Below are 57671 nucleotides of genomic sequence, written 5' to 3' on the forward strand. Positions count from 1 at the left end.
TCAGCCGCTTGGCCGAGGCCGTGGCTCAACGTGGGCCAAAAGACTTGCGCCCCGTAACCGCAGAAACACCAACAGAACTGGCACCTTTGGTGAATGGATTAAACGGGTTCATCGCGCGTTTGGGGGCGGCTCTGACGCGGTCAGAGGATTTGATTGTGGAAGCAGCCCACCGTGTGCGCACCCCCTTGGCCACGGTGCGTACGCAAGCCGAGGTCGTTCATCTGCAGATGGAAAAACCGCAGAACCGGCAGGCATTGCGCCAGATGATCCGCGCGGTGGACGAAAGTTCGCGCTCGGCAGGTCAATTGCTTGATCACGCCATGGTGACGCTGAGGTCTGACCAATTGGAAACAGAAGAGATTGATCCGGCGGACTTGCTCCGTGACACGATTGAGCGCCTGTCTCCTACAGCTGACCTCAAGGACATTGCGATCTCTTTGCGGTTGCCGACGGAAAAGCTACGCATTCAGGGAGACCCGATCCTGTTACAGAATGCGGTGCGCAATATTTTGGACAATGCGATCAAATACTCACCGCCCGACACACAGATTACCGTCAGCCTTAAGGGGGGGTCCCCTTGCCAGCTGGAGTTCTGCGATGAGGGCCGCGGGTTTGAAAAAGTGGACATCGCGCGCTTGCCCGACCGGTTTTCGCGTGGTTCAAATGCGGGCGATGTCGTCGGGTCCGGTCTTGGTCTGACCATCGCAACGGATGTCGCCCTTGCTCATGAGGGCAGATTGGTGATCGCAGAAAACCCGGAAGGAGGGGGTGCATGCGTCTCGCTTTATTTGCCCTCCTTTTGAGTATCAAAGCAACTATGGTTACGGGTTTCGAGATCGAAGAGAGCCGCACGTACCCCGACGATGGGGGTATCGCCATGCGCATCCTGTCGACGGCTGACGCTGATGTGTTTGAACCGATCATCCATGCGTTTCAGGGCGATCATCCCGGTATCTCAATTGCCTATGATGTGGCCAGTTCCGCGCAGGTGATGGCGGCGATATTTGAGGAAGCCGCAGACTATGATCTTGTGATTTCCTCGGCGATGGATCTGCAAACCAAACTTGCAAACGATGGATTGGCGCGCACCTACACCTCGGACGCGACGGCGGGTTTGCCAGCCTGGGCGAAATGGCACGACCAGATTTTTGCCTTTACCCAGGAGCCTGCTGTCTTGGTGTTGAATGCGCAGGATTTCGCAACCCTTGGCCTGCCGAAAAACCGCGAAGACCTTATCACGTTGCTGCGCGACCATGCGGACGTCTTTGAGGGCCGCATTGGCACCTATGACGTGCGTGTGTCAGGGCTCGGTTACCTTTTTGCAACGCAGGATTCTCGCAATACCGAGAGTTTTTGGCGCCTGACTGAAGTGATGGGGCGCCTGAAGGCCCGACTGTATTGTTGTTCTGGTGACATGATTGCCGATGTTGCCTCAGGGCGGCTGGCGCTGGCTTACAATGTGCTTGGCAGTTATGCGCGCGCGCGATTGGCGGATACACCCGGCGTGCTGGTGGTTGAGATGGATGATTTTGTCTCTGTAATGCTGCGGACAGCCCTGATTCCGGAAACGGCGCAAAATCCGGTTGAAGCTGGCATGTTTATCGACTTTCTGTCGGGTATGAACACCAGGCCCTCACTTGTCGCACAAACCGGCTTGCCGCCCGTTGCCGTTGGCACCACTCAAGACGAAGCTGTGATCCGACCGATCCGGCTTGGACCGGGATTGCTTGTATTTCTTGACCGGATGCGCCGGGAAACGTTTCTGCGCAGTTGGACCAGCTCAATAGAACAAGATTAGGCTCCCGAACCGCCACTCCGGGCGGCACATTCGCTTACGGAGACTTGTTGAAGCTACGACGCCGTGGCAGCCATGATAAGTGTCGGATAGGTCCCGCTTACGCTTAACCCTGCAGGGCCTTCACTCCGACATCCCCATCCGCTTGCGCGCGGATTGCCATCGCCGCTGCGTGGCTGCCTGCAGCCGTCGTGAAGTACGGGATCTTGTCATAAAGCGCGATGGAGCGAATGGATTTGCTGTCTTCGACCGCCTGAGCGCCTTCCGTTGTGTTCATAACCAGATGGATGGCTTCGTCCTTCATCATATCAGTCACGTCGGGGCGGCCTTCATAAACCTTGTTCACCACGCCGCACGCCAGACCGTGTTCTGACAGCCAAGACGCGGTGCCGCGCGTGGCGACTAGCGTAAAGCCCTGTTCCAGAAGGATACGTGCTGCGGATAGCATGTCCTCTGTTTTGTCGGCGTCCTTGATCGAAAGGAACGCGCAGCCTTCCGAGGGCAGAATCGTACCCGCGCCCATTTGCGCCTTGAGGAACGCGCGCGGGAAATCGCGGTCCCACCCCATGACCTCGCCTGTAGAGCGCATTTCGGGGCCCAGTAGCGTATCTACACCGGGGAAGCGTGCGAAAGGTAGCACGGCTTCCTTGACCGAGAACCAGGGCATGTTTGGGTCCGCGAGCGTCATCGGATCACCCAAAGGTAGTACATCGGCATATGCGGCATCCGCATCGTAGGGCGCGCGTTGCGGAAAAGCGCTGAGCGGTTCGCCCGCCATAATGCGGGCGGCGATGGAGGCGATGGCGGAATCCGTTGCCTTGGCCACGAAAGGTACCGTGCGCGAGGCGCGCGGATTGACTTCAATCAAATACACTGCGCCGTCTTTGATCGCAAATTGGATGTTCATCAGGCCCACGACATTGAGCGCCAGCGCCAAAGCATGGGTTTGTTTTTCCACCTCGGTGATGATAGCGCGCGGCAGGGAATATGGCGGCAGAGAGCAGGCGCTGTCACCGGAGTGCACACCAGCCTCTTCGATGTGTTGCATGATGCCTGCGACATGCACATCTTTGCCATCGCATAGGGCATCCACATCCAGTTCCACAGCGCCTGACAGATAGCTGTCGAGCAGCACGGGACTATCACCCGAGACCACGACTGCGGTGGTGATATAGCGCTCCAACGCAGCTTGATCGCGCACGATTTCCATTGCACGCCCGCCCAGCACATAAGAGGGCCGTATCACCAGCGGAAAGCCGATGTCCTTGGCAATTTCAACAGCCTCCGCGTCAGAATGCGCGATGCCGTTGCGCGGTTGCTTCAGTCCCAGCGATTGTACCAGTTGTTGAAAACGCTCCCGATCTTCGGCCAGATCGATGGCGTCTGGCGTGGTTCCGAGAATCGGAATGCCCTCGGCATGCAACGCTGCGGCGATCTTGAGAGGGGTCTGGCCGCCAAACTGAACAATCACGCCATGCAATGTACCGTTGTCCTGCTCAACTCGGAGGACTTCCATGACATGTTCAAAGGTGAGCGGCTCGAAATAAAGCCGGTCAGAGGTATCGTAATCCGTGGAAACGGTCTCGGGGGTGCAATTGACCATGATCGTCTCGTAGCCTGCATCGGTGAGCGCATAGCAGGCATGGCAACAGCAGTAGTCAAACTCGATCCCCTGTCCAATTCGGTTGGGACCGCCGCCGAGGATGACAACTTTTTTGCGATCCGAAGGCCGGGCTTCGCATTCCACTTCGTCAAAGACCGGTGTTTCATAGGTGGAATACATATAGGGGGTTTGCGCCTCGAATTCCGCCGCACAGGTGTCGATGCGTTTGAACGCCGCGATGACGCCGAGATTCTGACGCGCTTGTCTGACGTTCGCTTCTTCGCGGCCGGTCAAAATTGCCAGCCGTGCATCAGTGAAACCCATCATTTTGAGGTGTCGTAACGCCTTTTCAGTCATCGGCAAGCCGTCGCTGCGCAATTCGCGCTCGGTTTCAATGATCTCCCTGACCCGTGCCAGAAACCAGGGATCAAACATGGTGACGGCATTGATATCTTCATCCGACATGCCATGTCGCATGGCCTGTGCAATGGTGCGCAAACGGTCCGGTGTCTGCTGGCTGATCGCTTTGACAATGGCCGCGCGGTCCGCGTCTTCGGTGTCCCATTGACCGACGCCAACGCCGGGAATGTCGATCTCGTCAAAGCCGGTCAGGCCAGATTCCATCGATGCCAACGCCTTTTGCAGGCTTTCATGGATCGTACGGCCGATCGACATGGCTTCACCCACGGATTTCATCGCGGTGGTCAGATCAGGCGTACTGCCGGGGAATTTTTCGAACGCGAATTTCGGGATTTTGGTGACCACATAGTCAATCGTCGGTTCAAAGGACGCTGGCGTGACCTTGGTGATGTCATTGTCCAATTCATCCAGAGTGAAACCCACCGCCAGTTTTGCGGCGATTTTCGCAATGGGAAATCCGGTGGCTTTGGACGCCAGTGCAGATGAGCGCGACACCCGCGGGTTCATCTCGATCACCACCATACGCCCATCCTCAGGGTTCACGGCCCATTGCACATTGGACCCCCCGGTTTCGACGCCAATCTCGCGCAGAACCGCGATCGAATGATTGCGCATGATCTGATATTCTTTGTCGGTCAGCGTGAGGGCAGGGGCCACGGTGATCGAATCCCCGGTATGAACGCCCATGGGATCCACGTTTTCGATGGAGCAGACAATAATCGCATTGTCGGCGGTGTCGCGCACCACTTCCATTTCGAATTCTTTCCAGCCCAGAAGGCTTTCGTCCACAAGGATCTGGCCCACAGGCGAGGCATCCATACCTGACCGGCAGATGGCCTCATAGTCATCCCGGTTATAGGCCACGCCGCCGCCCGTTCCGCCCATGGTAAAGGCGGGTCGAATGATCGCAGGCAGACCGACATCCTCAAGCGCTTCCAATGCGATGGCCACCCCTGCGGCAAGATCCTTCTTGCCGTTTGTCTTGGGCGCCGTGACAATCGTGGCCTTGGGGTTTTCAATGCCTAACCGGTCCATCGCTTCGCGAAAGAGTTTGCGGTCTTCTGCCATCTCAATGGCTTCACGTTTTGCCCCGATCATCTCGACGTCAAATTTTTCCAGCACCCCCATCTCTTCGAGCGCAAGCGAGGTATTGAGACCGGTTTGCCCTCCCATTGTCGGCAGCAAGGCATCGGGCCGTTCTTTTTCGATGATCTTGGCGACCATCTCGGGTGTGATGGGCTCGATATAGGTCGCGTCGGCGAGACCAGGGTCGGTCATGATTGTAGCGGGGTTTGAGTTGACCAGAATGACTCGGTAGCCTTCTTCCTTCAAGGCCTTGCACGCCTGAGCACCGGAGTAGTCAAATTCGCAGGCTTGGCCGATAACAATGGGACCTGCACCAATGATCATGATCGACTTGATATCGGTTCTTTTTGGCATCGTCCGGCCCCCTTTTGTCTAGACACCCCCATGTGTCCAAATTGTCCTGCGTTATAGGCAAGAGCGGGCGGCGCGCAAGGGCCGATTGGTGGAACAAGGCAGACAATAAAAGGTCAATCCAAATGTACGACCAGTTTAAAGTCGTCTGAAATGTTCAGTCGTGATCAGCAACTACTTATTCTTGTGTCGACGCATCACAACAAACCCGGCCACGGCAGTGCCAAAAGCAATAGTGCTGCAGGAACCCGCATAGCGGGGCATTCGCCTGACACCAGGTCATCCGGTATGATTTGGGATCCACCCGTGGAACTCCTTATTGCGGCAAAGAACGTAAGAGTTTCCGCGGCCAATTTGGCAATTTCTGTGTCATTTTCGTCAACACAACCGCCCAGGTTCTGGTGTTCCTTCTGTACCAAATTTCAGCTGGTCCAACACTCGGTCTTAGAGGCTGGCAGGTGTGAAAATCCTTGCTCCGCCAAAGAGCACGTGATCTCCGCGCCGCTCAGAAAACCCGAGGCCGTTACTTACTTGAACGGCCGCTTCAATGCCCGATACCAGACTGATTGTTTTAAACTGGAATGGAACACTCAGCGCATTGATTTCGCAAAAGAACAATTGGAAATTAGAAAATGCTGAAAGGATGACGGGTATGTTTTCGTCATGCGATCCTTTGGCGGAATTGCGCGCTTTGGATTGGAAACCGGTATCATATGCGCCCTAAACACTGTCCTCAACTAAATGCTTGCCGATCCCAATGGATGAGGCAGACACCACAGCCGTCAGCCCTAAACCAGCGAAAATACTCTTATGAAATGGTTGTACTTTCTGTTTCACGTTTTCCCGCTCAAAGAACCAACAAGTAGTTAAATTGAAAATGCTTCTTTAGAAACGTGGTTTTCGGTTCAGCGAAATCCATTGGGATATGAGGAAATGATGCGTCACCACATTGGCCAATGAATGAAAATCAAAAGTGTCGATGCAGGGTTTATGGCAGTTGCAGAAATGCCCGCACGGATGCTTCGAATTCACGCGGTTTGTCCGCATGCAGCCAATGCCCAGCTTGCGGAATTTTGGCAAAACGAGCCTTTGGAAAGAGCGATTTTATCCGCGGCCGGTGCTCGGCTGTTACGTAATCTGACGACGCACCGGATAGGAACAGGGTCGGTTCTTCGAATTGACCGGTCAGATCGGGGAAGGACAAAATTTTGTTCATCTCTGCCGCAAGAACATCCAGATTGAGACGCCAGCGTTTGTTGGGCACATCCAACGATTGCGTGAAAAAGCTTTGCAAAGCGCGCTCAACGCCCAATTCAGCCAGTTTCGCCTCGGCATCAGAACGGCGGGTCAGCTGAGTGAGATCCACTGCACGCATCGCCGAAATGTATTGCATCTGGCTGTGTGTGTAGGTCACCGGTGCAATGTCGCCCACAATCAAGCGTTCAACCAGATGGGGTTTTTGGACAGCTAGAACCATAGCGGCCTTGCCCCCCATGGAGTGGCCCACCAAATGAACCGGTACTTTGAGATGTTCAATCAGTTCGGCTAAATCCTCCGCCATATCGACATAGCTATGGGTTTTCGTCCAGCCGCTTTGCCCGTGATTGCGCTGATCGACGGTGATGACCCTGGCCACATCGGACAAACGTTTGGCAATGACACCCCAATTGCGCCCTGACCCAAAGAGGCCGTGTATGATCAAGATGGTTGGCGCATCAGCTGGGCCAAATTCAGAATAATTGAGCATGCGTCAGGGCTAGCGGATTCGGCACAGCGGTGCCAGTGCTATTGCACCGGACGTCTGCGGATGGTTAGGGTTTGGAATGCAAGATCCTTTGGACATAGAGACCAAGACGCAAGGCATTAAGGCGGCATTGGAAAAACATCTTGGCGTAAAAGGCCGGTCTTTGCGCCATAGCCTCCGGCGAGCAGGGCGCCGCTTGCCAAAGCGGTTGCGCGCGCAAGCCGCTTTATTGGCGGAAGCTGAAGGGGTGAGGGGAAACATCAAGTTGACCCGCCAATTTGATGCAGAGCGCATTGAGCAGGCATACAAGGACGTGTCGGATCACTTGGTCAGGATTGATCGGGCTGATGCGCGCCGGGCGCGCCTCATCTCCATATTGGCTGCGTTGGCTTTTAATTTTATACTGCTCGTCGTGGCGGTGATTGTTTTTATGCGCATGCGTGGGACGATCTGACGATCCTTATCTGATCCTGGTGATTTCAGTGCCATAGAGGCAGCGCGGGAAGAATGGATAAGTATCCGTGGCCACATAGATGTATTGGCCATTTATCACCCCGCCGTTGCAGTCATCCAGATTACCTGATCCGGGAACATAGACCCAATCCTCGTTGTACGTGCCGTCGTGCAACCCTCCAGGGGTTGTTTCGCGCGCCCCGGTTAAAAGCATGTAGCTGGACCTCCCTCCTGCTCCAAGGTAGTGGATTTCGAAGCCATCTGCGGCCCATCCGATGCGAGTGTCCTTGCCTACATCGGTCAAAGCGGGTGCAACTCCGTGGTAGTGATAAACGCCGCCAGGCCCAACATGCGCGTTTTGATGGTCGAGCCCAAGAAGGTCCCTTGCGCCCATCCCGTCCAAGTTCCAGCCGGAGCTTGTGTCGCGCGAGTGACCCCGCGGCGCGGTTGCGTCATAGTAATCTGCTGTACCAGGTCGGATCAGAACACCGTTTTCGGCAATACCAATGACCCGAACAGGTTGTGCGCGGGTTCCGCGTTCCGGGGTGGATGTCAAACAAACAGAGATTTCTTGGCGTTGGATATGATGCGGGTTCCCGGAGTTTGGAAATTGACCGGTTTCGTGATCGGGCAGCCCATCAGAGGAGATACAATGCACATCATTGCCGGTTTTCAGCTCGGCACGCGCATACACCGTCGACGCCACAGCGCCCAGAACAACAAAAACCGCCGTGAAAGCAAGTGGAACGGGCCAAGGTGACTTCATGAGGGCGTTCTCCTATCTGGTAAACAGGAGTTAAACGACCAGTGGCTGTTTTTCCGTCGCGCCGTTTGCTGTCTTATTCGGATGCCATTGTATATTCGGCATCAGTGACCTGTTCAAGCCACACCACGGCCTCGCCGTCGTCAGCCTCCTGCATTGCCAGATGGCTCATGCCGGTGTTCGGCGCAGCGCCATGCCAGTGTTTTTCGCCGGGCGAAAACCACACCACATCGCCAGGCCGTAACGTGACAATGGGCCCGCCTTCCGTTTGCGCGCACCCCAGACCCGAAGTGATCATCAAGGTCTGCCCCAGCGGATGCGTGTGCCAGGCAGTGCGTGCACCTGGCTCGAAAGTAACCATCACCGCGCGCAGCTGTGCGGGGTCCGGGGCGGCGATCACCGGATCAATGCGCACCTGACCGTGAAAATAAGACGCCGGTCCCGTTTGTGACGGCCTGGAACCTGCAAGTATGACATCCATTGTCCGGTCTCCTACCAATTTTGCTCGATATGGGCGGCACGAATCCCGCCCAAGAGCACGTTATCGCGGTTTGGACACAGCGCGTTTGGGTTTTCTGCCGAGAATGGTGGGCATTTGGTCGCCCATACCTGCCCGGTCAGAGGTTTGGATACATCGGGAAGCGCGCGCAGAGTTCTTTCACTTCCGCTTTAACCTTGGCCTCAACAGCTGCGTTGCCTTCTTCGCCATTTTGCGCAAGCCCGTCCACAACCTCGATGATCCAATCTGCGATCTGCCGGAACTCGGGTTCGCCAAAGCCGCGTGTGGTACCAGCAGGTGATCCGAGGCGTATACCCGAGGTCACCATCGGCTTTTCCGGATCAAACGGCACGCCATTTTTGTTGCAGGTGATATGGGCGCGTCCCAGTGCTTTTTCGGTCGAATTGCCTTTTACGCCCTTGGGCCTGAGATCTACCAGCAAGACATGCGTATCCGTGCCATGGGTGATCGTGTCCAATCCGCCCTTGATCAATTGATCACTAAGCGCCTGAGCATTGAGGATGACCTGCTTGATGTAGTCCTTGAATTCAGGTCGCAGAGCTTCACCAAAAGCCACGGCCTTGCCGGCAATCACATGCATCAAAGGGCCACCCTGAATACCAGGGAAGATGGCAGAGTTGAATTTCTTGGCCAGCGCCTCGTCATTTGTCAGAATCATACCACCGCGCGGTCCTCGCAGGGTTTTGTGTGTCGTTGTGGTGGCCACATGCGCATGGGGGAAGGGCGAGGGGTGTTCTCCTGCCGCCACAAGTCCGGCAAAATGCGCCATGTCCACATGAAGATACGCGCCAACCATATCTGCGATCTCGCGCATTCTGGCAAAATCAATCTGGCGCGGAATGGCGGATCCGCCTGCAATGATCATCTTGGGCTGGTGTTCTTTTGCAAGGGCTTCAACCTGATCATAGTCCAGCAGGTTGTCTTCGCGGCGCACACCGTATTGAACGGCATTGAACCATTTGCCAGACTGGTTCGGCTTGGCGCCATGAGTCAGGTGACCGCCGGCATCTAGTGACATGCCCAAGATGGTATCACCCGGTTGCAATAGCGCTAGAAAAACGCCCTGATTGGCTTGCGATCCGGAATTTGGCTGTACGTTTGCGAATCCGCATCCAAAGAGTTCGCAGGCGCGTTTGATTGCCAGTTCTTCGGCCACATCGACATGCTGGCACCCGCCATAATAACGCCGACCAGGATAGCCTTCGGCATATTTATTGGTCATGATCGAGCCCTGCGCTTCAAGCACAGCCGCCGAAACGATGTTCTCAGAGGCGATCAATTCAATCTCGTCTCGTTGGCGCCCTAATTCATCGGTGATCGAGGCAAAGATTTCAGGGTCACTGTCCATCAGTGATTTGGTGAAAAAGCCGGGGGCGCGGTGTGGGGCGTTCATGGTCGGTCTCCCTAATCAAAAGAGCAGTGATGCGGTTTCCTATCGGAAACTAGGTCGCTCGGAAAGAGTGTAAAGCGACCTTTGGATCGTTTCTTGCGGCTTTGATAAAGTTCCATTGGCTGCTGCGCAATCCAGCCTAAAGGCGGTATCGCGTGCAATGCTGGTCACGCGGGCGGATATGTGGTTGTTTCGGATCGAAAAGTCCCGGATCGGAAACAAAAATGGCTCACAAGATTGCATTCACCGCAAGCCGTGCGGAGGTCGCTCAAACTGCGCGTGCCGCTCTTATCACGCGCTACGGGAACAATGCATTGGAGGACGCGGACGTAATTGTGGCTCTCGGCGGCGACGGTTTCATGCTGCAAACGCTGCACAATGTGCAAAGCTTGAATACACCCGTTTACGGTATGAACCGGGGCACCATTGGGTTTCTGATGAATGTCTATTCGGAGACTGACTTGCCTGATCGGCTTTTGGCTGCAGAAGAAGCAGAGCTCAATCCGTTGAACATGACCGCGACCTGCACGGACGGCACCACAACCTCCGCTCTTGCGATCAACGAGGTTTCTTTGCTACGCGCCGGCCCCCAAGCCGCGAAACTGAAAATTACCGTCGACGGCCGTCTGCGCATGCAGGAACTGGTTTGCGACGGTGCTTTGGTCAGTACACCGGCGGGTTCAACAGCTTACAATTACTCAGCGCATGGCCCGATCCTACCCATCGGGTCGGGCGTATTGGCTTTGACGGCCATGAGCGCTTTTCGTCCAAGACGGTGGCGCGGTGCGCTGCTTCCCAAAAGCGCAGTTGTTCGGTTTGATGTGCTGGAGCCGGAAAAACGCCCCGTAATGGCGGAAGCGGATGCCAATTCGGTATCGGGTGTGACTTGTGTCGAGATCAGATCTGAAAATAGCACGGTTCACCGCATTTTGTTCGATCCTGGTCACGGCCTGGAAGAGCGCTTGATCAACGAACAGTTCACCTGATCCACATTGTGAGAACGGGTTCGTCTGCACTTAGCGGGTCACGCACCGCGTGTAAGTTCGGATGGCGCCAGGCAAATTAGGCGGTCACACCTGTCCGATGAACACGCTTAAACACCCGGCCTCAGATAAAGGTGTTTAGCGGGCAAGCCCGGCAGAGACAAATCACGCGGTGGACATGCCGCTAGCCTTGAGGCGCAAGGTAGCTGCGCACAATCTCTGCCGTGCGATCCACGTCCAAAACGGGCGGCAGCAAGGTCAACATCTCGCCGGATCCGTCCAGTAAATGAACAAAGCTGCCATGGGCGTAAATCCAGCCGTATTCTGGATCCTGAAACAAGGGCTTCACCTCAACCGAAAAGGCGTTGTATGCCACCTGTAAAGCGGGGCCGTCTCCCGTCAACCCGATGAAGTCGGGATGAATCTCAGCGAGAGGCGCGCCCATTGTCTCCACACGATCCTGATCCGGAGCAACAGTGATCATAACCGGAGTGACCACAATATCTTCTTTCGCCAATAGATCCACAACATCCGCCATCAGCGGCAGGGCAGCCGAGCAGATGTTGAGGCAGTTGGCATATCCAAAGAACAAGAGCTGGGCGTGTCCGTCAGGATCAGCCTGGGAACGCGTATTGCCATATTGATTCACCAGCGCATAAGCGCCGCCAATGTCAAAAGGCAGTGGGTTTTCCGCTTGAGCAGCACCCGCGGCCAGTACAAACAATGCGGCCCGCCACATCAAAAATTCTCTTCTGCGTATGTTGCATCGGCCTCAAGACCCAATCCAAGATACCCCTCAGCGGCAATCACGTCCTTGATGCGCGGATCGCGACGAAACCAGGGACCTTTGCCCTTGGCTTCAGGGTATTTGGCTGCCCACTTCTTAGTCCAAGTGTTGGCCTTGATCCAATCGGCTTCACCGGATTTGATGCGTTGTACCAGGTAGATATTGCTGGCGCCGATCTCTTCATCTTCGATCAACAACCCATCCACTTCGATCACCTGATTGCAAAAAGGGGCAAGTTCTTGGGCGGCGCCCGTAAAGGCCGGTTGGCTGTTTTTCATCGGCAAGACCATCACGTCATCCGAGCTTCGGATCAGGCCCAATTGCCGCGATCCGGCACCGCAGTCTGTCGGGCAATCGCCCGTTAGTTCGCATAGCACATCGACGACTTTGGCCTCGAACCGTGCGGGAATTTCACCGTAAAGGTTCCAGGTCTTGGCCTCGGAGTTCGCAGAGAAGTCTTGGGCCGCAAGAGGGCTGGCCATCAGGACCAGGGCGAGACAAATATTGCGCATTATTTCGGCTCCGGGAACGAGAATGAAGGAATGGTGCCGTAGTCTTCGTGGGTTGCGTTCACGATATCCATGTCGCTGACCACTTCATTGACCACAAGATACTTCAGACCGTCGCGCTCGTAGAGCATCCCGTCCGCCGTGACAGTATGCGCGGCAAGGCTTAGTTGCGTATCTCCACTGGCGGAATTGGCATCTTGCGCAATCTTGAGGACAGTGTAGACAGTGCCATCTTCCGCCAGAAGCCCAACCGGGATCCCGCCTGCCGAACACCAAAGAGCACAAGTGTGGTGTGCGGAACCTACAACAGCGTCTGGTCCACCCATCACGCCCGAATAATAACACCACGTATCTATGATTTCGCCGGTAACCTGAATGCGGCTTCCTTCGCTGGCAGCCCATCCGGGAAGTGCCAAAATTGACAACAATAGAGGTAAGACTTTTCGCATGGCGCAATCTCCAATTAGGTGCCCAAGCCTATTCGGGTAGGCGAAATCGATCAATCCGCAATTCTCCGCCGAGTGATCACATTTTACCGGAACCTTTCCAGTCATTGCGGTGTTGAGCCGTTAAGAACGTACGATATGTCTGCGCCCGGACGAAGGAGACCCGCCAAGCAGGAAATCTCGATGAACTATGAAGCGAGTGATGGTGATAAGGTCAGAAGATTGCTCAGGTCCCTAGGAAATAGGAAGATTTAAGAGGTGTGTTGCCCGCCTTTCAGGTATCGATCCACGCCGCAAAAGCCTGCTCAGAGATCAGATTGACAGTTTTATCAATAAGGAAAGATCAGTTGCTTTATTTACCTCGTAGCAACTGATTAGTAAAAGGCGGCCCCTTGCATTTGGGGTCGCCTTTTTTGGCTTCTTGGTTTCGCGCTAATCCAGCGTAAACAGTTCTTGACGCTCGGAGACGCCACGCAATCGGTACTGACCGAGCGATACCAGATCGGAGCGTTTGCTCTGCATTGGACGCGCCACATTCGCTGATATCACGATGTTTTGGTCTACATGCGAACACATACTCGACAATCGTGCTGTAGTGTTCACGGCTGGGCCGATCACGGTAAAATCCAGCCGGGTTTTGCCACCGATATTGCCATACAGGACCTCGCCGCTATGAAGTGCGAGGGTGAAACCCGTTGCCGTCAGACCGTCGCACATACGGCGTTTACTAACCCGGTGCATTTCGCCACGAATGGCGACGGTCGCTTCGATTGCTGCCCTTGGAGCGTCTTCCATCTTTGACACGTCAAAGATGAACAGCATCCCGTCTCCCATGAATTTGAGAACATTTCCGCCGTGCTTTTGCACGACGTCAACCGCTAAGGCGAAATATGCATTCAGCATTTCGATGATTTCGGGGCCGTCAAGCGTTTCGGATAATTTGGTAAAACCGGACAAATCGAAATAGCAGATTACCGTATCAAGCCGCTGTACCGAACCGCGGATAATGTCGCCGGACAAAACACGCATTCCCGCATCCCGTCCCAGATAGGTTGTCGCAATATCTGCGGCCAGTTGCCGGTTGGCACCTGATTTCAGCGCAAGAAACAGCGAAGGCAACAAATCCCGGAGAGCGTCCAATTCTTGATTCGAAAACCCTTCCGGCCCGTCAGCTGTCAGCGAAATCAGGCACCCTTCGGGCGTATTGTTGGGGTCAACCGCAAGCCCGCCTTCCGGATCTGCAAAAAACGCTTTGAATGCGACATAGTCGGTAGCTCCTTGGCTGCGGATATCGTCGAAAAACGGAAACCATAATTCTGGATCAGGTTCAGTCAGTCGCTGGCGTATTTCGCTGATGTTGTTTTCCAGCAGATAATAAAGTGGGCTCGAAACCCAATTTTGTTGCGGCTGCTCTGTATGAACAAATGTTTGGCTCTGAGTGCCGGTTTCGCGTCGCCAGTTGTGGGCCAGGCTACCGAACTCCGGGTGATAGGCCCGAAGCGATACATGCGCCCGCATCAATGACAAACCTGCAGTGTTCAGCCCGGCGCAGAAAGTCTCCAAAATCACCCCAAAATGCGACCCCTCGAGCCCCAATCCGATCAATCGGGTTTGAAGGGCGCGTAAATTGACCTGCAGATCTCGACTGGTCATAGCGGCCTCCTCCGCGCGTTGTCTTACTCTTTTGCATAGCCGATTGTGCGCAGTGCATCACGGATTTCGTCCAGGATGGCCGGATCATCAATCGTTGCGGGCATCTTGAAATCCTCGCAGTCGGCGATTTTCACGACCGTTGCACGAAGGATTTTACCCGACCGTGTTTTAGGCAAACGGTCCACAACAAGTGCATTTTTGAACGCCGCGACGGGGCCGATTTTTTCCCGCACCAGTTTGACGCATTCGCTTGAAATTTCGTCGTGTGGGCGGTTCACCCCAGTGGTCAAACACAGCAACCCGAGCGGAGCCTGACCTTTGAGCGCATCGGTCACACCAACGACAGCACATTCGGCAACATCCGGGTGGGCGGCAAGCACCTCTTCCATCGCGCCTGTGCTCAGGCGGTGCCCGGCCACGTTGATCACGTCATCGGTTCGCGCCATGATGTAAAGGTATCCGTCCTCATCAACCATGCCTGCATCGCCGGTTTCATAGTAGCCAGGAAAGGTGTTCAGATAGCTTTTGCGGAAACGGTCGGTCGCGTTCCACAGTGTTGGCAACGTGCCTGGGGGCAGGGGCAGTTTGATCGCAATTGCGCCCAACTCACCGGGTTTTTGTGGATGCCCGGCCTCGTCGAGGATCTGTACGTCGAATCCCGGCATCGCAACAGTGGGCGAGCCGATCTTTACGGGCAGAGCTTCGAGCCCCGCTGGATTTCCTGCAATGGTATAACCCGTTTCGGTTTGCCACCAATGGTCGTATACGGGCACCCCCAGAATATCACCCGCCCATTCGATCGTGTCAGGGTCGGCGCGTTCGCCAGCCAGATAGAGCGCGCGCAAGCAAGAGAGGTCATATTTTTTTCGCTCAAGCCCTTTGGGATCCTCACGCTTTACCGCGCGGATCGCTGTTGGGGCGGTAAAAAAACTGCGCACGTTGTGTTCGGAGATGACACGCCAGAATGTTCCGGCATCTGGTGTGCCGACCGGTTTGCCTTCAAAGACGATTGTCGCATTGCCGTGGATCAGAGGGCCATAACAGATGTAGCTGTGGCCGACGACCCAGCCCACGTCAGATGCGGCCCAGAAGACATCACCGGGATCACATTGGTAGATGTTTTTCATCGTCCAGTTCAGCGCAACCAGATGGCCGCCTGTGGGGCGTACAACCCCTTTTGGCGCTCCGGTGGTACCGGATGTGTAAAGGATATAAGCCGGGTGATTGCCCTCAACAGGAACGCAGTCAGCAGGTTCGACATTTTTTTGAGCTTCATGCCAATCCAGATCGCGCCCTGAGATCAGTTCGGCGCGTTCCTGTTCGCGTTGTAAGATCAGGCAGACCTGCGGTTTGTGTGTTGCCAGATCTATGGCGCCGTCAAGCAGAGGTTTGTAATGGATCACCCGCCCTGGCTCCAAGCCACAGGAGGCGGCGAGAATCGCCTTTGGTGTGCAATCGTCGATGCGCACGGCCAGTTCGTTGGCGGCGAATCCGCCAAAGACCACCGAATGCACCGCACCAATGCGGGCGCAGGCGAGCATGGCTTCCAGCGCTTCGGGGACCATTGGCATATAGATAATGACCCGGTCGCCTTTGGTCACACCTTGCGCGGCAAGGGCGCCAGCAAGTGATGCAACACGCGTTTGCAATTCGGCATAGGTAAGGCTGAATTTGGTGCCGGTGATCGGACTGTCATGGATAATGGCCAATTGGTCGCCGCGACCCCTTTCCACGTGACGGTCCACCGCATTGTAACAGCCGTTTGTGAGGCCATCTGCGTACCACTCATAGAGGTCATCGCCGCGATCAAACAATGCCTTGCTCGGGGGTTTGGTCCAGTCGACGGCTTGCGCTGCATTCATCCAAAAAGTTTCTGGGTCCGCCATGCTGGCAGCGTATGTATCTTGATAGCCCATCGATCCCTCCCGGCCTTACGAATGGTCTTGGTGTAGCCGTGGCGTGGGGAGGACCGCAAGAGGCCCGCGTCAAAGCCCGAAGGGTAAGTTGAAAATGTTTGCGTTAACTGGGCCATCCACTGAAGGACGGCCGTCTCCGAGTTCAGTTCTGCGAATTGTTTTCTCACAATTCTCGGGCGCATCTGGAACGCAGTTGATGCGCTGGGCACCTACCGCAACCGTTGTCGTAGCATAACTTCGGGCTACCGCGCCTTTTCCCGCCTGAAATTCGCGCGTGATCGTTTGATAGGTCTTTCCATCGACAGTGATCGTGCCGGCGCTTTGGCTCGTAACGGTGGCGCAAGCGCAGAGTAAGCCAGCCACCCCCGAGATGAAAATCAGTCGCATGAACGGCCCCTTTTTAGATCACGACGATCACCGCAACGCCTATCTCACATACAAAAGGCGGCGTCATTGCCAATTTAGATGTTACTTTCGACGGTATAATTTCTGGCGATCAGTTCAGGTCAACCGGGTTTTCAAGACCGTTGCGCACTGCGGCTTCGCAATCGTTCGGGCTGTCCGGGATGCAGGTGTAGTAAAATCCGTACACACGTACACTCGAAGTTTGATAAGTTCCATTCGGTCCATCAATCGTACGCGTGCGGATATCATATGGCTCGCCATCGACCACAATTGTATTGCGAGTTTCGTTTGTCACACTGCTGCATGCAGCCAATGCCAAAAGCATTGTAGTTGATAGAAGAGCCAGATGTCTGAACACAAGATGATCCGATCAATACCTGAAAAATAGAAGTTGTGAGCTGTTACTCTAGGTTGAAGTTCCAAGGCAATCAAAATCAAGAAGAAGTTATTTGCGCCACTTAGGCGGATTGTGCCCGGCTATGCCACGCCAAAAACGGAAACTCACGTGGGTTACCGTGTCAATTCTGTGGTTTTGCTCAACCTCAGTTCTCATCTACCAGGTCTGGTTACAAGTTGCGGTATCTGGACGGCAGTTTTTTCTAAGACGGTCGCTGCGACCACAAATTAGCTACGATCTGCGCTGCCGTTTCGGCCTCGTTTCACTGCGGCCTGGCAGTCACCAGGACTATCTGGTTTGCACAAATAATAGTTACTGTTCACACGTACGCTCGACGTTTGATAGGCGCCATCTGGCCCGTCAAAAGTACGGGTGCGCAACTCATAGGATCGTCCGTCAAGGATAATGGTGCTGAATGTTTCGTTCGTAACCGAAGCGCAGGCCGCTGTTATGCATGCCGTCGCCGCGAGAAGTATGCGCCACGTCTTCATTGAGATAAGCTCCTTTGAAAACCTGTTTTGGATGCCTTCGAGAAAGAACAATAGACCAAGAACTGTGGCGATACACCATTCAAATTCAACCCAAAAGGGTTGCAGTTGTACCTGCAGTTGAGCCGCGGTCGGGGCAAACTTGGGAATAACGAGCACAGTGGATAAAAAAAATCAACAGACGTCACATCTTATCTTACGCGGCTGATCATCCGTAGTGGTCCACAGGTGTGCCCGCGATTGCCGACATGTTCAAAAGCCCACGTGCAGTAATCGAGGGTGACACGATATGTGCTTTGTTGCCCATGCCCATCAGTATGGGTCCTACCTCCAGACCTTCACCTTTCATTTTGAGAATATTGCGTACCCCCGATGCTGCGTCAGCGTGCGCAAACACAAGCACATTGGCCGCTCCTTCCATCCGGTTGGCTGGCAACACGCGTGCGCGCAGATTTGGATCAAGTGCGGTGTCGATGTTCATCTCGCCTTCATAACAAAAGTCATGCCCCTGCGAGTCCAGAAGTCGGATAGCGGCCCGCAAACGCCCGCCCGTGCCTTCGCCCTGATTGCCAAATTGCGACTGTGAGCAAAACGCAATTTTTGGTTCGATCCCGAAGCGGCGCACATGGCGAGCCGCCCCGATGGCGATGTTGGCAATCTGTTCTGGGTCGGGATGCAAATGCACCTGCGTGTCTGCAATAAACAGGGGCCCGTCTTCTAGGATCATCATGGAGAGTGCGCCGACGGGATTGATCCCATCCCGCCCCAGGATTTGTTGCAGATAATTCAAATGCCAGCGGAACTCGCCAAAAGTGCCACAAATCAGACTATCCGCTTCTTGCCTTTGGACCATTACCGCACCAATCGCTGTTGTATTGGTGCGCATGATGGCGCGCGCGATGTCCGGCGTCGCACCCCGTCGTGACATCAGGTCGTGGTACGTTCCCCAGTAATCGCGGTAGCGCGGATCGTTCTCAGGATTGACGAGATTGACATCTTTACCGAGCCTTATGGTCAAGCCCGCCCTTTCGATCCGGGATTCCATAACTTCAGGACGGCCTATTAAGATTGGGCGTTCGGTGGTTTCTTCCAACACGGCCTGCGCACAACGCAGAACGCGTTCATCCTCCCCTTCGGCGAATACGATCCTCCGGGGTGCCGCCCTAGCGGCTTGGAAGACCGGGCGCATCAGCAGGGCCGATTTGAACACAGATCCGTCCAGTTTTTGGCGGTAAGCTTCAAGATCTTCAATCGGACGCGTCGCAACACCTGTTTCCATCGCGGCTTTGGCCACCGCGGATGAAACAACCCCGACCAGACGCGGATCAAACGGTTTGGGAATAAGGTAGTCCGCACCAAATGTCAGTTGCTCACCCTGATAGGCCGCCGCAGCCTCTGCCGAGGTTGTTGCCCGCGCCAGTTCGGCAATGCCATCAATGCAAGCAAGTTGCATCTCGTCGTTGATGGTCGTGGCACCGACATCAAGGGCGCCACGGAAGATAAAAGGAAAGCAAAGTACGTTGTTGACCTGATTTGGAAAATCAGACCGGCCTGTTGCAATGATCGCGTCCGGCGCAACCTCGCGCACCAAGTCGGGCAAGATTTCGGGGGTTGGGTTGGCCAGCGCAAAGACAATCGGGGCATCTTTCATCTGAGATACCATTTCAGATGTCAAAACGCCGGGTCCTGACAGCCCTAGAAAGAGATCAGCCTGCGGAATGACCTCGTTGAGCGTGCGCATCTCGGACTTTTGCGCGAAAGCCGATTTGCTCGGGTTCATGTCGACCTCACGGCCTTCATAAACAAGCCCGTGAATGTCGCAAAGCCAGACATTTTCGCGTTTGACACCCAGCTTCAAAAGCATGTTGAGGCAGGCAATGCCTGCGGCACCACCGCCCGTTGAAACGATCTTGATGTTCTCAAAGGATTTGCCAGCGACATGCAGGGCGTTTGTGACTGCCGCGCCCACGACGATGGCGGTTCCGTGCTGGTCGTCATGGAACACCGGGATGTTCATGCGTTCGCGACAAATCCGTTCCACTGTGAAACAGTCTGGCGCTTTGATGTCTTCTAGATTTATCGCGCCGAAGGTCGGTCCGAGAGCACAGACGATATCCGCCAGTTTTTCCGGGTCGGTCTCGTCAACCTCGATATCAAAGCAATCAATGCCGGCGAATTTCTTGAAAAGAACCGCCTTGCCTTCCATGACTGGTTTGGAGGCGAGCGCACCGATGTTGCCTAGTCCCAAGACGGCAGAACCATTGCTGACCACCCCCACCAGATTACCCCGCGACGTGTAGCGAGCAGCGGTCGAAGGATCCTCTTTGATTTCAATACAGGCCTCAGCCACTCCCGGAGAATAAGCGCGCGCCAGATCTCTGCCGTTGGCGAGTGGCTTGGTCGCGCGTACTTCGAGTTTTCCGGGTTTCGGGAATTCGTGATAATCAAGTGCCGCTTGACGCAGGTTTTTCGATTCAGACATAGGTCGCAAGTCCCTCCCAGAGAATAGCTCAGTGTTAGGCTACTCTGGCGGGTAGGCCAAGGTGCTCTTTTCTCATGAGATAGAGGCGCAGCGAGGTTGCTGGCCCGGTGCGGGGCATCGGACAGAAGGTTTCGCGCTTTGGTCCGTAAGACGCGTCAAAACGGAGTTGTTCCCGACGCGGATCATCACCCGCTGGGCCTGCGCCATGTTTTTTACCAGCAACACCTATTGCAAAGCCAAGCGACTGACGACACGCTAGGGCCGGATTAACGTGGCGAAAGGGTCTCAAGTGTCACTGAGAGAGGCGGCGGCTGCCGTTCGGAATAATGCATATGCACCCTATTCAGAATTCAAAGTAGGAGCGGCCGTTCGTGCGGCTTCAGGGACGGTCTATGTTGGATGCAATGTCGAAAACGTGGCCTACCCTGAAGGCATGTGTGCCGAAGCCGGGGCGATTGCGGCCATGGTTGCCGCCGGCGAGGCAAGGCTTGTCGAAGCCTATGTAATCGCCGGCTCGCCTACACCCGTCACACCCTGCGGCGGATGTCGCCAGAAACTGGCTGAATTTGCAGCGCCTGACGCGCAGGTGACCATGGCCACGGTATCCGGAAACGAGCAAGTCACGACCGTAGGGGACTTGTTGCCCGGCGTTTTCAATGCGGCTCACATGAAGTCATGAGCGCCTCAAACGCTCGCTCTGTTTTGGCGCAACTCAGGCATGGGCGTCCGGTTGATCCCGCAGCTTTTTCTTGGGTGGCGGAAGGTCTTGCAGATGGCACAATCAGTGATGCGCAAGCTGGCGCCTTCGCCATGGGCATATGTCTGCAAAGTCTGAGCGACGATGCTCGGGTCGCGTTGACGCTGGCCATGCGTGATAGCGGGAAGGTACTGAAATGGGATGTGGATGGTCCCGTTTTAGACAAGCACTCGACCGGGGGCATCGGCGACTGTGTCTCCTTGATCTTGGCTCCTGCGCTTGCGGCCTGCGGCGCCTATGTCCCGATGATTTCCGGCCGTGGATTGGGTCATACGGGTGGAACCCTGGACAAGCTGGAAGCCATCCCCGGCGTTGCAACACAGCTGGACGAGCAGCGCTTTCGCAGCGTTGTAAGCCGTGTAGGATGCGCGATTGTCGGAGCCAGTGCGGACATCGCGCCTGCGGACAAACGCCTTTACGCGGTGCGCGATGTGACCTCCACCGTAGACAGTCTGGACCTGATCACGGCTTCTATTCTGTCAAAAAAACTTGCGGGTGGATTGGACGGGCTGGTTCTGGATGTAAAGGTCGGCAGTGGGGCGTTCATGAAGGACATCGGACCGGCACGTGCTCTCGCGAATGCTTTGGTTGGCACAGCAAATGCCGCCGGATGTAAAACCACCGCCGTGATCAGTGACATGGACCAACCCCTTGCCTCGAGCCTTGGCAATGCTCTTGAAGTGGCCGAAGTCATGCAGGTTCTCACCGTCACACCGCGCGGCCCGCTGGTGGAAATTTCGGCGGCTTTGGGCGGTGTTCTTTTGGCGAACGCGGGCTTGGCTGCTGACGCTCAGACTGGGGCGGATACCATAACAGAAGCGCTGCAAGATGGACGCGCGACCGAACGTTTCGGGGCCATGATTGCCGCCATGGGAGGACCTGTGAAATTTGTCGAGAATTGGGAGCGCTTCCTGCCAGAAGCTCCCGTGATCCGCGAGGTCAAGGCGTCGCGCGCCGGATATGTTCACGCCATTGACGGGGAAGCGCTGGGGATGATCGTGGTAGATCTCGGCGGCGGCCGAACAGTGGAAACAGACTCGATCGACCCTGCGGTCGGGATAGGGCAGGTTGTGCGGCTAGGCAGCAAGATTGCGGTCGGTGATCCCCTGGCCGTTATAAATGCCGCCCGTCCTGATGCTGCGAATCGCGCGGCCGCCGCAGTGCAGGATGCCATCAAACTGTCGGATAAGGCGCCACAACGAAAGCCCGATTTAATCCGCGAAAGGATCGCTTAATGGCGCGCGCATTTCTGGTGGTGATGGATTCCGTTGGCATTGGCGGCGCACCAGATGCCCATGCTTTTTTCAACGGGACGGTCCCAGATACCGGGGCAAACACGGTTGCGCATATTGCGCGGGCATGTGCCCAACGGGATGCTGTCGAAGGACGTGTTGGGCCTTTGCGCATGCCCAATCTGGATGCTCTGGGGCTTGGACGAGCGGTGCAACTGGCCAGCGACACCCCGGCGCTCGGGCTGGGTAAAGAACCTTCAGGGAGCTGGGGCGTTGCGACCGAAGTGTCCAAGGGCAAAGACACACCATCTGGGCACTGGGAATTGGCCGGTGTACCCGTGCCGTGGAACTGGCATTATTTCCCCGATGAAGAGAATGCCTTTCCGCAAGATCTTGTCGAAAAGACCGCTGCGTTAGCGGGGTCGGATGGCATTTTGGGCAGCTGTCACGCTTCTGGCACGGATATCATCGAAAAGTTGGGTGCCGCGCACATGCAAAGTCACTGGCCTATTTGCTACACATCAGCGGATTCAGTTTTTCAAATCGCGGCACATGAGACGACGTTCGGGTTGCAAAGACTGTTGGCGTTGTGCGAAGCGCTCGCCCCGACCCTGCACGCGATGAAGGTCGGGCGCGTTATTGCCCGGCCTTTCCTCGGCGATCCTGAAAACGGGTTTGTTCGCACTGAAAACCGCCGCGACTATGCGATTGTGCCACCGCGACCTATTTTGACCAATTGGGTGCAGGACGCGGGCCGTAAGGTTTATGGCCTGGGTAAGATCGGCGATATACTTTCGATGCAGGGCATTGATCAGGTTCGCAAGGGTCCTGATGCGATGTTGATGAAACATCTCGGTGACCTGCTGGAGAACGCCGAAGACGGAAGCCTGACATTCGCCAATTTTGTAGAGTTCGACAGCCTTTATGGTCATCGTCGTGACGTTTCGGGCTACGCGCGGGCTCTTGAATGGTTTGACCTTGAGATCGGACGGCTAATTCCGAAGTTGCGGCAAGGCGACGTCATGGTTTTGACCGCAGATCATGGCAACGATCCGACTTGGGTTGGAACAGATCACACACGTGAGCGTGTGCCCGTGCTGATTGCGGGCGTTGGAATTGAACCGCTGGGCCATTTAGGTTTTAGCGATGTTGCCAGGATTGTGGCGCACCATCTTGGTGTTCAAATTCCCTGATCCAAACTTGGTCGCCTTGTCTGGCAAGAACGCCCTTTTCTGTGAAGGAATTCCGACCGTCGGGTTGCGGCCACGCGTTCATCAGGTCAAAACGTGAAGACAAACAATATGAGGCGCGTTATGACCGATCACGTTACCGTCGTTGACCATCCTTTAGTTCAGCATAAACTCACGATCATGCGCGCGAAGGAGACGCCGACTGCCGTTTTCCGCCAGTTGCTGCGCGAGATCAGTCAATTGCTGGCCTATGAAGTCACACGAGGTTTGCCGATGACAACTAAAGTCATCGAAACCCCGATGCAGGAAATGCATGCGCCAACGCTTGACGGCAAAAAATTGGCGCTGATTTCGATTTTGCGTGCCGGAAACGGTTTGTTGGACGGCGTGTTGGAGTTGATCCCCTCCGCACGCGTTGGTTTCGTTGGTCTCTACCGGGATGAGGAAACGCTGCAACCTGTGCAATACTACTTCAAGGTGCCCGAAGCCTTGGAGGACCGTCTTGTCATTGCGGTTGATCCCATGCTGGCGACTGGCAATTCGTCTGTTGCTGCGATTGACTTGCTCAAGAAATCCGGTGCAACCAACATTCGGTTTTTGTGTTTGCTGGCTGCACCTGAGGGTATCGCCCGCATGCACGACGCTCATCCTGATGTTCCGATCGTCACAGCTGCCGTGGATGAAAAACTTAATGATATTGGCTATATCGTGCCCGGACTTGGGGACGCAGGTGATCGAATGTTCGGCACCAAGTGATCTGCCGTATAGTTTTGGCTGACTTTCGATTGCTCCCGTGGCTTTTAGAGATCTGGGTGGTCGCGAAAACATCAATGACGGCATATGCCACAGGGCACGAATCGCTTCCGCTTCCAACTTGGCAAAGACTATCGAATCCTCGAGAAATACTGCCAAGTTCAGGCGGGATAGAGAAACTCAGCGCTATCCTCCACAGATACTCTGCAAGCGCAGCCAGTCCGCATCACTGAGAAGCGTTTTTGGCGTTTTTCCGATCATCGGATCTGCCTCTATCAAAGACAAAACCGTCTCGCCGGTTATGTCGCGCGCATATGCGTAGGGTGTGCTGCGCAGCTGCGCGTTCTCGAAAATAGGCAAGAGCGTTTCGGGCGCAGGGGGTGGGCGGCCGTCGGTCAAAAGATATTCGGCATAGCCATCTAACACATCGCGGTTCAGCGCACCTGTTGTCAGTAATTGGAAACTCGCCCATGTGCCACTTACTTCCAACAGTGCGCGCAGTGGATCTTGCGTGCGTGAGATATGCTGTTCGACAATGGCGTATCCCGCCGCCACATCCGGCTCTTCAAAGTCCTCAAAAAGAGCGCGGTTCAAAAGAATATGCGCACCGGGTAGGTGGAGACTGTTCTGCAGAGCGCCTGGCATGACGCTGAGCTTATCTGCCCCCAGACGTGCCCGAAGTGTTGCAAGTGCTTTGATCCCGGCCGGATTGTCGCAGGCCGATCCAGTCAAACGCTCGATTCTGTCCAAAAGCGCTTCACCAATCTCAACCCGCTTGACCTTAGGTACGACGTTCAGGGTGTGATTGATTAGGGCCTGAGGCACCCAGAAAATACCGACTGCGGCAACCACCGAAATCGAAAACGCCATGCCAAGCCAGCGCAGTCTCCCCGGACTGTGTCGACGACGTTCGACCGCGCGACGCAGTTTTTCGATGGCGTCAATCATCTGTTTTTCGTTACTGTCCAGTTCCAGCGTTTCTCCAGGATCACCATCAGGATGATAAATGGCCGGTCTCTTACCGGGATTTGCTCGGTGGATCGCCGCGATCGACCAATGGGTGATGGCCTGATCCCGCGTGTCCGAGATCACCAGCGTCGCGTTTCCGATAGAGACGACCACATCACGCCGTTGGCTCTCGTGCGAAGCACGCCACAGACCGCTTGCTTCGAGCCGGTCATATTTTTTCAGTGCCGTCATGGCGTTTGCTGGAACTGCTCGCTTTTGTTTGCGAGCAGTCTACCACCTGCGCGCGTTCAAGCAATGGCGTGCCTCTGGATGTACTTTCAAACTGCCACTCCCGGATCTAGTCCAAGGCGCGCGCTTTCTTGCGCAACTCGAATTTCTGGATTTTACCCGTAGATGTTTTTGGCAATTCCTCGAAAACAACAGTCTTGGGTGTTTTGAAACCAGCCAAGGTCTTGCGTGCGAAATTGATTAAACCGTCCGCGTCTGGTTCGGCGCCGGGTTTCAATTCCACAAATGCACACGGGACTTCGCCCCACTTGTCGTCCGGTTTGGCGACTACGGCGGCCAACAAAACATCCTCATGACCCATGAGCACACCTTCGACCTCAACCGAAGAGATGTTCTCGCCACCAGAGATTATGATATCCTTGGCCCGATCCGCAATTTGCATGTACCCGTCTTCATGCTGCACGGCAATGTCACCGGAATGGAAGTACCCGCCGGCAAAAGCTTCTTGCGTGGCGTCCATATTCTTGTAGTAACCCTTCATGACAGCGTTGCCGCGGATCATGATCTCGCCTTGCGCGGTGCCGTCCATGGGAACCTGTTGCATATCGGTATCCATCACAGTGATGCTGTCCATCATCGGGAACGCCACACCCTGGCGCGCTTTTACAGCAGCCCGTTCCGGTTTGGCGAAACCGTCCCAATCTTCACCGCGCCACAAGCATTCGGTGACATGACCATATGTCTCGGTAAGACCGTAGACCTGCGTGACATTGAAGCCGAGGCTCTCAATTTTGCTGAGCGTGGCGGGGGCCGGAGGGGCGCCTGCGGTGAAGACCTCGACCACATGGTCGAAGGTGCGTCTTTCCTCATCGGGCGCGTTTACAAGCATGTTCAACACGATTGGTGCTCCGCCAAGATGGGTGACGCCTTCTTCCCCAATCGCGTGGTAAATCGCGGGCGCGGTAATATCGCGACAACAAACGACCGTGCCGCCAATCAGGGGCATCATCCAGGAATGGTTCCAACCATTGCAATGAAACAGCGGCACAATGGTCAGATAGATCGGGTGCAAAACCAGACGCCAACTGACAACGGTTCCCATGGTCATCAGATAGGCCCCGCGGTGATGATAAACGACCCCTTTGGGACGCCCCGTGGTGCCGGAAGTGTAGTTGAGTGCCAGGCTTTCCCATTCGTCCTGGGGCATGATCCAGTCGAAATGCGTGTCCGCCTGCGCCAGCATGTGTTCGTAGGTGATGTAACGACCGGTCGCCGGGTAGCCTGCATCGGCATCCGGGACTTCCACGAGTTCCGGGTTTGGGCCTTCCATTTGGGCCAGGGCGGCTTCGGCGAGGTCAACAAACTGGGTATCAACCAGGACGATCTTCGCGCCTCCGTGATCGAAAATATAGCTGACCGTATCCACATCGAGCCGCGTGTTTATGGTATTGAGCACCGCACCGCAAGCTGGCACGCCAAAGTGGGCCTCAACCTGAGCCGGAACATTTGGTATCAAGGTGGCAACCACATCGCCCGGTTTTATGCTCCGCGCCGCCAGTGCAGAGGCCAACCGCGTACATCTCTCATAATATTGCCCATAGGTCGCGCGATGGGTCCCGTAGACCACAGCTTTCCGTTCGGCAAAAACATGTGACGCGCGTCTGAGGTGCGACAGGGGCGTCAGTGCCACATAGTTGGCATCGCATTTTTCCAATCCGGTTTCGTCACTCATCCAACCCATTTGTTTTTCCTCCCCTTTTGCGCAAGCCCGTGTCATTTTAGCGCGAATTGCACGATATTGGTTTTAACGCATTTGAAAAGCGAATTGTCATACATTTACTCTGGACCAGCCCTAACGCATGTCGGCAACAGGTGGGCGCCGTGATCATATCTTGGGGTCGCAATTATGTATTTGTGCACATTCCCAAGACAGGTGGCACCTCGCTTGCTAAGGCTCTCGAGAACCGTGCAATGAAAGATGATATTCTCATTGGGGACACGCCCAAAGCGCGCCGCCGGAAACGCCGGTTGAAAGAGTTGTCCACACGCGGACGCCTTTGGAAGCACTCTACACTTGCCGATATTGACGGGATCTTGACGCCCGAAGACTTGGCGAAAATGTTTACTTTCACGCTCGTACGCAATCCTTGGGATCGCGTTGTCAGCTATTATCATTGGCTTAAATCGCAGGAGTTTGAGCACCCAAGTATCGTGTTGGCCAAACAGATGAATTTTGAAACGTTCCTGCAAGTACCCGACATCCAGAAAAGTCTGCGCAATACACCTGCGCGAACTTACATGGTTGATGCATTTGGGGTGGAGCGGTGCCGATGTTTCATACGCCTTGAAAATCTGAAATCTGATCTCTGCATGTTGGAACATCACTTAGGGTTCGCGTTGGAAGTTCCACATGAAAACGCGTCGACAAGAGCCAAGGATTTTCGCCCTTTCTATTCTAGAATCTCCCGCGAAATCGTCGCCGATATTTGCGCTGAAGACATTGCGCGATTTGGGTATCGCTTTGATAACGCAAAATAATTCCCGCAAAACGGGAAGTTAATCGGTATTTCAAAAAACCACAATTCAGATCGTGGAAATAAGTTGCGTGATCGCCGTGACATGTGGTGAATGAAATTGGGTTTGTCCTTTTTGGGCGGTATTCTGGCGTGTGATTTGGCGTTTTTTCTGGCTCTGTTCTGCTGCCAGCGCTCCAGGACAATCACCCTGCTGAGCCGAAAAGGCAGGAGACTAAGAGGGGAACTAAAATGTACGGTTGGAGCGTCAACATTGCTGCCAAACCACGCCTGACAAACGACGCGTTGGAACATAATCTACTCCCGACACAGCAGCGAGATGGTGTGGCGGCGCGCACTCGGATCGTAACAGAGCATGGTTGGCGTCCTGTCGAAACGATTGTTGCCGGTGATCGGGTGCAGACTTTCGACAACGGCTTGAAAAGCGTTTTGGCGGTGAAACGCGCGGTACTTTGGGTCGATCACCTCTACGCCACATCTCCGGTTTGGCCGGTGACTATTCCAGCGCACGCATTTGGCAACGGGCGCGACGTGATTTTGATGCCCGAACAACGTCTAATGCTTGAGAGTGAACGCTTTTCAGATGCCTTGGGTGATCCCTACGCGGTCGCTCCGGCAGAGGCCTTACTGGGCGTCTGCGGTACGTACCGCGACATGCCCCTCAAGCCAATCGACCTGACGACGTTGTTTTTTGCCGACGAAGAGGTGGTATGTGCGGATGGTGGTTTGCTGATCCACTGCCCTCGCAAAATAGACGCGCTTTCCGAGCGGGCGCAGCCTGTCGAAACGCTCTACCCTCAAATCTCACTCAACGAAGCCCGCGAAGTTCTGCAAAACTGCGAGACGGCTCGTGTGCCCGTGGCGCAAGATTTTGAAGCAGAGTCCGGCGAGACCATGAGCCATTTGGTTGCTTGACGAAACCAGTTCAATTGTGCGGGTATCCGTTACTTTGAATTCGGGTCAATTGGAGCCAAGCCACGGTTTTCGATTGCTTGTTGTGAATAACCCCTTGTTTGCAAATGGTCTGAAAAGAAAACTTCAGCAAACCACTGTCAGTTGACAAAGCGGCGCTGCACGCGCCACTAGATGTCTTGTCTATGCGCAGTCCTTCAAGCAACGGCCGATGTGTTGCCAAACCGACCATAAAAGCTCTGACCCTTGGCAGCTATGTCACGCAAGAGTGCAGGGCAGGCAAAGCGATCTCCGTAGGTTGTAGACAAATGATCACAGCGTTCGGCGGCATAGGGCGCGCCAATCATGTCCAACCAACTCAATGGCCCGCCGGACCAAGGCGCGAAACCCCAGCCCAGAATTGCGCCAACGTCGCCTTCGCGTATATCCATTAACACGCCCTCTTCGAGCGCCCGAACAGCCTCCAGCGATTGCGCAAAAAGCAAGCGGTGCTGAACATCTACCAAGTCCGGTTGTGTCTCCATGGTCGGGTATTTCTCCGCCAACCCTGCCCACAACCCCTGGCGCTTACCTTTTTCGTTATAGGTATAAAAGCCTGCGCTGGACTTGCGTCCCAATCTCTCCTCTGCTTCCATCCAGAAAATGACATCATCGACGGCACCGTCCGGGTAGACGTCCCCCATGGCCGCCTTTGTGGCGCGAGCAATTTTGGCCCCCAGATCGATGGATGTTTCATCAACCAGTTGCAATGGCCCCAGCGGCATACCCACCAGACGTGCAGCGTTTTCAATGAGCGCCGGTGCCACGCCTTCGGAGACCATGCGGATCCCCTCATTGATGTAGGGAATTATGCAGCGGTTGGCGTAGAAGAACCGCGCGTCATTGACAACAATAGGTGTTTTGCGGATTTGACGGACGTAGTCCAATGCCTTCGCCACGGCGCGATCGCCGGTGCTTGCGCCCTTGATGATCTCCACGAGCAACATTTTTTCGACCGGTGAGAAAAAGTGAATACCAATGAACTGCTCGGGTCTGCCAGATGCCTTTGCCAGTTCCGTGATCGGCAAGGTGGACGTGTTGGAGGCAAAAATGCAGGTGTCGGAGATCACAGCCTCCACCTTCTGCGTCATCTCCGCTTTGATCTTCGGGTCTTCGAAAACCGCCTCAATGATAAGGTCGCAACCCTCAAGGGCGTTCAGGTCGGTGGTCGCGGTGATCAGGTTCAGCAGTTTCTCCTTTTTCTCAGGTGTCGTCTTTTTGCGAGCGATCCCCTTGTCGGCAAATTGTGCGGTGTAGGCTTTGCCGCGCTCTGCGGCCTCTTGGGTCTGGTCGATCAGGACAACTTCAATGCCTGCCTGAACCGAGACAAGCGCAATGCCCGCACCCATCATGCCTGCACCCAAAATACCAAGCTTTTTCACGCGTTGGTCGGGCACATCAGCAGGACGAACAGCCCCTTTTTCAAGGGCTTCCTTGTTAATGAAGAGCGACCGGATCATCGCCTCGGATGATGGGTTCAACAAGACTGAGGTGAACCAACGGGCCTCGATTTTCAATGCCGTATCAAAAGGCACCATGGCACCCTCATAGACTGCAGAAAGCAACGCTTTGGCGGCAGGATAGACACCTTGCGTCTTGCCGTTGACCATGGCCGATGCGCCTACAAATGTCATGAAACCAGCTGGATGGTACGGCGCGCCCCCAGGCATCTTGTAGCCCTTTGCGTCCCACGGCTTGAGCAGATCAGCGTCCTTGGCGCTCAGCACCCACGCGCGCGCCTCTGCCATTGGATCGTCTGAAACCACATCAATCAATCCGGCTGCTTTGGCGGCAGATGGCGCGACCAGTTTACCCTCCAGCAAAAAGGGTGAGGCTGCCATGGCGCCCAATTTGCGCACAAGGCGGGTTGTGCCGCCAGCGCCGGGGAAGATCCCGACCATGATCTCAGGCAGGCCGATCTTGGCCTTTGGGTTGGTTGCAGCGAAAATGCGGTGGGTGGCGAGCGGCAATTCCAGCCCGATGCCAAGTGCCGTACCCGGTAGAACCGTTGCGATGGGCTTGCCACCCTTAAGGGTTTTTGGATCCATGCCCGCGCGTTCAATCTTGCGCAGCAGCGCATGCATTTGCATTGTGCCCTCAAAGAGACCTTTTGCCGGATTGTCGCCCGCGTCATCGCGCATTTTTGCGATCAGATTCAAATCCATGCCTCCGGCAAAAGACCCCGGCTTTCCAGACGTAAGCACGATGCCTTTGATTGCGGAATCCGCGATGGCTTCGTCCATCAGATCACTGATCTGGGCGAGCCCTTCAAAAGACATGACATTCATCGATTTGCCGGGAACATCCCAAGTAATCGTAGCAATACCTTCGGCGTCAGTTTTCATTTTAAACTCGGTCATGTCCGGGTCCTTTCCTGAATTGTCCTTAGGGTCACCAACGCATCAGACGGCTTTGGGACGAGATAGGGGAATGTGGTATTTTGCAGGGAATTGGTAACAGATTTCAGATACCAATTTTTTCCTATTCTTTGCAGCACCATACGCGATTGGATCGGTCCGAACCTGCAAGCATCCCCGGCGCAAAATTCGGTCACGTGATAGCCGCAAATCAAATTGCTCGAGATGAATTCGGCGTCTTTGGCGCGGCGTAAAAGGTGATCGCAGGATTTCTCTGTAAGGGTATCGCGAAGCATTTCAAAAAACGGCCTGACGTCTTCAGCGCTTGTCACAATCGTGTCCGAGGTTTCGGTATGTGACGAATATGGGAACAACAGGTGGCTGCAATAAAGTTCGAAGTCGTTCCTGTTTGTTGCATCCGACAGTTCATCGATAAATTTCTGATAGATCGTTAAGGGTTCGATGGCTAGCGTGCGCGCATCATCCTTCGGCGGTGGCGGTGGGATCTTGTTCGCTGCGTCCTGCTGCAGGCGCGGGATATAGATCGGCCAATGCAGGTTATTCAGCATGCTGTCAATTTCGAGCATTTTCCAAACCCCTTTGTCGCGTGTCAGCACCATTCGGTTTGCGTAGCTTTCAATGACCGGTTTGGCGTCGCATAATGTATGCGTCATGTGATGACCGGCGATGTAGTTTTCGCTCAAGAATTCTGCGTCGATAGCCAAACGTACCAGATTAGTGGCACCTTGCCCTTTTAGGGCCTCCCCATATGTCAGCAATCCGTTGACCAAGTCTTCTTCGGTTTCGACCACAGTTTCGCTGCTTAGCGTACGTCGCAGGTGTGGCAATTTGGTTCGGGCCAGTGCTGTTGGGGCGTCGCCTGTCATGATGGCGTTGGACAGAGTGTCCAACGTCTCTTGATAAATTGTCAGGGCACTTTCGCCGTTCACAAATCAGACCCGTTCTAGGATCGTTGCGGCCCCCATGCCGGAGGCAATACACAAGGTTGCCAAGCCTACTTCTTTGTCCGCGCGTTCCAATTCATCCAGCAAGGTGCCGATGATAATTGCCCCTGTGGCGCCCAGCGGATGTCCCATTGCAATAGAACCGCCGTTCACATTTACCTTTTCACTCTGGACATCGAATGCTTGCATGAACCGCAGCACGACAGCAGCAAAGGCTTCGTTTACTTCGAAAAGGTCAATGTCATTGATCGTCATGCCGGTGTCGTTCAGAATTTTCTCGGTTACGGGAACCGGACCCGTGAGCATGATGGTGGGGTCTGTGCCAATCTTGGCTGTTGCCCGAATACGAGCACGCGGTTTCAATCCATGCGCTTCGCCAAAGGCTTTTGACCCGATCAATACGGCCGCAGCGCCATCAACGATGCCAGATGAATTCCCGGCATGGTGGATGTGGTTGATCTTTTCCAAATGCGGGTACTTCATCAGTGCGACCTTGTCGAAGCCAGGCATGACTTCACCCATCGCCTGAAAAGCAGGGTTGAGTGCCCCAAGCGATTGCATGTCGGTTTGCGGGCGCATGTATTCGTCATGGTCCAGAATGGGCAGCCCGTTTTGGTCGCGCACTTCAATCACGGAGTTGGCAAACCGCTTTTCATCCCACGCAGCCTTGGCGCGTTTTTGAGATTCGACGGCCAATTGGTCGGCATCGTCTCGTGTAAACCCGTATTCTGTCGCAATGATGTCAGCGCTGATGCCCTGAGGGACAAAATACTGTTCCATTGCCAGCGTCGGATCAACGGCGATCGCCGCCCCGTCAGAGCCCATTGCAACACGGCCCATCATTTCTACACCGCCCGCAATATAGGCGCTGCCTGCGCCACCTTTGACCTGGTTGGCCGCCAGATTTACGGCCTCCATGCCAGAGGCGCAAAAGCGATTGATCGCGAGCCCAGGAATGCGTTCGTCCAGATCAGAAGCCAAAACCGCAGATCGCGCCAGGCACCCTCCTTGTTCCATGACCTGAGTGACATTGCCCCAGATCACATCCTCAACGGCATGACCTTCGAGATTGTTACGCTGCTTAAGGGCATTCAACGTTTGAGCAGATAATCGCAAGGAGGTTACTTCGTGCAGACTTCCGTCTTTGCGGCCTTTGCCACGGGGCGTGCGCAATGCGTCATAAATATAAGCGTCGGTCATGTGTTTCTCCTTCTCACACGGGTCGCATGGTATTGGATCAGGCACGATCCGCAGGGCTGCCCGGCATCAGATCATAAGGGTGCTTCCATCCTGGCGTTTCGGAAATCCGTGTGAGCCATGTGTCGATATGGGGCCAGTCGGCGCGGTCGAAACCAAAACTCTCAGGATAATACAGGTAGCCGCAACAGCTGATATCCGCGTTGGTGATACTGTCGCCAACTATCCAGTCCCGTTGCGCAAGATGGTCGTTGAGAATACCATACGCAGCCTTGAGGCGACCTTGATTGAAGCCAATAACTTCTTGCGGGCGTTTGTCTTCCGGCAAGAAATGCATCAAAAAACGTGTGGGACCGGCAACAGAGCTGAACTTGTGGTTGTCCCACAACACCCAACGCAGGATTTCCCGCCGTTCCGTCCCATCCTGGCCGTTAAACTTGCCTGTTTTCTCAGACACGTAATCCTGAATGACGCCAGATTGGGTCAATCGAACATCGCCATCAACCATCACCGGGACTTCGCCCATGCTGTTGACGGTGCTGCGGTATTCCGCCGTGCGGGCTTCGCCTCCGAAGAAATCAACTTTGACCGGCGCCCAATCAAGGCCCGAAAGCTCAATCGCAAGGGCTGCCTTGTAGGCGTTGCCGCTTTCTCCAAAGCAATACAGTTGGATCGTCATAGGGTCCTCGCAATCAATTCTTTCATGATTTCATTTGTGCCACCGTAAATGCGTTGCACCCGCGCGTCTGCCCACATTTCTGCCACCGCGTACTCTTGCATGAAACCGTATCCGCCGTGAAGCTGCACGCACTCATCGAGCACTTCGCATTGGGTGTCCGTAAGCCAGTATTTGCTCATCGCGGCTCTTTCGACTGTTAATTCGCCACGCAGGTGCTCGGAAATACACTGATCCAAAAAGCTACGCGCCACTATTGTGCGGGTTTTGCATTCGGCCAACTTGAAGCGTGTATTTTGGAACTGCGTCAACGGGCCGCCGAAAGCTTCGCGTTCTTTGCAATACGCAACCGTACGGGAAACGGCACCTTCCATAGCACCCACTGCACCACAACCGATGATCAGACGCTCCTGCGGGAGCTGCTGCATCATTTGATAAAATCCCTGACCTTCATCGCGTCCCAAGATGTTTTCTGGCAGGATTTCAACGTCATCAAAGAAAAGTTCAGATGTATCGGCCGCATGCAAGCCTATTTTTTCGAGATTGCGTCCGCGCGCAAACCCCTGTGCATTATCGGTTTCAACAACAACAAGCGACACGCCCTTTGACCCCTCCGAAGGGTCCGTTTTTGCAGCGACTATGATCAGATTGGCGTGCTGACCATTTGTGATGAATGTTTTCTGCCCCGACAACCGATAAGCATTCCCATCGCGAATGGCGCGGGTTTTGATACGTTGGACGTCTGATCCGGCAGAGGGTTCCGTCATGGCCAGTGCGCCTATTAGATCTCCGGATACCATCTTCGGCAACCAGCGTTTTTTCTGATCTTCGGAGCCATAGGCCAATATGTAATGCGCGACGATGCCAGAATGGATGCCATGGCCCCAACTTGCCAGATTGGCGCGCGCGGCTTCAATCAGGATTGCCGCTTCATGACCGAAATCGCCGCCGGGGCCTCCATAGTTCTCTGGCACGGAAGGGCAAAGCAATCCTAACTCACCGGCTTGCGCCCAAGTTTCAGGGTCCATCTGGCCTTGCTTGCGCCATTTCTCGAATTTGGGGGTCCATTCATTCTTGATGAACTGCGCAGTCATCTCGGCAATCATGCTGTGTTCTTCGGTCATCCAACCGGAGGCGTTGCTCGTTCCATTACTCATGTCGCACCCTCCCCAGATGTGCTCGCTTTTTCGCGCAGACGCGCTTGCAGTAAGAATCTTGAGTTGTGACCCAAGGCCTCACCGTTACTATTCGCACTAGGCAAAGGCAGTTCGTTGCATTTGCCAGAACCAGCCGCGCATATGCCTTTTCAATCTCTAGAAGTTAGCTACCTCCAGAGCCATCACAGTGTCTGCGCCCGTTTGAATGCGACTGAGATGAAGGGTTGTGGCAGGCAGTTGCCGCGCCATGTAATACTGACCAGTGCGCAGTTTGGTCTCGTAAAATGCTGTATCAGAAGCATTATTGTCCAGCGCAACCTTGGCAGCTTTGCCCATTTTTGCCCACATCAGACCGAGGCACACATGTCCAAACATATGCATGAAGTCATAAGATCCAGAGAGCGCATTGTTGGGATTTTTCATGCCGTTCTGCATGAAATACATACCTGCCGCTTGCAAATCTTTGCTTGCGGCTTTCAAGGGCTCCAGGAATTGCGCATCAAAATCAGCATCTTGGCCAGCGTTTTCCTTTACAAATGTTTTGACCAAATCGAAAAACGCCATCACATGTTTGCCGCCATCCAGCGCTAGTTTGCGACCGACAAGATCCAGTGCTTGCACGCCATTGGCGCCTTCATAGATCATCGCGATCCGCGAGTCGCGCGTAAATTGCGACATGCCCCATTCTTCGATATAGCCATGCCCGCCATAGACTTGTTGAGCCTTGATGGTCATGTCGTATCCTTGATCGCTCAGAAAACCCTTGATGACCGGTGTTAGCAAAGACACCAGACCATCGGCGTCTTTGTCGTCAGACCGGTGGGCCGCATCGATGAGTGTCGCACCCCAGAGCATGAATGCACGCGCACCTTCTACAAAGCTCTTTTGATCCATCAAGGACCGACGTATATCGGGATGAACGATCAGGGGATCAGCCGGTCCTTCCGGGTTTTGAGCACCGGTCACGTCGCGACCCTGAAGGCGGTCTTTGGCATAGTCCAATGCGTTTTGGTATGCGACCTCGGCCTGGGACATGCCCTGCATACCGACACCAAGCCGGGCCTCATTCATCATCGTGAACATGGCACGCATGCCTTTATGCGCTTCGCCCAGCAAATAGCCTGTGGCGCCATCATAGTTCATGACACATGTGGAATTGCCGTGGATACCCATCTTTTCTTCGATTTTGCCGACAGCAACCGCGTTGCGATCGCCCAGACTGCCGTTTTCTTTGATGATGAATTTCGGCACGATGAACAAAGATACCCCTTTGATGCCGTCTGGACCGCCGGGGATCTTGGCCAGGACCAGATGGATGATGTTGTCAGCCATGTCGTGCTCGCCTGCAGAAATAAAGATTTTCTGTCCGGTGATCTTGTAACTGCCGTCGTCCTGAGGTTCAGCCTTGGAGCGCATCAGACCCAAATCCGTGCCGCAATGCGGTTCAGTGAGGTTCATCGTTCCGGTCCATTCGCACGAGACCATCTTCGGCAGATACATCTCTTTTTGCGCATTTGTACCATGTGCGAGAATGGCGGATGCCGCACCATGGGTCAGACCCTGATACATCGTGAAAGCCATATTGGCAGATGAAAACATCTCGCCAACGGCGGTACCAATGACGCATGGCATGTTTTGGCCGCCGTATTGCTCCGGCATATCAAGTCCGGGCCAACCGCCCTCCTTGACCGTCTCAAATGCTTCCTTGAACCCGGTCGGCGTACGCACCACACCATTTTCCAGTTTGCAGCCTTCAGTATCCCCGATGATGTTGAGCGGTGCCACGACTTCAGACGTCAGTTTCCCGGCCTCTTCCAGAATAGCGGAGGTGAAATCTGCTTCCAGATCTTCATAGCCCGGTGTCGGTTGTTCCGCGACATTCAGAACATCATGAAGAACGAATTGCATGTCTTTGGTGGGGGCTGTGTAGCGAGGCATCTGGTATATCTCCCTGAATTCGTGGCGGTACGGGTGTTACTCGGCGGCGTTGCGCGTTGCGCGCATCGAGGCAATCATTTCAGCGCCCCATTTAAGTTGCGCTTTCAAATCATTGATCGCTTCTGTCAGAGCGTCTCGCTGGCTTTCCATTTCTGCCAAACGTTTGACCCCGACATCATAAGACGCCTGAACCTGCGTGTGTTGCTGATCGCCGATATCATAGAGGTCCAGCAACTGGCGCAGCTCTTCGAGGCTGATGCCAAACCGTTTACCGCGCAGGATCAACTTTAGCCGTGCGCGATCCCTGCGGGTAAAAAGACGTTTTTGGCCTTCGCGAATTGGGAACAGCAGTTCTTTGGACTCATAAAAGCGCAGTGTCCGCGGTGTCACATCAAAGGCGTCACACATCTGACGGATTGTCATTGTTTCGTTCGTCATCGTTAAATCTCTTCTAAGCGTTTCGTCATGGCCCAAATATGGTCTGACTGCTCACGTACAATATTGGATGACGTTTACGTAACCCGAACGTCACGTCACTTTGACAGATGCCTCAGCGAAAGCTCGCTGCTACTCGTGAAAACACTGGGAAAATTGAAAAATTGGGCCAAAGCATGGCAAAAGCAGGCGCGGATTTAGGGCGAATACTCAGAAAAAGGTATCACGGCACCGGCGGGCTAAATTATTTTTCTATTTCAGCGGCAACAGAGTCACGCAGGTCACGCAATTCGTCTATCGCTTCATCCAATTGTGCCCGTTGGTCAGCCAGTTCTTGCAGCTGACCGTCTGCTAGGTCGACCCATGCGGCCATTTGAGCGGCAGTGCCTTCGTTCTCGTAGATTAGCAACCACTGACGAATATCTTCCAACTGAAAACCGAATTTGCGACCGCGCAAGATCAATTTCATGCGCGCACTCTCGCGGGGGCCATAAAATCGTGCGCGTCCCTCACGGTCTGGTTGCAGTAATTCGATGTATTCATAGTAACGCAACGTCCGCGGGGTCACGTCGAATTTTGCGCACATTTCTTTGAATGTCAGGCGCGGTTCTGCCATGAAGCTTTTCTCCCTGTGCTCAGGCTAGGGTGCTATCCTCTCTAGTGCAACCGTCGCTCTTGCCCTTGGGCGCGCTCTGGGATGATAAAGGGTGCAGCGTAATCTGGGCAATGCCCAACCGGAGCAGACAAGAATGGCCACAAAAACCGACATCGCGCGGCAATTCATCACGGCAATTCCTCATAGTAAAGCGTTGGGGATGCGTCTGACTGAAATGGGCGACGGGGTTGCCACAATTGAAATGCCTTATGATGAAAAACTGGTGGGCGATCCAAAAACGGGTGTCATTCACGGCGGCGCGGTATCGGCGTTGATGGATACCTGCTGCGGCGCAGCCGTGATGTGCCATCCCGACAACGCCGGTGGCACAGCGACCATTGATCTGCGCATTGATTACATGCGCACGGCAACGCCCGGTCAAACCATCACAGCCCACGCAACTTGTTATCACGTCACACGGACGGTCGCCTTCGTCCGGGCCACGGCAACGGACGCAGATGCCGACAACCCGGTCGCCGCTGCTACCGGTGCCTTCACTGTAGAGGGCAGCCGATGAAATCACCCCGCCGCCCCCCTGAACCGGTTCAGGTTATCAAACAACGCCGTGATGCGACCTTGCGCGCACTGGTCGAGGGCGTGCCATATATCCAGTACCTAGGTATGCAGTTCGAGAGGAAAGGGGACGAGCTGACGGGCGTTCTGCCGTTTGACCAGAAACTCATCGGCAACCCGATGCTACCCGCGATTCATGGTGGCGTTACAGCTGCCTTTTTGGAAGTGACCGCCATCATTACCTTGAGCTGGACGTATCTTTGGGAGGATGTTGAATCCGGCGTGATCGATACCGCGTCTTTGCAAGAGGGCGGGTTGCCAAAGCTCCCGAAAACGATCGATTTTTCAACAGATTATCTGAGATCAGGGCTGCCTCGGGATGCCTATGCTCGAGCACGCATCAACCGCTCCGGGCGGCGCTACGCCTCCGTTCATGTCGAGGCGTGGCAAGACAATCGCAGCAGGTTATTCGCACAAGCGACCGGGCACTTTCTGATGCCGCAACGGCGTGACTGAAACGCGGGTTCTGCCACCATCAGCGATCACGCATCGACGGGTACTGAAGATTGCCTTGCCCATTGTGCTGTCCAACGCAACTGTCCCGATCTTGGGCGCTGTTGATGTGGGCGTCGTGGGTCAAATGGGGGAAGCTGCTCCCATTGGTGCGGTGGCACTCGGTGCCATCATCATTTCCACTGTGTATTGGGTTTTTGGGTTTCTACGGATGGGCACTGTCGGGCTTGTGGGGCAGGCTGAAGGCGCGGGAGACAAATCGGAAGTCTCTGCCTGGCTGACCCGCGCCCTGCTGGTTGCGCTGGCAGGCGGTGCTGTGTTGATCCTGCTGCAACCGCTAATCTTTTGGGGCGCATTGTATTTAGCCCCAGCCAGCGAAGAAGTTGAGAGCCTGGCATGGTCTTACCTGACCATCCGGATCTGGACTGCGCCCATCGCAATCGCGGTTTACGCATTGACTGGCTGGCTCGTGGCAATGGAACGCACAGCGGGCGTGTTCTGGGTCCAACTGGTGATGAACGGCGTCAACATCCTGCTGGATCTACTCTTTGTGCTGGTCTTCGAGTGGGGCGTGCCGGGGGTAGCCATTGCCACTGTCATAGCCGAAGTAACGGGTGCCTCTCTCGCCCTTTGGTTCTGTCGCAGCGCCTTTGCCATACCCGCCTGGCGCGACTGGCCGTGCATTTTTGATCGAGCGAAACTGATCCGGATGGCACTTCTCAATACAGATATACTCATCCGATCCCTGATGCTCATGATCATTTTCTCTTCCTTTGTTTTCATAGGTGCAAAGTTCGGCGACGTGACCTTGGCGGCCAATGAAGTGCTTGTGCAATTCATGTATATTACCGCTTATGCGATGGATGGTTTTGCTTTTGCGGCAGAAACTTTGATTGCCCGTGCCGTTGGGCGCGGCAACCGTATGGATGTCAGGCGCAGTGCGTTCCTAACCTCGTTTTGGGGTTTGGTCATATGCGTGTCGATGGCAGCGGGTTTTGCGCTGGCGGGTGAGTGGATCATTGACGTGATGGCCAAAAACTCAGACGTTCGGGCTACGGCACGCGAGTTTCTGCCCTACATGGTAGTGGCCCCGCTGGTGGGCTGCGCGGCATGGATGCTGGACGGCATCTTCATCGGGGCAACGCGCGGCAAGGACATGCGTAACATGATGTTGTTCAGCTTTGTCATCTATTGGATAGCGATTTTGGTCCTACTGCCGCTTTTGGGAAATCACGGACTTTGGTTGGCTTTGCTGATCTCTTTCATTGCGCGGGGCGTGGCGCTTGGCTCGCGCTACCCTGCATTGGAGGCTTCGACAGAGAAACCCTAGGTCTCAAAGCCAGTCTTCGCGACGGCTCCCGACGGCGTCGCTCACCGAGGCAAACCCGTCCCGCGCCAGCAGGCGGTCAAGGCCGCGCGCGATCTCACCGACCAAAGAGAGCCCACCAAACACCAACCCCGTATAGAGCTGAACAGCCGAGGCACCGGCACAAATCTTTGCATAGGCTTGTTGTGCCGAACTGACCCCGCCCACACCGATTAATGGGATATCTACCTGCGCGGAGAGTTGCGCCAACACGCGGGTTGACTGAATGAACAGCGGCTGACCCGAAAGACCGCCCGCCTCACCGGCTTGGACACTGCGCAGTCCTTCTCGGGCCAAGGTCGTATTGGTGGCAATGATCGCATCGACCTTGGCGTTGCGAGCGACGCTTGCAATATCTGTGACTTCACTTTCCGATAGGTCGGGGGCGATTTTCAGAAAAACCGGTGTTGTGCCCCGCTCTTCCATGACGCCTGCCAAAAGGGCGGCCAGTGCGGAGGGTCCTTGCAAATCGCGCAGTTTTTCAGTGTTGGGCGAAGAGACATTCACCGTTGCAAAATCGACAACGTCGTGGAGGTGAGCCATTACCTTAGAAAAATCCGCAGCGCGGTCATCGCTGGTCTTGTTGGCTCCCAGATTGATCCCGACAGGGACTGCCGACTGCACCGATTTGAGACGGGCACCAATGACTTCCATCCCGTCGTTGTTGAATCCGAAACGATTGATCGCTGCGGCGTCTTCGGTCAATCGGAACAATCGCGGTTTGGGGTTTCCGGGTTGCGGTAGGGGTGTTGCAGCACCCACCTCCAGAAACCCAAAACCCGCTTGCGATAGCGGAGCAATAGCTTGCGCATTCTTGTCGAAACCTGCCGCCAAGCCAACAGGGTTAGGCAGTGACATACCGGCCAAATGGGTCTCCAGGCGATCTGAGGTGATGGGGCCTGGGGATGGTGCCAGCCCGTTTTGCAGTGCCTTGATACCCAGGACATGCGCGGTCTCGGGATCGGTTCGTCGCAATGCGCGCAGCCCTATTTGTTCCAACAACTGTTTCACGACAAATCCGCGCTCATTTGCTGGCCTCATCCAGACCTGGAGGAAACTGGTGCATCCCATCGACTAAAGGCAGGGGTTGCACCCATCCGACATCTGTCATTTCCAGATTGCGGTACAGATGCGGAAACAGCTGGCCACCGCGCGAAACTTCCCATTTGAGGTCCTTACCAAGTCCATCCGTTTCAACGGCAAGGAGCATTAGATCGCCTTCGCCTGCAAAGTGTTTTGCGGCGGTTTCAGCCGCCTGAACAGCTGTCGAAAAATGCACATAGCCATCGGCGACATCGATCGGTGCCCCGGCGCTCCGCCCTTTTGCACGCAATTCGGCCCATTCGTCCGGCCTGAAAATCTTGAAAATCATCATGGTATGCTGATGCCCTGCGACCTACTTGGGGTCAAGAGCGCACAAATGCTGCCACAAAAACAGATGACGCTGAGTAAGCCGCGGGCGTGTCGCACCGATCCTTTGACACCGATTGCGTCATTCGTCACCATGTCCGCAGAGTCCAACGTAGGGGAAAAACATGAAACGAATCCTGACAACGACCGCGGCGCTGGCCCTGACCAGCGGTATCGCATCGGCAGAATACAATCTAACAATTTTGCACACCAATGATTTTCACGCGCGATTTGAACCGATCAGCAAATACGACAGCGGTTGTTCGGCCGAAGACGACGCAGAAGGTGAGTGTTTTGGCGGCTCGGCTCGCCTGGTAACCGCGATTGCCGAGGCGCGCGCGCGGTCCGACAATTCGATCCTTGTGGATGGGGGTGACCAGTTTCAGGGCACGCTATTTTACACCTATTACAAGGGGGCCTTGGCTGCGGAGATGATGAACGCGCTCGGCTATGATGGCATGACCGTGGGTAACCACGAATTTGACGATGGGCCGGAGGTGTTGCGCGGCTTCATGGACGCCGTGAAATTTCCTGTGTTGATGTCGAATGCTGATGTTTCAGCCGAGCCATTGCTTGCGGACACGCTGGCCAAATCCACCGTCATTGAGCGCGGCGGCGAAAAGATTGGTCTGATTGGTTTGACACCTGAAGACACCGATGAACTGGCATCGCCGGGGGACAACATCACTTTTTCTGACCCGGTTGCCGCCGTACAGGGCGAAGTAGACCGTCTGTCGGCGGAGGGGGTGAACAAAATTGTCGTATTGAGCCACTCTGGTTACCGAACAGATCAACGCGTTGCGGCAGAAACCACTGGTGTTGATGTGATTGTTGGCGGGCATTCCAATTCGCTCTTGTCCAATACCAATGAGCGCGCTGATGGACCCTATCCGACCATGGTGGGCGAAACGGCAATCGTGCAGGCCTATGCATATGGCAAGTTTCTGGGTGAGTTAAATGTGACTTTTGACGATGCCGGGAACATTACTGCAGCGCAAGGCGAACCGATTATCATGGACAGCTCGGTGCAACAGGATGCTGCGACGCAAGCGCGCATCGCTCAGGCTGCCAAACCGTTGGAAGAAATACGCAACAAGGTTGTTGCAGAGACCGCCGCCGAAATCGTAGGGGTTCGCGAAGACTGCCGAGCCCGTGAATGCGCCATGGGCAATCTGATCGCGGACGCCATGCTGGCCCGCGTGAAAGATCAGGGTGTCGAGATTGCCGTTCAAAATGGTGGCGGCATTCGGGCCAGCATCGACGCGGGCGAAGTGACAATGGGCGAAGTGTTGACCGTTCTGCCCTTCCAGAACACGCTTAGCACATTCGATGTGACGGGCGAAACGATCATCGCAGCGCTCGAAAACGGTGTCAGCGAACATGAAGAAGGCGCGGGTCGTTTTCTGCAAGTCGCCGGCATGAGCTATGCCTTCGATGTCTCCAAACCCGTAGGCAGCCGGATCAGCGACGTGACGGTCGGCGGTGCGCCGATTGACCCGGCCAAGGTCTATTCGGTCGTGTCTAACAACTATGTTCGCAACGGTGGCGATGGATTTGACATGTTCAAATCCGCCGAAAACGCCTATGATTTCGGGCCGGATCTGGCAGATGTGACGGCGGAGTTTCTTGCCGCAAAGGGACCTTACGCGCCCTATACTGACGGTCGTATCACGATGAAGTAACCGGGGTTTTGAAGGTTAGGCAGGCGCTCGGATGATATCCGGGCGCTTTGCTTTTGCTGCTGCGCCTCTGGATATGGGGCGGCATTCCGACTAAACATCACCCATGTGCGGACGTTTTGCCATTACCCTACCCAGCGACGCGATGGCGCAATTGTTTTCGGCGGAACCGAGCAATGATCTACCGGATGTGCCGAACTACAATGTCTGTCCAACAGATCAGATCCATGTCGTTTTTGGCACGGGTGAAGATCGCAGGCGCCTGGCGACCATGCGCTGGGGTTTTTTGCCTTCATGGTACAAAGCAACCAACGACGGACCCCTTCTGATCAATGCGCGTGGGGAAACCATCGCCGAAAAGCCCGCGTTTCGGGCAGCTGCAAGATCCCGTCGAGCCTTGGTCATCGCTAGTGGTTTCTATGAATGGACAAAAACGCCAGATGGTGTTCGGACCCCTTGGTATATCACACCGACGCGCGGCGAGGTTTTGGTGATGGCGGCGGTCTGGCAGGACTGGACCAGCCCGGATGGTGAAACTTTGCGATGCTGTGCGCTCGTGACGACAGCCGCAAACGCGACTATGGCACGCATACATCACCGGATGCCCGTCACTTTGCGGCCAGAAGATTGGCGCCTTTGGTTGGGTGAGGCAGGACATGGGGCCGCAACCTTGATGCAGGCACCGAACGAAGATGACCTGGAAATGCGCCGTGTCAGCAGGGCTGTGAATTCAAATCGGGCGTCGGGAGCGGAGTTGATTGAGCCTTTGATCGACGAAGATGACCTGAGCTAGTGAGAGGCCAAATCAGCCTGAGCGAGGTCGATCCAAAGTTTAACAAGGCAACTCAACAACAGATTTGAACATCAAATCAAACAGACCTTGGATCGACCCGCCCAATCGGCAGATGAATTTAATTTAAATTTGAATTAAGGCCGAAGATAGCCGAAGCCGTGGCCGCAAGGCGGCAATGCACGCAAATACAAAGTGTTTCTAAATCAAACACAATACCATTAAAATTATTCACGTTCTTGGCCGAGGAAACGGTCCCTTAGGGTCAGTCTGCCTGCGCGGCAAGCCATTGCCGAAAGGAAATCAAAGCAGGCACCTCTGCGCGGTCTTGCGGCCAAACCAGATAATAGCTGCCGATGCTCTGCGAGGAATGTTGTGACGCGAGGCTCAACTGTCCGCTGGTCAGATAGGGCTCAGCAAAAAAGGTTGGTAGCAATGCGATGCCCATACCGTGGATTGCGGCCTGCGCCATGGTTGAGAACTGGTCGAACACCATGCCCGGTGGCACGTCTTTCTCCACACCCATGGCGCCCATCCAGCGGGACCACCCACGCGGTCTTGTATCCAGATGCAAAAGATCGTGCTGAAACAAGTCCAACGGATTCGTCAGAGGCTCCTTGATAAGGGAGGGCGCACAAACCGGGGCCACAGTCTCCGGCAAAAGCCTTAGATAGTTGACATTGGGCCAGTCTTCTCGTCCGAAATGAATCGCTGCGTCAAAAACAGATGTCCGGAAATCGAAGGGTGCCAAACGTGTCGACAAGTTGACCGTGACTTCGGGATGTTTGCGCGCGAAGTCGCGCAGTCTTGGGGCAAGCCAATGCATCCCGAATGCCGGTAGGATGGCCAGATCCAAAGTGCCTCCCTCCGTGCTGGTGCGGGCAGATACGGTGGCCTGACCAAGGTGCTGCAGGATTGCGCGCACGTCGCGCATGTAGGCTTGGCCCTTCGGGGTCAACGACAAACCCCGTCCTTCTCGTCTCAGAAGCGAGACGCCTATTTGGTCTTCCAGTGTTTTGAGTTGGCGGCTTATGGCGCTTTGCGTCAAAGATAATTCTGCCGCGGCCAGTGTGGCGCTGCCCAATCGCGCGACAGCCTCAAAGGCCACCAGGGCCGAAGTGGAAGGGAGATAGCGGCGCGGCACAGACATATGATTTTTTCTCATAAGTAGCAGAAAAAAGCATCGTTAGTCTTTTGGCGCTTGGTTTGCAATAATAAGGCAACCCCAATTTGGTCGCCTGCCTGCACAAGAGGACAAAGACATGAACGCCGAGAGCCCCATATTGAACGCCAAAGACGCCCCGGATCTGGGAGTTTTCGAATGGCACGACCCCTTCCGTTTCTCTGAGCAACTGGAAGAAGACGAACGCATGATACAGGCCTCCGCAAAGGCGTATGCAGAAGAAAAGCTGCAGCCGCGCGTTATTGAAGCCTTTGCCAACGAAACAACTGATCGTTCGATTTTTGGCGAAATGGGTGACATGGGGTTGCTGGGTATTACTTGCCCGGAAGAATATGGCGGTCTTGGCGGATCATACGTCTCCTACGGCCTGGTCGCGCGCGAAATTGAACGGGTCGATTCTGGATATAGGTCGATGATGTCCGTGCAATCGAGTCTGGTAATTTATCCGATCTATGCATACGGCTCCGAGGCGCAGCGGAAGAAGTACCTGCCAAAACTATGTTCCGGCGCGTGGATTGGCTGTTTTGGCCTGACCGAAGCGGATGCAGGATCTGATCCCGCGGGCATGAAAACACGCGCCGAGAAAACGGCGACAGGTTATAAAATCACCGGCTCCAAAATGTGGATATCCAACGCGCCAATTGCAGATGTTTTTGTGGTTTGGGCCAAGTCTGAAGAACACGGCGGCAAAATCCGTGGTTTTGTTTTGGAAAAAGGCATGGAGGGTCTCAGTGCGCCCAAGATTGGCAACAAGCTTTCGTTGCGCGCCTCAGTCACAGGCGAGATCGTCATGGAGGGTGTTGAGGTAAATGAAGACGCGCTTTTGCCGAACGTTCAGGGTTTGAAGGGCCCATTCGGCTGTTTGAACCGCGCGCGATACGGCATCAGTTGGGGTGTTTTGGGCGCCGCTGAGTTTTGCTGGCACGCGGCGCGTCAATATGGGATGGACCGGCACCAGTTTGGAAAGCCATTGGCGGGCACGCAGCTATTTCAGAAAAAGCTGGCGGACATGATGACCGAAATCTCTTTTGGCTTGCAAGGCTCTTTGCAGGTAGGTCGCTTGATGGATCAAGCAAAGGCCGCACCCGAGATGGTCAGCATCGTGAAGCGCAACAACTGTGGTAAGGCCTTGGACATCGCGCGCATGGCGCGCGACATGCACGGCGGTAACGGAATCAGCGGCGATTTTCAGGTGATCAGGCACATGATGAACCTCGAAACGGTCAATACTTATGAGGGGACACATGACGTACATGCGTTGATCCTCGGCCGTGCGCAAACCGGTATTCAGGCGTTTTTCTAAGAACAGCGTCCCGGCTGATGCAAGGGTGAATGAGTAACCGATGGACCGCGTTCAGATTGTGCACGACAATTTCCTCGCCCGCCTTGCGGCAGAGGATTTCCCGGAAGGTCACGCGACACGTGGCGCATTATCGGCGGATGCAGCCCTCGATCTTTTCAAGGCGCAAGTTCTCAGCCGTGCGCTGGACATAGAAAGCCGCGCTATGCAGCGTGCAGGGCAGGGTTATTACACAATCGGGTCGTCAGGCCACGAGGGTATGGCCGCTGTCGCTCATGCGCTGCGCCCGGACGATATCGCTTTCCTTCACTACCGTGACGCTGCTTTCCAGATCGCGCGCGCAGCGCAGGCTGGCCAGGACGGCATGATGCGTGACATGCTATTGAGCTTTGCCTGTTCGGCAGAAGATCCCACCAGCGGTGGTCGGCACAAGGTGCTTGGCAGCCGTCCTTTGATGATCCCGCCACAAACCTCCACAATTGCCAGTCATTTGCCCAAGGCAATGGGGGCCGCCTATAGCATCGGTCTGGCCCGCCGCCGTGCACCGGAACACAAGATCCTGCCGCGTGATGGTCTGGCCATGGTGTCGTTTGGCGATGCCTCAGCCAATCATTCCACAGCGCAGGGCATGATCAACGCGGCGGGTTGGACTTCTGTTCAGGGCGGGCCTTTGCCGCTCTTGATGATTTGCGAAGACAACGGCATCGGCATTTCAACCAAAACGCCCAACGGCTGGATCAAATCATCGATGCAGTACCGGGCCGGTATCAGGTATTTTGAAGCCGACGGATTGGACATTTTTGATACGTTCGCCGTTGCTTCCGAGGCAGCCGAGTTTACCAGAACAAAGCGTAAGCCAGCTTTTTTGCACCTGAAGACGGTGCGCCTTTACGGGCACGCTGGGGCAGATGTTGCAACAAGCTATTTGCCGCGCGCGGAAGTTGAAGCAGACGAGGCTAATGATCCTTTGCTGCATTCCGCGCGCTTGTTGGTCGCGGCCAACATGGCCACTGCGGATGCGTTGCTACAAATTTATCTGCACACATTGGAGGCCGTGAAAATCGAGGCACAGTCGGTTGCAAAGCGTCCGCATCTTGCAACGGCGCAGGATGTTATGGCCAGTATCGTACCGCCGCTTCGCGTGTCCGCGCCGCGTAACGGTCCCGATCCCGAGGAACGTAAAACTGTGTTTGGTGCAGAAATGGCGCAAATGGAAGCGCCCCAGCCCATGTCGCGCATCCTAAATTGGGCGCTTCACGATCTGATGCTGGCGCACCCCGAGACCTTGATCATGGGAGAGGATGTGGGGCGCAAAGGCGGTGTCTATGGGGTTACGCAAAAACTTCAGTCGCGTTTCGGGCCGGACCGGGTCATTGATACGTTACTGGACGAGCAATCCATTCTAGGTTTGGCCATCGGCATGGCACACAATGGATTTGTCCCAATGCCAGAGATCCAATTTCTCGCCTATCTGCATAATGCCGAAGACCAGTTGCGCGGCGAGGCGGCGACCCTGCCTTTTTTCTCAGCGGGGCAATGGGCCAACCCAATGGTGCTTCGCATCGCAGGGTTGGGGTATCAAAAGGGTTTCGGCGGGCATTTTCACAATGACAACTCGCTGGCCGTTCTGCGCGACATTCCAGGCCTCATCCTGGCGTGCCCATCTACCGGAACTGAGGCCGCCCAGATGCTGCGTGAATGCCACCGTTTGTCACGCGACGAGCAACGAGTTTGCGTCTTTGTCGAGCCCATCGCACTATATCCGATGCGCGATTTGCATAGCAAAGGAGACGCAGGATGGATGACGCAATACCCAGACCCGGATAGAACTATATCTCTAGGTAGCGTGGGTCTTCACGGGGATGGTACAGATCTGGCCATCATCACCTACGGAAACGGGCACTATCTGTCGCGACAGGCTCAAAAACATCTGGCGGTCGAAGGCATCGATGCGCGCGTGATAGATCTGCGTTGGCTGGCTCCTTTGCCTGAAAACGCCTTGTTGGATGCTATTAAGGGTACCGACAATGTTTTGATTGTTGACGAATGCCGCCGAACCGGCGGACAGTCCGAAGCTCTGATGGCGTGGATGGCTGAGATCGGGCATGATAGCTACGCAAGATTGACAGCCGAAGACAGCTTTATCGCCACCGGACCTGCCTATGCTGCCACCTTGCCGAGCTGCGATGGTATTGTTGCCGCAGCGCGTGGCCTTGTTCGGGGAGCCGTTCGGTAACCATCATTGCCAACGTTGGGTCCCACTCAAATGATTCGCGCTCTGGTCGTTCGCATTCGTCAGCGGAGAACTCTAGGATGGCGACAATCTCGGTTGTAGCTCGTACAGAACCGCTCAAAAAAGTACCGTTTGTTTTTCCAAATCTTGGCCTTTTTAGCGCGTGGTCGTCACTTATGAAGTGGTGGCTCGATCCATTTGTATGAGACGTCAAATATCGAAAGTAGTTGACCCAGAGGTATTCGAGACTGGCGCAATGCTCACGTATTAACACCATGACGATTCCTTTAATATATTGATAACCATTAGAATTTTGAAATTGCAAACAGGCGCGCCAACCAAAAGGGAAGGCGATACAAGCAAAATTCGTGCAGCGCTGTCTGTAGAGGGACGATCCGTCAACTGATTTTCGCTTTTGCAAAATATGCGTTCGGTTTGCACAAATGCACACGTGTGCAAAAAATCCTTGCCAAGCGCCTTCAAGAGTGTCTAGCGTTAAGGAATGCTTGCAAAACGCAGGTCCGCGATAGCGAGGGCAACCATGGCTGAGATTCAACTGCGAAACATCAACAAACGATGGGGCAGCTTCGTTGGCGTAGATAACTTCGATCTCACAATCGCAGATCAGGAGTTTTTAGTGCTGCTAGGGCCTTCCGGCTGTGGCAAGACCACAACGATGCGGATGATCGCGGGTCTTGAAGACGCGACCGAAGGTGAGATCATCATCGACGGGAAGGTTGTGAACGACCTTGATCCAAAAGATCGCGACGTGGCGATGGTGTTCCAATCTTATGGCCTCTATCCGAACATGAATGTTTACGACAACATACGCTTTCCGCTTAGAGTACGAAAAGTTCCCGAGGGTGAACATGACAGCCGCGTGCGTCGGGCTTCGGCCATGGTGGAACTGGATGAATTCCTGCACCGCAAGCCTGCAGAGTTGTCCGGTGGACAGCGGCAACGCGTTGCTCTGGCCCGTGCGATTGTGCGCGAGCCCAACGTCTTTTTGATGGACGAGCCGCTGTCGAACTTGGACGCAAAATTGCGCGTTTCTACCCGTGCGCAGATCAAAAATCTCAGCCACGAGCTCAAAGTCACGACCGTTTATGTAACGCATGATCAGATCGAAGCCATGACTCTGGCGGACCGCGTTGTCGTGATGAAGCAGGGCAAGGTTCAGCAGGTTGGCACGCCGACGGACATTTATGATCACCCGGCAAACACCTTCGTGGCCAGCTTCATCGGCAGCCCGGCGATGAATTTGATGGAAGGAAAACTGAGCGGAGGCACTTTTAGCGGCGAACAGGTCTCTATTTCGGGCCTAGTGGGCTCTGACGGACCTATTATCTTGGGGTTTCGTGCCGAAGACGCAACTCTGGCGGAAAGTGGTCGCGGCCAGATCACAGCGCCCATTTATACCATCGAATTGCTCGGCGACGCGACAATGCTAACAGTACGAGCTGGCGGGCAGCTGGTGTCTGTCAAAGCTCACAAGGAGTATCGCGCGGAGATTGGGGACAGCGTTTCGTTCAACGTGCCGGTATCGATTTGTCATTTGTTTGACAAAGAAAACGGGACGCGCATCGACGCGACCTGATTGAAAAAGCCTCCTACAAGGGGCCAAACTGGGTGCAGCCTTGCAAGATGCACCTGAGCCAACTGCAACAGGGAGTTTGCATATGTTTCTGAAGAAAATTGCACTGGCGGGGGCGATCTCGCTGATGGGAAGCGCTGCATTTGCGGCCTGCTCATATGAAAATACCGTCCCGATTAAGTCGCTTTCGGCGGGATTTGAAGCATGGAAAGCGGTCACGGACGCCATGGCAGAATGTGGCAACTTCCAGGCTGAACTGGATCAGGAATTCCGAACCAAGCAGCCCGCCGCCTTTGAAGCCAACCCATCGCTGTATCAGATTGGCGGTGTATCCAACGGAACAATTACGCCGCTTCTGAATGCGGGAACCATTCGCCCTCTGGATGACCTGGTGGCCAAATATGGTCAGAATCTGACACCCAACCAACTGATCCGCGTCAACGACAAAATCATGGCTGTGGCAATGATGGTGAACACGCAACACTTGATGTATCGTTCCGATGTGCTGGCTGATTTGGGCATTGAAACCCCATCGACGTGGGATGACGTTCTGGTAGCAGCAGCAAAGATCAAAGACGCGGGTGTGATGGATTATCCGCTGGGAGCCACTCTGAAATCGGGTTGGAATCTAGGTCAGGATTTTAACAATATGTACGCGGGTTTTGGTGGTGCGTTTTTCAACGATGATAATACTACAGCCGTCAATTCCGAAGCCGGTTTGAAATCATTGGAAATGATGAAGGCAATGACTGAGTTTACCGATCCCGAAGTGCTGGTGTCTGATTCAACCTATGTTCAGCAACAGTTTCAGCAGGGCAAAATTGCCATGGCCAACCTCTGGTCCAGCCGGGCAGGTGCGATGAACGACGAAGCGGAAAGCCAGGTTGTGGGCAAGGTCGCAATGTCAGCCGCCCCAAAAGCGGTGGATGGCGGTGTGCCGGCCACCACACTGTGGTGGGACGGAATTGTCATCGCCAAAAACATCACGGATGAAGAGGCCGACGCAGCATTCCGCCTGGCCATGGAAGGTCTCGATACTGAGATGGTCAAAAGCGCCAATGACGCGGCCATCTGGTTGATTCCGGGCTATGAGCCGACCGATATCGCTCAAGGTGCGATTGAAACGGCAATGGCGAACCCTGCTCCGCCAGCTTATCCTTCGACCACGCAGATGGGTCTCTTGCATTCGGCTCTAGGTAATGAGCTGCCCGCTTTCTTTACCGGCGAGCGCGGCGCAGAGGAAACTCTGATCGCGATCACAGAGGCCTATGAGACTGCTGCAAAAGAAGCCGGCGTACTCAAGTGAATTGAAGCAGGCTGGCCGATCATATTGGCCAGCCTGATCAACTTGGATGCTTTTGCCGCGCGCATACCGTTGCGCATTGCTGAAGCACCCAACCGTTTTGCACATTTCCGACACGAGGACCGTCCGATGAAGTTCAAGACCTTTGCCGCCTTTGTTGGCCCGTCGGTGTTCATGATGCTCTTATTTATCGCCGCCCCTTTGGTGAGTGTTTTCATCCAGAGCTTTCAAGTCACGCAACCCATATTGGAACAACTCGAAGTCGAGACCTGCACGCCTGGTTTCCTGACGCAAACCTGTACGACCGAAGTAAAAACGGTGCCTGTCTTGGATGAGAGCGGAAAGACAATCACAGAGACACGGTGGGTTGGATTGCAAAGCTACAAAAACGTCCTGCAAATGGACAAATTCTGGGCTGCAGTCGGAAATGGCAGTTGGAACGAAATCATGCAGATAGATTTCTGGAAGGCACTGCGTTTCACGCTCTCCTTTACCCTTCTGACCTTGCCGCTTGTGATTGGGGTCGGGCTTGCGATCGCGCTGGCTGTCAATAACGCGTCGCGATCAATCCGGGGGCCTGTCATTTTTGTCTCCTTGCTGCCGTTCATCATTACACCGGTGATTGGCTCGCTGTCGATCTATTGGCTCTTTGTCGGTGACGGCATTCTCACTGCCATGATGGAGCGCTGGACAGGCACCAACATCTCGATGTTTGCGCAGGCCTGGACCATTGAGTTGTTGATGTATTTCTACCGCGTCTGGCATGTCGCGCCCTTCGCCTTTGTGATTTTCTATGCCGGGCTGCAGACGGTGAACATGGACACGCTCGAGTCCGCTGTGATCGACGGCGCCAGCCGCTGGGAGCGATTGCGCCATGTGATCGTGCCGCACCTGATGCCGCTGATCATCTTCATTGCGCTAATCCACCTGATGGATTGCTACCGTGTGTTTGAGGAAATTGTTGGCTTCCGAAGCCAGGCACATGTGATCTCGCTGCAATGGCTGACTTATGACTTCATGACGCCAGATGATGCAGGCAACCGTGCCATCAGCCGCGCTTCGGCCTCAGCGATGCTCACCATGATCGGGATCGTCTTTTTACTGATCCTGCCACTGCGCCGCACATGGCGTGACCACAAAGGGAGCGCACACTGATGTCTACGCCCAAAGCCATGCAGCAGTCTTTGGCGCTGCGTCTCTCCTCAGGTGCTTTCCTCGCCTTTTGGTGTGTTCTCGCCGCTTTCCCGATCTTCTGGATCGCTGTGATGAGCTTTAAATCGCCGGTGGATGCCTTTGCCGCCAACCCATTGGATGTCATCTTTGGCCCCGCCACGCGCGCTGGCGGGGATGGACTGTCGATCATCGACATTGCGCTAGGGCTTGCGGTGATCTTTTTTGCCATTCGCTGGGCTTTTACCAACCTGCCTCAGATGGTGCAGAAATTCTGCCCGCCGGGTTTGATCATTTTGGGCTGGATCTTCGGAGCGGTGCTCTACGCCGTTGCATTTGTCCTGATCTTTTTTGGCATTATGCCGCTTGTCCTGGGCGTTCTTAACGGTCTTCTTGGCCCCTTGGGCACACCAATACTTGGGCTCACCACCGAACACTACGTGTCTGTATGGGGCGAAAACCAGTTCTACCGAAATTTTCTCAATTCGATGTTGGTGACGGCAGGCGTTGTCACGATTTCCCTCACCGTAGGCACCCTTGCAGGCTATGGTCTTGCGCGCTCAGGTTCTGATCTGGCGTTTTGGTTGCTGATCCTGGCTCTGGTTTTTCGAGCGCTGCCGCACTCTGTGCTGGTGGCCGGGTATTTGCCTGTATTCATCAATTCCTCCGAAATCCTCCGGCCTATCTTCGGCGAAGGCGCGCCGACACTTTACGGCCAGCCCTGGGCTGTGATCGCGGTGTTGGTGTCGATCAACCAGCCTTTTACCATCTGGATGTTGCGCAGCTTCTTCCAGAACATTCCGGCCGAGCTTGACGAGGCCGCCCGGGTCGATGGTTGTAGTCACTTCCAGGCATTCCGCCGCGTGATCATGCCGGTTATGTGGCCAGGGGTGATCACGACGGGGCTTTTCAGCTTCCTTTTGGGCTATAATGATTTTCTAGTGACCTCATTGCTCCTGGATGCACAGAACCAGACCATGGTGCCTGCGATCGCGGGGTATTTTAACCGCGAAACCACCACCACCGATCAGGTTGAAGCGGTGGCCGCAGCGGTCTCGATCACGGCGCCTCTCTTTCTGCTGGTCATGGTCTTCCAACGTCAGATTGTTTCAGGGCTGACGGCGGGGGCAGTGAAAGGCTGATGAGTAAACGCACCAGATCATGTCGATTGCAGCGTCATCCCGCGCTCAACCGACTGCCTCGAGACTTCATCTTGAACCGCGCGGGACACCCCACTCGTTTTCAGGTTCAAGATAGAAGGAATGCCCAATGAAGGGTTCAAGACCAGAACAGGCCGTGCTGACCAAAGACACGGACATGAGCAAAACGGATGAAACCCGCGCCGTAATCGAAAACATGGTGGATGGATTAAACGATCACCGGATTAACGACATCGGTGCGTTTTTTGCCCAGAGCTTTCGCTGGATGGGCAATGAGGGTTGCGGCACCAAGAACGGTCTTCAGGAATTTCAGGACAACTGGCAACGCCCGTTTCAGGCTGCCTTTTCCGACAAGGTATGTGTCGATGAGGCACGGCTTTACATGGGAGAATGGGCAGCCGCCTTCGGGCGACAGGAGGCGACGCATTCCGGTAGCTTTATGGGCGTGGCAGCGACCGGGAAGCGCATTGAAATTCGTTACATGGATTTCTGGAAAGTTGAGGACGAGCGTATCACCGACAATTGGGTGATGGTCGATTTCCCGCATGTATTGGCCCAATTGGGCAAGGATGTCTTTCAGGGCGAGGGTTGGGAGGCCTTTGACCGGGGTGAAAAAACACCACCGAAACCTGAAAGCTGAGGAGGTGAACGGATGGCGATTAAATATCTTAAGCACGGAAAACCTGCGGCACAGCGTGCTGACGATGACGCTAACACGCGTGTTTCCGTAGAAGCCATACTGGCGGATATCGAAGCGCGTGGCGATGCGGCTGTGCGCGTTTTGTCTGAAAAATTCGATGCCTATTCTCCGGCCAGTTTCAAGTTGAGTGCTGCTGAAATTGAGGATCTGGTGGCGCAGCTCACGCCGCGCGAATTGGATGATATTCGGTTCGCGCAAGAGCAGGTGCGCAATTTCGCCAAGGCGCAACGCGACAGCATGCGCGACATCGAAGTGGAAACCATGCCCGGCGTTATTTTGGGTCACAAGAACATTCCGGTGCAATCGGTGGGTTGCTATGTGCCAGGCGGGAAATTTCCAATGGTCGCCTCAGCGCATATGTCTGTGGCCACCGCCTCCGTGGCCAAGGTCCCACGCATCATCGCCTGCACTCCGCCGTTTCACGGCAAACCCAATCCGGCTGTTATTGCCGCAATGCATCTCGGTGGGGCGCATGAGATTTACGTCATGGGCGGCATTCAGGCCGTCGGCGCGATGGCCCTCGGCACAGATACAATCGATCCGGTGCACATGATTGTCGGACCGGGAAATGCCTTTGTCGCCGAGGCCAAAAGGCAACTCTTTGGACGTGTAGGTATTGATTTGTTCGCCGGGCCTACCGAAACGATGGTCATCGCGGATGACACCGTTGACGCGGAGCTCTGTGCGACGGACCTGCTGGGACAGGCGGAGCATGGATACAATTCGCCAGCTGTCTTGCTGACGAATTCCCGTAAGCTTGCAGAGGCAACGCTTCTAGAGATCGAGCGCATTCTGAGAATCCTACCGACGGCCGACACTGCCAAGGCAAGTTGGGAAGACTACGGCGAAGTCATCCTGTGTGACACCTATGAAGAAATGCTGCAGGTCGCAGATGATATTGCGTCGGAGCATGTGCAGGTAATGACAGATCGGGACGATTGGTTCCTTGAGCACATGAAATGCTATGGTGCGCTCTTTCTGGGAGCACGCACCAATGTGGCAAATGGGGATAAAGTCATCGGGACGAACCACACGCTGCCAACCAAGAAAGCAGGTCGATACACAGGCGGTCTTTGGGTTGGCAAGTTCCTCAAGACACATAGTTACCAAAAAATTCTCACAGATGAGGCCGCGGCAAAAATTGGGGCCTATGGTTCGCGTTTGTGCATGCTTGAAGGCTTTGTGGGTCATGCGGAGCAATGCAATCTGCGGGTGCGACGCTATGGCGGGATCAATGTGCCTTACGGCGAAGGCGTCCCGGCGCAGGAAGCGGCGGAGTAAACTTGAATGCACGTCAATCAGCGTAACAAAGCCAATGCGCTGTCGCTTTGGAACGCCCTCGACACCAACCCCAAGCGCGCGGGCGAGATGTTGTCCGCCGTCACGCATTGGCAAGCGCCCGAACCTATTGGTGTAAAATCCAGTGGCGGGGATATTCTGGCCGAGCTGTTTGTTCCCTTGCAAGCAGCAATACCTGATCTGCGCCGCGAAACTCATCTTTTCCTGGCAGGGCAGTCCTCGGCGCATGAAGATGGCCAAGAGGATGGCGCTTGGTGGGTTGCGGGAACCGGTTACTACACAGGTAGGGCCACGGCCCCTGTGTTTGGCATCCCGGCGACAAGCACAGACCTTCGCATTCGCTGGGGCGAATTTTTGCGGTTCAACGGCAAGGGCGAGGTGACCCATGCCCAGACGATCTGGGATTTTGTTGATTGGTTCGATCAGATCGGTTTGCCGGTTCTGCCGAAGTCGCGAGGTGCGTCACATGTTTACCCTGCGCCGACCGCCTATGACGGTGCCCTGAAAGCCGCTCACAGCGACGCTGTCACCGACCGCACGCTGGCTTTTGGGCGTGAATTCATTTTTGGCGGGTTGAACAAATTCGATGAAAATGACCTGAGCAGTATGGGTTTGGCCGCGTTTTTTCATCCCAATATCAAATGGTACGGGCCGGGCGGTATCGGCGCGTGCCTTTCGCTCGGCGAATTTGAAACCTTCCACCAACACCCTTGGCTGATCGCCTTTCCGGATCGCAAGGTGATGCATCTCGAGAGTCTTTTTGCCGAGGATAGGTTGTTGGCGGCTTCTGGACCCAAAGGCGTGATCGGGACGCATAGCGGGTCCTATTTAGGCCTTCCGGCCACGGGCACGCCGATTGAAGTTTCAGGGCTGGACTTTTGGCTTCGCACTGACGGTCTATTCACTGAAAACTGGGTTTTCGTCGATATGGTCCATCTCTTCGCGCAAATGGGTGTCGACCTGTTTGACCGGATGAAAGCGCATTCAAGATGATTGATCGCCATACGGATCACAAGGCACTCATCGCGCCCTTACGGGCGACGATGTATGATTTTGACCTAGAAGCCTTGCGCACCACGCTGCATGATATTTGCGCGCCGGACGTGGTTTTTCATCTGGCATTTCCCTTCGGGACGACTGTGGGTGTCGATGCTTTTGTGGACAAAGCGTTTGTCCCATTGTTGCGCGCCATACCGGATCTGGAACAGCGCGATTTTATCACGATGGCAGGGCCGACTCCCGAAGGCCAGGACTGGGTTGGTTGCGGCGGCAA

The 57671-nt window shown here is 54.9% G+C and carries 51 protein-coding genes (2 of these 51 cut by a window edge); 25 read left to right on the top strand and 26 right to left on the bottom strand.

Annotated features, from left to right (window positions below):
• Both AB8B75_RS09335 and AB8B75_RS09340 read left to right on the top strand, forming a co-directional pair.
• Positions 1-803: the 3' portion of a sensor histidine kinase N-terminal domain-containing protein gene (locus tag AB8B75_RS09335; protein WP_405361630.1), read on the top strand. It extends 580 nt beyond the left edge of the window; only the last 803 of its 1383 coding nucleotides appear in the window; its start codon lies off the left edge, out of view; it ends in the stop codon at positions 801-803.
• A complete protein-coding gene (locus AB8B75_RS09340; protein ID WP_405361632.1) occupies positions 773-1798 on the top strand; it encodes an ABC transporter substrate-binding protein in 1026 nt (341 codons plus the stop codon). Before AB8B75_RS09335 ends, AB8B75_RS09340 begins: the two co-directional genes overlap by 31 nt.
• Before the next feature lie 103 nt (positions 1799-1901).
• Here the strand turns inward: AB8B75_RS09340 and carB are convergent, their stop codons facing one another.
• Positions 1902-5258, bottom strand: a complete 3357-nt coding sequence (gene carB, locus AB8B75_RS09345; RefSeq protein WP_405361634.1) for a carbamoyl-phosphate synthase large subunit — start codon at positions 5256-5258, stop codon at positions 1902-1904.
• Positions 5259-6243: 985 nt separating this feature from the next.
• Positions 6244-7002, bottom strand: coding sequence for an alpha/beta fold hydrolase (locus AB8B75_RS09350; protein ID WP_405361636.1), 759 nt, complete (start codon positions 7000-7002; stop codon positions 6244-6246).
• Positions 7003-7078: 76 nt separating this feature from the next.
• On the opposite strand from AB8B75_RS09350, the gene AB8B75_RS09355 reads away from it, so the two are divergent.
• The gene (locus AB8B75_RS09355; RefSeq protein ID WP_405361638.1) at positions 7079-7453 is read left to right on the top strand and encodes a hypothetical protein; all 375 of its coding nucleotides are present in this window, start codon (positions 7079-7081) and stop codon (positions 7451-7453) included.
• A 6-nt stretch (positions 7454-7459) separates the two neighbouring features.
• On the opposite strand, the gene AB8B75_RS09360 is transcribed toward AB8B75_RS09355, so the two are convergent.
• The 3 genes from AB8B75_RS09360 to glyA all read right to left on the bottom strand — a co-directional run bounded on the left by AB8B75_RS09360 (position 7460) and on the right by glyA (position 10128).
• Positions 7460-8218 carry a YHYH protein gene (locus tag AB8B75_RS09360; RefSeq protein WP_405361640.1) on the bottom strand — a complete coding sequence of 253 codons (759 nt, stop codon included), beginning with the start codon at positions 8216-8218 and terminating at the stop codon, positions 7460-7462.
• A gap of 73 nt (positions 8219-8291) precedes the next feature.
• Positions 8292-8696, bottom strand: coding sequence for a cupin domain-containing protein (locus tag AB8B75_RS09365; protein WP_405361642.1), 405 nt, complete (start codon positions 8694-8696; stop codon positions 8292-8294).
• A 136-nt stretch (positions 8697-8832) separates the two neighbouring features.
• Complete coding sequence (gene glyA, locus AB8B75_RS09370; protein ID WP_405361643.1) at positions 8833-10128, bottom strand: serine hydroxymethyltransferase; 1296 nt, start codon at positions 10126-10128, stop codon at positions 8833-8835.
• 221 nt (positions 10129-10349) lie between these two features.
• Here glyA and AB8B75_RS09375 point away from each other — a divergent pair, with 221 nt between their 5' ends.
• A complete protein-coding gene (locus tag AB8B75_RS09375; protein WP_405361644.1) occupies positions 10350-11111 on the top strand; it encodes an NAD kinase in 762 nt (253 codons plus the stop codon).
• Positions 11112-11292: 181 nt separating this feature from the next.
• Here the strand turns inward: AB8B75_RS09375 and AB8B75_RS09380 are convergent, their stop codons facing one another.
• The 8 genes from AB8B75_RS09380 to AB8B75_RS09415 form a co-directional block, all read right to left on the bottom strand.
• Positions 11293-11847: an SCO family protein gene (locus AB8B75_RS09380; RefSeq protein WP_405361646.1), complete on the bottom strand. Its 555-nt coding sequence runs from the start codon at positions 11845-11847 to the stop codon at positions 11293-11295.
• Positions 11847-12407: a hypothetical protein gene (locus AB8B75_RS09385; protein WP_405361648.1), complete on the bottom strand. Its 561-nt coding sequence runs from the start codon at positions 12405-12407 to the stop codon at positions 11847-11849. The genes AB8B75_RS09380 and AB8B75_RS09385 overlap by 1 nt, the downstream gene beginning before the upstream one ends.
• Entirely contained in the window at positions 12407-12853 is a 447-nt protein-coding gene (locus tag AB8B75_RS09390) for a hypothetical protein (protein ID WP_405361649.1), read from the bottom strand. Before AB8B75_RS09390 ends, AB8B75_RS09385 begins: the two co-directional genes overlap by 1 nt.
• A gap of 429 nt (positions 12854-13282) precedes the next feature.
• Positions 13283-14503, bottom strand: coding sequence for an adenylate/guanylate cyclase domain-containing protein (locus tag AB8B75_RS09395; RefSeq protein ID WP_405361650.1), 1221 nt, complete (start codon positions 14501-14503; stop codon positions 13283-13285).
• A gap of 23 nt (positions 14504-14526) precedes the next feature.
• On the bottom strand, positions 14527-16419 hold the full coding sequence (locus AB8B75_RS09400) for a propionyl-CoA synthetase (RefSeq protein WP_405361651.1): 1893 nt from the start codon (positions 16417-16419) through the stop codon (positions 14527-14529).
• Positions 16420-16488: 69 nt separating this feature from the next.
• Complete coding sequence (locus AB8B75_RS09405) at positions 16489-16806, bottom strand: hypothetical protein (RefSeq protein WP_405361652.1); 318 nt, start codon at positions 16804-16806, stop codon at positions 16489-16491.
• A gap of 109 nt (positions 16807-16915) precedes the next feature.
• On the bottom strand, positions 16916-17119 hold the full coding sequence (locus AB8B75_RS09410) for a hypothetical protein (protein WP_405361653.1): 204 nt from the start codon (positions 17117-17119) through the stop codon (positions 16916-16918).
• Positions 17120-17917: 798 nt separating this feature from the next.
• Positions 17918-20191, bottom strand: a complete 2274-nt coding sequence (locus tag AB8B75_RS09415; protein WP_405361655.1) for an NADP-dependent malic enzyme — start codon at positions 20189-20191, stop codon at positions 17918-17920.
• 289 nt (positions 20192-20480) lie between these two features.
• Between AB8B75_RS09415 and AB8B75_RS09420 the strand changes: the two genes are divergently transcribed.
• From AB8B75_RS09420 to upp, 4 genes are all read left to right on the top strand, one after another.
• Positions 20481-20870, top strand: coding sequence for a cytidine deaminase (locus AB8B75_RS09420; RefSeq protein WP_405361657.1), 390 nt, complete (start codon positions 20481-20483; stop codon positions 20868-20870).
• Positions 20867-22183 carry a thymidine phosphorylase gene (locus AB8B75_RS09425; RefSeq protein WP_405361658.1) on the top strand — a complete coding sequence of 439 codons (1317 nt, stop codon included), beginning with the start codon at positions 20867-20869 and terminating at the stop codon, positions 22181-22183. Before AB8B75_RS09420 ends, AB8B75_RS09425 begins: the two co-directional genes overlap by 4 nt.
• Positions 22183-23373 (top strand): phosphopentomutase, encoded by a 1191-nt coding sequence (locus tag AB8B75_RS09430; RefSeq protein ID WP_405361660.1) that lies wholly within the window; start codon positions 22183-22185, stop codon positions 23371-23373. The genes AB8B75_RS09425 and AB8B75_RS09430 overlap by 1 nt, the downstream gene beginning before the upstream one ends.
• Positions 23374-23493: 120 nt before the next feature.
• Positions 23494-24126, top strand: coding sequence for a uracil phosphoribosyltransferase (gene upp / locus AB8B75_RS09435; RefSeq protein WP_405361662.1), 633 nt, complete (start codon positions 23494-23496; stop codon positions 24124-24126).
• Positions 24127-24309: 183 nt separating this feature from the next.
• Here the strand turns inward: upp and AB8B75_RS09440 are convergent, their stop codons facing one another.
• Together AB8B75_RS09440 and AB8B75_RS09445 are read right to left on the bottom strand one after the other, a co-directional pair.
• Positions 24310-25323 carry a hypothetical protein gene (locus tag AB8B75_RS09440; RefSeq protein ID WP_405361664.1) on the bottom strand — a complete coding sequence of 338 codons (1014 nt, stop codon included), beginning with the start codon at positions 25321-25323 and terminating at the stop codon, positions 24310-24312.
• Between the two features lie 106 nt (positions 25324-25429).
• Positions 25430-27061 (bottom strand): AMP-binding protein, encoded by a 1632-nt coding sequence (locus AB8B75_RS09445; RefSeq protein ID WP_405361666.1) that lies wholly within the window; start codon positions 27059-27061, stop codon positions 25430-25432.
• A gap of 140 nt (positions 27062-27201) precedes the next feature.
• On the opposite strand from AB8B75_RS09445, the gene AB8B75_RS09450 reads away from it, so the two are divergent.
• Together AB8B75_RS09450 and AB8B75_RS09455 are read left to right on the top strand one after the other, a co-directional pair.
• Entirely contained in the window at positions 27202-27858 is a 657-nt protein-coding gene (locus AB8B75_RS09450) for a sulfotransferase family 2 domain-containing protein (protein WP_405361668.1), read from the top strand.
• A gap of 227 nt (positions 27859-28085) precedes the next feature.
• Positions 28086-28769, top strand: a complete 684-nt coding sequence (locus AB8B75_RS09455; protein ID WP_405361670.1) for a Hint domain-containing protein — start codon at positions 28086-28088, stop codon at positions 28767-28769.
• Positions 28770-28963: 194 nt separating this feature from the next.
• Here the strand turns inward: AB8B75_RS09455 and AB8B75_RS09460 are convergent, their stop codons facing one another.
• The 8 genes from AB8B75_RS09460 to AB8B75_RS09495 all read right to left on the bottom strand — a co-directional run bounded on the left by AB8B75_RS09460 (position 28964) and on the right by AB8B75_RS09495 (position 38146).
• Positions 28964-31165, bottom strand: a complete 2202-nt coding sequence (locus AB8B75_RS09460; RefSeq protein ID WP_405361672.1) for a 3-hydroxyacyl-CoA dehydrogenase NAD-binding domain-containing protein — start codon at positions 31163-31165, stop codon at positions 28964-28966.
• On the bottom strand, positions 31162-32112 hold the full coding sequence (locus AB8B75_RS09465) for a hypothetical protein (RefSeq protein ID WP_405361674.1): 951 nt from the start codon (positions 32110-32112) through the stop codon (positions 31162-31164). The genes AB8B75_RS09460 and AB8B75_RS09465 overlap by 4 nt, the downstream gene beginning before the upstream one ends.
• A 3-nt stretch (positions 32113-32115) precedes the next feature.
• Positions 32116-33327 carry an acetyl-CoA C-acetyltransferase gene (locus tag AB8B75_RS09470; protein WP_405361676.1) on the bottom strand — a complete coding sequence of 404 codons (1212 nt, stop codon included), beginning with the start codon at positions 33325-33327 and terminating at the stop codon, positions 32116-32118.
• Positions 33328-33364: 37 nt separating this feature from the next.
• Positions 33365-34003, bottom strand: a complete 639-nt coding sequence (locus tag AB8B75_RS09475; RefSeq protein WP_405361678.1) for a glutathione S-transferase family protein — start codon at positions 34001-34003, stop codon at positions 33365-33367.
• Positions 34000-35157: an acyl-CoA dehydrogenase family protein gene (locus AB8B75_RS09480; protein WP_405361679.1), complete on the bottom strand. Its 1158-nt coding sequence runs from the start codon at positions 35155-35157 to the stop codon at positions 34000-34002. Before AB8B75_RS09480 ends, AB8B75_RS09475 begins: the two co-directional genes overlap by 4 nt.
• A gap of 156 nt (positions 35158-35313) precedes the next feature.
• Entirely contained in the window at positions 35314-37095 is a 1782-nt protein-coding gene (locus AB8B75_RS09485) for an acyl-CoA dehydrogenase C-terminal domain-containing protein (protein ID WP_405361680.1), read from the bottom strand.
• A gap of 36 nt (positions 37096-37131) precedes the next feature.
• Positions 37132-37533, bottom strand: coding sequence for a MerR family DNA-binding transcriptional regulator (locus AB8B75_RS09490; protein WP_405361682.1), 402 nt, complete (start codon positions 37531-37533; stop codon positions 37132-37134).
• Between the two features lie 241 nt (positions 37534-37774).
• Positions 37775-38146 carry a MerR family DNA-binding transcriptional regulator gene (locus AB8B75_RS09495; protein WP_405361684.1) on the bottom strand — a complete coding sequence of 124 codons (372 nt, stop codon included), beginning with the start codon at positions 38144-38146 and terminating at the stop codon, positions 37775-37777.
• Between the two features lie 133 nt (positions 38147-38279).
• Here AB8B75_RS09495 and AB8B75_RS09500 point away from each other — a divergent pair, with 133 nt between their 5' ends.
• The 3 genes from AB8B75_RS09500 to AB8B75_RS09510 are packed head-to-tail and all read left to right on the top strand — an operon-like array spanning position 38280 to position 40541.
• Positions 38280-38702, top strand: a complete 423-nt coding sequence (locus AB8B75_RS09500; RefSeq protein ID WP_405361686.1) for a PaaI family thioesterase — start codon at positions 38280-38282, stop codon at positions 38700-38702.
• A complete protein-coding gene (locus tag AB8B75_RS09505) occupies positions 38699-39214 on the top strand; it encodes a PaaI family thioesterase (RefSeq protein WP_405361688.1) in 516 nt (171 codons plus the stop codon). The genes AB8B75_RS09500 and AB8B75_RS09505 overlap by 4 nt, the downstream gene beginning before the upstream one ends.
• Positions 39207-40541: an MATE family efflux transporter gene (locus tag AB8B75_RS09510; RefSeq protein WP_405361690.1), complete on the top strand. Its 1335-nt coding sequence runs from the start codon at positions 39207-39209 to the stop codon at positions 40539-40541. Before AB8B75_RS09505 ends, AB8B75_RS09510 begins: the two co-directional genes overlap by 8 nt.
• A gap of 3 nt (positions 40542-40544) precedes the next feature.
• Here the strand turns inward: AB8B75_RS09510 and AB8B75_RS09515 are convergent, their stop codons facing one another.
• Both AB8B75_RS09515 and AB8B75_RS09520 read right to left on the bottom strand, forming a co-directional pair.
• The gene (locus AB8B75_RS09515) at positions 40545-41618 is read right to left on the bottom strand and encodes a quinone-dependent dihydroorotate dehydrogenase (protein WP_405361692.1); all 1074 of its coding nucleotides are present in this window, start codon (positions 41616-41618) and stop codon (positions 40545-40547) included.
• Positions 41602-41952 (bottom strand): DUF952 domain-containing protein, encoded by a 351-nt coding sequence (locus AB8B75_RS09520; RefSeq protein ID WP_405361693.1) that lies wholly within the window; start codon positions 41950-41952, stop codon positions 41602-41604. The genes AB8B75_RS09515 and AB8B75_RS09520 overlap by 17 nt, the downstream gene beginning before the upstream one ends.
• A gap of 160 nt (positions 41953-42112) precedes the next feature.
• On the opposite strand from AB8B75_RS09520, the gene AB8B75_RS09525 reads away from it, so the two are divergent.
• Entirely contained in the window at positions 42113-43669 is a 1557-nt protein-coding gene (locus AB8B75_RS09525; RefSeq protein WP_405361695.1) for a bifunctional metallophosphatase/5'-nucleotidase, read from the top strand.
• Positions 43670-43772: 103 nt separating this feature from the next.
• Complete coding sequence (locus AB8B75_RS09530) at positions 43773-44459, top strand: SOS response-associated peptidase (protein WP_405361697.1); 687 nt, start codon at positions 43773-43775, stop codon at positions 44457-44459.
• A gap of 262 nt (positions 44460-44721) precedes the next feature.
• Here AB8B75_RS09530 and AB8B75_RS09535 read toward each other — a convergent pair whose 3' ends face one another.
• Positions 44722-45606 carry a LysR substrate-binding domain-containing protein gene (locus AB8B75_RS09535; protein WP_405361699.1) on the bottom strand — a complete coding sequence of 295 codons (885 nt, stop codon included), beginning with the start codon at positions 45604-45606 and terminating at the stop codon, positions 44722-44724.
• A gap of 112 nt (positions 45607-45718) precedes the next feature.
• Between AB8B75_RS09535 and AB8B75_RS09540 the strand changes: the two genes are divergently transcribed.
• The 10 genes from AB8B75_RS09540 to AB8B75_RS09585 all read left to right on the top strand — a co-directional run.
• Positions 45719-46942 carry an acyl-CoA dehydrogenase gene (locus AB8B75_RS09540; protein ID WP_405361701.1) on the top strand — a complete coding sequence of 408 codons (1224 nt, stop codon included), beginning with the start codon at positions 45719-45721 and terminating at the stop codon, positions 46940-46942.
• A 40-nt stretch (positions 46943-46982) separates the two neighbouring features.
• Positions 46983-49175 carry a thiamine pyrophosphate-dependent enzyme gene (locus AB8B75_RS09545; RefSeq protein WP_405361703.1) on the top strand — a complete coding sequence of 731 codons (2193 nt, stop codon included), beginning with the start codon at positions 46983-46985 and terminating at the stop codon, positions 49173-49175.
• Between the two features lie 538 nt (positions 49176-49713).
• The gene (locus tag AB8B75_RS09550; protein ID WP_405361705.1) at positions 49714-50769 is read left to right on the top strand and encodes an ABC transporter ATP-binding protein; all 1056 of its coding nucleotides are present in this window, start codon (positions 49714-49716) and stop codon (positions 50767-50769) included.
• Between the two features lie 82 nt (positions 50770-50851).
• Positions 50852-52072: an ABC transporter substrate-binding protein gene (locus AB8B75_RS09555; protein WP_405361707.1), complete on the top strand. Its 1221-nt coding sequence runs from the start codon at positions 50852-50854 to the stop codon at positions 52070-52072.
• A gap of 126 nt (positions 52073-52198) precedes the next feature.
• Positions 52199-53224, top strand: coding sequence for a carbohydrate ABC transporter permease (locus AB8B75_RS09560; protein WP_405361709.1), 1026 nt, complete (start codon positions 52199-52201; stop codon positions 53222-53224).
• Positions 53224-54381: a carbohydrate ABC transporter permease gene (locus AB8B75_RS09565; protein ID WP_405361711.1), complete on the top strand. Its 1158-nt coding sequence runs from the start codon at positions 53224-53226 to the stop codon at positions 54379-54381. Before AB8B75_RS09560 ends, AB8B75_RS09565 begins: the two co-directional genes overlap by 1 nt.
• 127 nt (positions 54382-54508) lie before the next feature.
• Entirely contained in the window at positions 54509-55039 is a 531-nt protein-coding gene (locus tag AB8B75_RS09570; protein ID WP_405361712.1) for an ester cyclase, read from the top strand.
• 12 nt (positions 55040-55051) lie between these two features.
• Positions 55052-56380, top strand: a complete 1329-nt coding sequence (gene hisD, locus AB8B75_RS09575; RefSeq protein WP_405361713.1) for a histidinol dehydrogenase — start codon at positions 55052-55054, stop codon at positions 56378-56380.
• Between the two features lie 6 nt (positions 56381-56386).
• Positions 56387-57391 carry an ester cyclase gene (locus AB8B75_RS09580; protein WP_405361714.1) on the top strand — a complete coding sequence of 335 codons (1005 nt, stop codon included), beginning with the start codon at positions 56387-56389 and terminating at the stop codon, positions 57389-57391.
• Positions 57388-57671, top strand: the 5' portion of a protein-coding gene (locus AB8B75_RS09585) for an ester cyclase (RefSeq protein WP_405361715.1). It continues 766 nt past the right edge of the window; 284 of the gene's 1050 nt are visible here — the first part of the coding sequence; the start codon lies at positions 57388-57390; its stop codon lies beyond the right edge, outside the window. The genes AB8B75_RS09580 and AB8B75_RS09585 overlap by 4 nt, the downstream gene beginning before the upstream one ends.

Origin of the sequence: Roseobacter sp. (assembly GCF_045106495.1) — a bacterium.
Classification (GTDB): domain Bacteria; phylum Pseudomonadota; class Alphaproteobacteria; order Rhodobacterales; family Rhodobacteraceae; genus Roseobacter.

Bases quoted from the DNA above. Each gene is read 5' to 3' on its own strand.
- AB8B75_RS09340 (WP_405361632.1), top strand. From the start codon at position 773: ATGCGTCTCGCTTTATTTGCCCTCCTTTTGAGTATCAAAGCAACTATG.
- carB (WP_405361634.1), bottom strand. From the start codon at position 5,258: ATGCCAAAAAGAACCGATATCAAGTCGATCATGATCATTGGTGCAGGT.
- AB8B75_RS09350 (WP_405361636.1), bottom strand. From the start codon at position 7,002: ATGCTCAATTATTCTGAATTTGGCCCAGCTGATGCGCCAACCATCTTG.
- AB8B75_RS09355 (WP_405361638.1), top strand. From the start codon at position 7,079: ATGCAAGATCCTTTGGACATAGAGACCAAGACGCAAGGCATTAAGGCG.
- AB8B75_RS09360 (WP_405361640.1), bottom strand. From the start codon at position 8,218: ATGAAGTCACCTTGGCCCGTTCCACTTGCTTTCACGGCGGTTTTTGTT.
- AB8B75_RS09365 (WP_405361642.1), bottom strand. From the start codon at position 8,696: ATGGATGTCATACTTGCAGGTTCCAGGCCGTCACAAACGGGACCGGCG.
- glyA (WP_405361643.1), bottom strand. From the start codon at position 10,128: ATGAACGCCCCACACCGCGCCCCCGGCTTTTTCACCAAATCACTGATG.
- AB8B75_RS09375 (WP_405361644.1), top strand. From the start codon at position 10,350: ATGGCTCACAAGATTGCATTCACCGCAAGCCGTGCGGAGGTCGCTCAA.
- AB8B75_RS09380 (WP_405361646.1), bottom strand. From the start codon at position 11,847: ATGTGGCGGGCCGCATTGTTTGTACTGGCCGCGGGTGCTGCTCAAGCG.
- AB8B75_RS09385 (WP_405361648.1), bottom strand. From the start codon at position 12,407: ATGCGCAATATTTGTCTCGCCCTGGTCCTGATGGCCAGCCCTCTTGCG.
- AB8B75_RS09390 (WP_405361649.1), bottom strand. From the start codon at position 12,853: ATGCGAAAAGTCTTACCTCTATTGTTGTCAATTTTGGCACTTCCCGGA.
- AB8B75_RS09395 (WP_405361650.1), bottom strand. From the start codon at position 14,503: ATGACCAGTCGAGATCTGCAGGTCAATTTACGCGCCCTTCAAACCCGA.
- AB8B75_RS09400 (WP_405361651.1), bottom strand. From the start codon at position 16,419: ATGGGCTATCAAGATACATACGCTGCCAGCATGGCGGACCCAGAAACT.
- AB8B75_RS09405 (WP_405361652.1), bottom strand. From the start codon at position 16,806: ATGCGACTGATTTTCATCTCGGGGGTGGCTGGCTTACTCTGCGCTTGC.
- AB8B75_RS09415 (WP_405361655.1), bottom strand. From the start codon at position 20,191: ATGTCTGAATCGAAAAACCTGCGTCAAGCGGCACTTGATTATCACGAA.
- AB8B75_RS09425 (WP_405361658.1), top strand. From the start codon at position 20,867: ATGAGCGCCTCAAACGCTCGCTCTGTTTTGGCGCAACTCAGGCATGGG.
- AB8B75_RS09430 (WP_405361660.1), top strand. From the start codon at position 22,183: ATGGCGCGCGCATTTCTGGTGGTGATGGATTCCGTTGGCATTGGCGGC.
- upp (WP_405361662.1), top strand. From the start codon at position 23,494: ATGACCGATCACGTTACCGTCGTTGACCATCCTTTAGTTCAGCATAAA.
- AB8B75_RS09440 (WP_405361664.1), bottom strand. From the start codon at position 25,323: ATGACGGCACTGAAAAAATATGACCGGCTCGAAGCAAGCGGTCTGTGG.
- AB8B75_RS09445 (WP_405361666.1), bottom strand. From the start codon at position 27,061: ATGGGTTGGATGAGTGACGAAACCGGATTGGAAAAATGCGATGCCAAC.
- AB8B75_RS09455 (WP_405361670.1), top strand. From the start codon at position 28,086: ATGTACGGTTGGAGCGTCAACATTGCTGCCAAACCACGCCTGACAAAC.
- AB8B75_RS09460 (WP_405361672.1), bottom strand. From the start codon at position 31,165: ATGACCGAGTTTAAAATGAAAACTGACGCCGAAGGTATTGCTACGATT.
- AB8B75_RS09470 (WP_405361676.1), bottom strand. From the start codon at position 33,327: ATGACCGACGCTTATATTTATGACGCATTGCGCACGCCCCGTGGCAAA.
- AB8B75_RS09475 (WP_405361678.1), bottom strand. From the start codon at position 34,003: ATGACGATCCAACTGTATTGCTTTGGAGAAAGCGGCAACGCCTACAAG.
- AB8B75_RS09480 (WP_405361679.1), bottom strand. From the start codon at position 35,157: ATGAGTAATGGAACGAGCAACGCCTCCGGTTGGATGACCGAAGAACAC.
- AB8B75_RS09485 (WP_405361680.1), bottom strand. From the start codon at position 37,095: ATGCCTCGCTACACAGCCCCCACCAAAGACATGCAATTCGTTCTTCAT.
- AB8B75_RS09490 (WP_405361682.1), bottom strand. From the start codon at position 37,533: ATGACGAACGAAACAATGACAATCCGTCAGATGTGTGACGCCTTTGAT.
- AB8B75_RS09495 (WP_405361684.1), bottom strand. From the start codon at position 38,146: ATGGCAGAACCGCGCCTGACATTCAAAGAAATGTGCGCAAAATTCGAC.
- AB8B75_RS09500 (WP_405361686.1), top strand. From the start codon at position 38,280: ATGGCCACAAAAACCGACATCGCGCGGCAATTCATCACGGCAATTCCT.
- AB8B75_RS09505 (WP_405361688.1), top strand. From the start codon at position 38,699: ATGAAATCACCCCGCCGCCCCCCTGAACCGGTTCAGGTTATCAAACAA.
- AB8B75_RS09515 (WP_405361692.1), bottom strand. From the start codon at position 41,618: ATGAGGCCAGCAAATGAGCGCGGATTTGTCGTGAAACAGTTGTTGGAA.
- AB8B75_RS09520 (WP_405361693.1), bottom strand. From the start codon at position 41,952: ATGATGATTTTCAAGATTTTCAGGCCGGACGAATGGGCCGAATTGCGT.
- AB8B75_RS09525 (WP_405361695.1), top strand. From the start codon at position 42,113: ATGAAACGAATCCTGACAACGACCGCGGCGCTGGCCCTGACCAGCGGT.
- AB8B75_RS09530 (WP_405361697.1), top strand. From the start codon at position 43,773: ATGTGCGGACGTTTTGCCATTACCCTACCCAGCGACGCGATGGCGCAA.
- AB8B75_RS09535 (WP_405361699.1), bottom strand. From the start codon at position 45,606: ATGTCTGTGCCGCGCCGCTATCTCCCTTCCACTTCGGCCCTGGTGGCC.
- AB8B75_RS09540 (WP_405361701.1), top strand. From the start codon at position 45,719: ATGAACGCCGAGAGCCCCATATTGAACGCCAAAGACGCCCCGGATCTG.
- AB8B75_RS09545 (WP_405361703.1), top strand. From the start codon at position 46,983: ATGGACCGCGTTCAGATTGTGCACGACAATTTCCTCGCCCGCCTTGCG.
- AB8B75_RS09550 (WP_405361705.1), top strand. From the start codon at position 49,714: ATGGCTGAGATTCAACTGCGAAACATCAACAAACGATGGGGCAGCTTC.
- AB8B75_RS09555 (WP_405361707.1), top strand. From the start codon at position 50,852: ATGTTTCTGAAGAAAATTGCACTGGCGGGGGCGATCTCGCTGATGGGA.
- AB8B75_RS09560 (WP_405361709.1), top strand. From the start codon at position 52,199: ATGAAGTTCAAGACCTTTGCCGCCTTTGTTGGCCCGTCGGTGTTCATG.
- AB8B75_RS09565 (WP_405361711.1), top strand. From the start codon at position 53,224: ATGTCTACGCCCAAAGCCATGCAGCAGTCTTTGGCGCTGCGTCTCTCC.
- AB8B75_RS09570 (WP_405361712.1), top strand. From the start codon at position 54,509: ATGAAGGGTTCAAGACCAGAACAGGCCGTGCTGACCAAAGACACGGAC.
- hisD (WP_405361713.1), top strand. From the start codon at position 55,052: ATGGCGATTAAATATCTTAAGCACGGAAAACCTGCGGCACAGCGTGCT.
- AB8B75_RS09580 (WP_405361714.1), top strand. From the start codon at position 56,387: ATGCACGTCAATCAGCGTAACAAAGCCAATGCGCTGTCGCTTTGGAAC.